At 61.9% G+C, this 55,807-nt stretch carries 50 protein-coding genes and 3 tRNA genes (2 of these 53 running past the window's edge); 16 read left to right on the plus strand and 37 right to left on the minus strand.

Going from position 1 to position 55,807, the window contains the following annotated elements; genetic code table 11:
* The 7 genes from ACZ5BO_RS23250 to ACZ5BO_RS23280 form a co-directional block, all read right to left on the minus strand.
* A protein-coding gene (locus tag ACZ5BO_RS23250; protein ID WP_025126540.1) for a Csu type fimbrial protein crosses the window boundary here: on the minus strand, positions 1 to 201 show its 5' end (the start). The gene continues 789 nt to the left of window position 1, outside the view; the window shows 201 of its 990 coding nt (coding positions 1-201); its start codon is at positions 199 to 201; the stop codon falls past the left edge of the window.
* A gap of 31 nt (positions 202 to 232) precedes the next feature.
* The gene (locus ACZ5BO_RS23255) at positions 233 to 2,590 is read right to left on the minus strand and encodes a fimbria/pilus outer membrane usher protein (protein WP_464696602.1); all 2,358 of its coding nucleotides are present in this window, start codon (positions 2,588 to 2,590) and stop codon (positions 233 to 235) included.
* A 119-nt stretch (positions 2,591 to 2,709) separates the two neighbouring features.
* Positions 2,710 to 3,501, minus strand: coding sequence for a fimbrial biogenesis chaperone (locus tag ACZ5BO_RS23260; RefSeq protein ID WP_464696603.1), 792 nt, complete (start codon positions 3,499 to 3,501; stop codon positions 2,710 to 2,712).
* A gap of 46 nt (positions 3,502 to 3,547) precedes the next feature.
* Positions 3,548 to 4,048, minus strand: coding sequence for a Csu type fimbrial protein (locus ACZ5BO_RS23265; RefSeq protein ID WP_025126537.1), 501 nt, complete (start codon positions 4,046 to 4,048; stop codon positions 3,548 to 3,550).
* A gap of 4 nt (positions 4,049 to 4,052) precedes the next feature.
* Entirely contained in the window at positions 4,053 to 4,589 is a 537-nt protein-coding gene (locus ACZ5BO_RS23270; RefSeq protein ID WP_025126536.1) for a Csu type fimbrial protein, read from the minus strand.
* Between the two features lie 20 nt (positions 4,590 to 4,609).
* Positions 4,610 to 5,146, minus strand: coding sequence for a Csu type fimbrial protein (locus ACZ5BO_RS23275; RefSeq protein ID WP_464701355.1), 537 nt, complete (start codon positions 5,144 to 5,146; stop codon positions 4,610 to 4,612).
* Between the two features lie 103 nt (positions 5,147 to 5,249).
* On the minus strand, positions 5,250 to 5,756 hold the full coding sequence (locus ACZ5BO_RS23280) for a Csu type fimbrial protein (RefSeq protein WP_464696604.1): 507 nt from the start codon (positions 5,754 to 5,756) through the stop codon (positions 5,250 to 5,252).
* 240 nt (positions 5,757 to 5,996) lie between these two features.
* On the opposite strand from ACZ5BO_RS23280, the gene zapE reads away from it, so the two are divergent.
* From zapE to ACZ5BO_RS23300, 4 genes are all read left to right on the plus strand, one after another.
* Entirely contained in the window at positions 5,997 to 7,127 is a 1,131-nt protein-coding gene (gene zapE, locus ACZ5BO_RS23285; RefSeq protein WP_464696606.1) for a cell division protein ZapE, read from the plus strand.
* Positions 7,124 to 7,738, plus strand: a complete 615-nt coding sequence (locus tag ACZ5BO_RS23290; protein ID WP_464696607.1) for a hypothetical protein — start codon at positions 7,124 to 7,126, stop codon at positions 7,736 to 7,738. The genes zapE and ACZ5BO_RS23290 overlap by 4 nt, the downstream gene beginning before the upstream one ends.
* Complete coding sequence (locus tag ACZ5BO_RS23295; RefSeq protein ID WP_464696608.1) at positions 7,725 to 8,093, plus strand: hypothetical protein; 369 nt, start codon at positions 7,725 to 7,727, stop codon at positions 8,091 to 8,093. Before ACZ5BO_RS23290 ends, ACZ5BO_RS23295 begins: the two co-directional genes overlap by 14 nt.
* 90 nt (positions 8,094 to 8,183) lie before the next feature.
* The gene (locus tag ACZ5BO_RS23300; RefSeq protein WP_464696609.1) at positions 8,184 to 9,497 is read left to right on the plus strand and encodes a leucine-rich repeat-containing protein kinase family protein; all 1,314 of its coding nucleotides are present in this window, start codon (positions 8,184 to 8,186) and stop codon (positions 9,495 to 9,497) included.
* A gap of 69 nt (positions 9,498 to 9,566) precedes the next feature.
* Here the strand turns inward: ACZ5BO_RS23300 and ACZ5BO_RS23305 are convergent, their stop codons facing one another.
* The 3 genes from ACZ5BO_RS23305 to ACZ5BO_RS23315 all read right to left on the minus strand — a co-directional run bounded on the left by ACZ5BO_RS23305 (position 9,567) and on the right by ACZ5BO_RS23315 (position 13,195).
* Positions 9,567 to 10,271 carry a YebC/PmpR family DNA-binding transcriptional regulator gene (locus ACZ5BO_RS23305; RefSeq protein ID WP_011062247.1) on the minus strand — a complete coding sequence of 235 codons (705 nt, stop codon included), beginning with the start codon at positions 10,269 to 10,271 and terminating at the stop codon, positions 9,567 to 9,569.
* 108 nt (positions 10,272 to 10,379) lie between these two features.
* Positions 10,380 to 11,771 carry an FAD-dependent oxidoreductase gene (locus ACZ5BO_RS23310; protein ID WP_464696611.1) on the minus strand — a complete coding sequence of 464 codons (1,392 nt, stop codon included), beginning with the start codon at positions 11,769 to 11,771 and terminating at the stop codon, positions 10,380 to 10,382.
* A gap of 98 nt (positions 11,772 to 11,869) precedes the next feature.
* Entirely contained in the window at positions 11,870 to 13,195 is a 1,326-nt protein-coding gene (locus ACZ5BO_RS23315; protein WP_464696612.1) for an MFS transporter, read from the minus strand.
* A 285-nt stretch (positions 13,196 to 13,480) separates the two neighbouring features.
* Between ACZ5BO_RS23315 and ACZ5BO_RS23320 the strand changes: the two genes are divergently transcribed.
* Positions 13,481 to 14,368, plus strand: coding sequence for a LysR substrate-binding domain-containing protein (locus ACZ5BO_RS23320; protein WP_025126527.1), 888 nt, complete (start codon positions 13,481 to 13,483; stop codon positions 14,366 to 14,368).
* Between the two features lie 358 nt (positions 14,369 to 14,726).
* On the opposite strand, the gene ACZ5BO_RS23325 is transcribed toward ACZ5BO_RS23320, so the two are convergent.
* A complete protein-coding gene (locus tag ACZ5BO_RS23325; protein WP_025126526.1) occupies positions 14,727 to 15,587 on the minus strand; it encodes a LysR substrate-binding domain-containing protein in 861 nt (286 codons plus the stop codon).
* A 110-nt stretch (positions 15,588 to 15,697) separates the two neighbouring features.
* Between ACZ5BO_RS23325 and ACZ5BO_RS23330 the strand changes: the two genes are divergently transcribed.
* The 3 genes from ACZ5BO_RS23330 (at position 15,698) to ACZ5BO_RS23340 (ending at position 18,492) form a co-directional block, all read left to right on the plus strand.
* A complete protein-coding gene (locus ACZ5BO_RS23330) occupies positions 15,698 to 16,807 on the plus strand; it encodes a 2-aminoethylphosphonate--pyruvate transaminase (RefSeq protein ID WP_464696614.1) in 1,110 nt (369 codons plus the stop codon).
* Between the two features lie 102 nt (positions 16,808 to 16,909).
* Complete coding sequence (phnX, locus tag ACZ5BO_RS23335) at positions 16,910 to 17,737, plus strand: phosphonoacetaldehyde hydrolase (RefSeq protein WP_464696616.1); 828 nt, start codon at positions 16,910 to 16,912, stop codon at positions 17,735 to 17,737.
* A 200-nt stretch (positions 17,738 to 17,937) separates the two neighbouring features.
* A complete protein-coding gene (locus ACZ5BO_RS23340) occupies positions 17,938 to 18,492 on the plus strand; it encodes a cytochrome b (RefSeq protein WP_464696617.1) in 555 nt (184 codons plus the stop codon).
* On the opposite strand, the gene ACZ5BO_RS23345 is transcribed toward ACZ5BO_RS23340, so the two are convergent.
* The 5 genes from ACZ5BO_RS23345 to ACZ5BO_RS23365 form a co-directional block, all read right to left on the minus strand.
* Positions 18,483 to 19,412 (minus strand): 1-aminocyclopropane-1-carboxylate deaminase/D-cysteine desulfhydrase, encoded by a 930-nt coding sequence (locus tag ACZ5BO_RS23345; protein ID WP_464696619.1) that lies wholly within the window; start codon positions 19,410 to 19,412, stop codon positions 18,483 to 18,485. The genes ACZ5BO_RS23340 and ACZ5BO_RS23345 overlap by 10 nt on opposite strands.
* Before the next feature lie 291 nt (positions 19,413 to 19,703).
* On the minus strand, positions 19,704 to 21,743 hold the full coding sequence (locus tag ACZ5BO_RS23350; protein ID WP_025126521.1) for an NADPH-dependent 2,4-dienoyl-CoA reductase: 2,040 nt from the start codon (positions 21,741 to 21,743) through the stop codon (positions 19,704 to 19,706).
* Between the two features lie 313 nt (positions 21,744 to 22,056).
* Positions 22,057 to 23,202 (minus strand): serine hydrolase domain-containing protein, encoded by a 1,146-nt coding sequence (locus ACZ5BO_RS23355; RefSeq protein ID WP_464696620.1) that lies wholly within the window; start codon positions 23,200 to 23,202, stop codon positions 22,057 to 22,059.
* Positions 23,203 to 23,384: 182 nt separating this feature from the next.
* Positions 23,385 to 24,452 carry a fatty acid desaturase gene (locus ACZ5BO_RS23360; protein WP_464701357.1) on the minus strand — a complete coding sequence of 356 codons (1,068 nt, stop codon included), beginning with the start codon at positions 24,450 to 24,452 and terminating at the stop codon, positions 23,385 to 23,387.
* Positions 24,453 to 24,820: 368 nt separating this feature from the next.
* Complete coding sequence (locus ACZ5BO_RS23365) at positions 24,821 to 25,000, minus strand: hypothetical protein (RefSeq protein ID WP_464696621.1); 180 nt, start codon at positions 24,998 to 25,000, stop codon at positions 24,821 to 24,823.
* A gap of 75 nt (positions 25,001 to 25,075) precedes the next feature.
* On the opposite strand from ACZ5BO_RS23365, the gene ACZ5BO_RS23370 reads away from it, so the two are divergent.
* The 3 genes from ACZ5BO_RS23370 to ACZ5BO_RS23380 all read left to right on the plus strand — a co-directional run bounded on the left by ACZ5BO_RS23370 (position 25,076) and on the right by ACZ5BO_RS23380 (position 28,707).
* Complete coding sequence (locus tag ACZ5BO_RS23370) at positions 25,076 to 26,206, plus strand: carbon-nitrogen hydrolase family protein (protein WP_025126518.1); 1,131 nt, start codon at positions 25,076 to 25,078, stop codon at positions 26,204 to 26,206.
* A gap of 3 nt (positions 26,207 to 26,209) precedes the next feature.
* Positions 26,210 to 27,250 (plus strand): AraC family transcriptional regulator, encoded by a 1,041-nt coding sequence (locus ACZ5BO_RS23375; RefSeq protein ID WP_464696622.1) that lies wholly within the window; start codon positions 26,210 to 26,212, stop codon positions 27,248 to 27,250.
* A 368-nt stretch (positions 27,251 to 27,618) separates the two neighbouring features.
* Complete coding sequence (locus ACZ5BO_RS23380; protein ID WP_464696623.1) at positions 27,619 to 28,707, plus strand: transketolase-like TK C-terminal-containing protein; 1,089 nt, start codon at positions 27,619 to 27,621, stop codon at positions 28,705 to 28,707.
* Positions 28,708 to 28,718: 11 nt separating this feature from the next.
* On the opposite strand, the gene ACZ5BO_RS23385 is transcribed toward ACZ5BO_RS23380, so the two are convergent.
* Complete coding sequence (locus ACZ5BO_RS23385) at positions 28,719 to 29,189, minus strand: MarR family winged helix-turn-helix transcriptional regulator (protein WP_025126515.1); 471 nt, start codon at positions 29,187 to 29,189, stop codon at positions 28,719 to 28,721.
* Positions 29,190 to 29,347: 158 nt separating this feature from the next.
* Here ACZ5BO_RS23385 and aceE point away from each other — a divergent pair, with 158 nt between their 5' ends.
* Complete coding sequence (aceE, locus tag ACZ5BO_RS23390; RefSeq protein WP_464696624.1) at positions 29,348 to 32,023, plus strand: pyruvate dehydrogenase (acetyl-transferring), homodimeric type; 2,676 nt, start codon at positions 29,348 to 29,350, stop codon at positions 32,021 to 32,023.
* Positions 32,024 to 32,028: 5 nt separating this feature from the next.
* Here aceE and ACZ5BO_RS23395 read toward each other — a convergent pair whose 3' ends face one another.
* Both ACZ5BO_RS23395 and ACZ5BO_RS23400 read right to left on the minus strand, forming a co-directional pair.
* Positions 32,029 to 32,889: a DUF2242 domain-containing protein gene (locus tag ACZ5BO_RS23395; protein WP_464696625.1), complete on the minus strand. Its 861-nt coding sequence runs from the start codon at positions 32,887 to 32,889 to the stop codon at positions 32,029 to 32,031.
* Positions 32,890 to 32,981: 92 nt separating this feature from the next.
* Complete coding sequence (locus tag ACZ5BO_RS23400; RefSeq protein WP_025126512.1) at positions 32,982 to 33,881, minus strand: LysR family transcriptional regulator; 900 nt, start codon at positions 33,879 to 33,881, stop codon at positions 32,982 to 32,984.
* Positions 33,882 to 34,004: 123 nt separating this feature from the next.
* Between ACZ5BO_RS23400 and ACZ5BO_RS23405 the strand changes: the two genes are divergently transcribed.
* Positions 34,005 to 35,210: an MFS transporter gene (locus tag ACZ5BO_RS23405; protein ID WP_464696626.1), complete on the plus strand. Its 1,206-nt coding sequence runs from the start codon at positions 34,005 to 34,007 to the stop codon at positions 35,208 to 35,210.
* Between the two features lie 41 nt (positions 35,211 to 35,251).
* On the opposite strand, the gene ACZ5BO_RS23410 is transcribed toward ACZ5BO_RS23405, so the two are convergent.
* Complete coding sequence (locus ACZ5BO_RS23410; protein WP_464696627.1) at positions 35,252 to 36,130, minus strand: sterol desaturase family protein; 879 nt, start codon at positions 36,128 to 36,130, stop codon at positions 35,252 to 35,254.
* Positions 36,131 to 36,196: 66 nt separating this feature from the next.
* Here ACZ5BO_RS23410 and ACZ5BO_RS23415 point away from each other — a divergent pair, with 66 nt between their 5' ends.
* The gene (locus ACZ5BO_RS23415; RefSeq protein WP_464696628.1) at positions 36,197 to 37,162 is read left to right on the plus strand and encodes an AraC family transcriptional regulator; all 966 of its coding nucleotides are present in this window, start codon (positions 36,197 to 36,199) and stop codon (positions 37,160 to 37,162) included.
* Between the two features lie 69 nt (positions 37,163 to 37,231).
* Here the strand turns inward: ACZ5BO_RS23415 and ACZ5BO_RS23420 are convergent, their stop codons facing one another.
* From ACZ5BO_RS23420 to ACZ5BO_RS23460, 9 genes are all read right to left on the minus strand, one after another.
* Positions 37,232 to 39,103: a SurA N-terminal domain-containing protein gene (locus ACZ5BO_RS23420; RefSeq protein ID WP_025126508.1), complete on the minus strand. Its 1,872-nt coding sequence runs from the start codon at positions 39,101 to 39,103 to the stop codon at positions 37,232 to 37,234.
* 226 nt (positions 39,104 to 39,329) lie between these two features.
* On the minus strand, positions 39,330 to 39,602 hold the full coding sequence (locus ACZ5BO_RS23425) for an HU family DNA-binding protein (protein ID WP_011062271.1): 273 nt from the start codon (positions 39,600 to 39,602) through the stop codon (positions 39,330 to 39,332).
* A 148-nt stretch (positions 39,603 to 39,750) separates the two neighbouring features.
* A complete protein-coding gene (gene lon / locus ACZ5BO_RS23430) occupies positions 39,751 to 42,147 on the minus strand; it encodes an endopeptidase La (RefSeq protein WP_464696629.1) in 2,397 nt (798 codons plus the stop codon).
* Between the two features lie 162 nt (positions 42,148 to 42,309).
* Positions 42,310 to 43,593 carry an ATP-dependent Clp protease ATP-binding subunit ClpX gene (gene clpX, locus ACZ5BO_RS23435; protein ID WP_025126506.1) on the minus strand — a complete coding sequence of 428 codons (1,284 nt, stop codon included), beginning with the start codon at positions 43,591 to 43,593 and terminating at the stop codon, positions 42,310 to 42,312.
* Between the two features lie 106 nt (positions 43,594 to 43,699).
* Complete coding sequence (gene clpP, locus ACZ5BO_RS23440; RefSeq protein ID WP_016965272.1) at positions 43,700 to 44,341, minus strand: ATP-dependent Clp endopeptidase proteolytic subunit ClpP; 642 nt, start codon at positions 44,339 to 44,341, stop codon at positions 43,700 to 43,702.
* Positions 44,342 to 44,433: 92 nt separating this feature from the next.
* Complete coding sequence (tig, locus tag ACZ5BO_RS23445) at positions 44,434 to 45,744, minus strand: trigger factor (protein WP_025126505.1); 1,311 nt, start codon at positions 45,742 to 45,744, stop codon at positions 44,434 to 44,436.
* 410 nt (positions 45,745 to 46,154) lie between these two features.
* A tRNA-Leu gene (locus ACZ5BO_RS23450) sits at positions 46,155 to 46,239 on the minus strand.
* Between the two features lie 57 nt (positions 46,240 to 46,296).
* Positions 46,297 to 46,372, minus strand: a tRNA-His gene (locus tag ACZ5BO_RS23455).
* A gap of 40 nt (positions 46,373 to 46,412) precedes the next feature.
* Positions 46,413 to 46,489: transfer RNA gene (locus ACZ5BO_RS23460), tRNA-Arg, on the minus strand.
* 280 nt (positions 46,490 to 46,769) lie between these two features.
* On the opposite strand from ACZ5BO_RS23460, the gene folD reads away from it, so the two are divergent.
* Together folD and ACZ5BO_RS23470 are read left to right on the plus strand one after the other, a co-directional pair.
* The gene (gene folD, locus ACZ5BO_RS23465) at positions 46,770 to 47,624 is read left to right on the plus strand and encodes a bifunctional methylenetetrahydrofolate dehydrogenase/methenyltetrahydrofolate cyclohydrolase FolD (RefSeq protein WP_464696630.1); all 855 of its coding nucleotides are present in this window, start codon (positions 46,770 to 46,772) and stop codon (positions 47,622 to 47,624) included.
* Positions 47,625 to 48,111: 487 nt separating this feature from the next.
* Complete coding sequence (locus ACZ5BO_RS23470) at positions 48,112 to 48,438, plus strand: hypothetical protein (RefSeq protein ID WP_464696631.1); 327 nt, start codon at positions 48,112 to 48,114, stop codon at positions 48,436 to 48,438.
* On the opposite strand, the gene ACZ5BO_RS23475 is transcribed toward ACZ5BO_RS23470, so the two are convergent.
* The 8 genes in view from ACZ5BO_RS23475 to ACZ5BO_RS23510 are tightly spaced (at most 59 nt apart) and all read right to left on the minus strand, a layout consistent with a single transcriptional unit that may run on beyond the window.
* A complete protein-coding gene (locus ACZ5BO_RS23475) occupies positions 48,439 to 48,966 on the minus strand; it encodes a DUF2514 family protein (protein WP_464696632.1) in 528 nt (175 codons plus the stop codon).
* The gene (locus ACZ5BO_RS23480) at positions 48,963 to 49,589 is read right to left on the minus strand and encodes a glycoside hydrolase family 19 protein (RefSeq protein WP_464696633.1); all 627 of its coding nucleotides are present in this window, start codon (positions 49,587 to 49,589) and stop codon (positions 48,963 to 48,965) included. Before ACZ5BO_RS23480 ends, ACZ5BO_RS23475 begins: the two co-directional genes overlap by 4 nt.
* 59 nt (positions 49,590 to 49,648) lie before the next feature.
* Positions 49,649 to 49,819, minus strand: coding sequence for a hypothetical protein (locus tag ACZ5BO_RS23485; protein WP_464696634.1), 171 nt, complete (start codon positions 49,817 to 49,819; stop codon positions 49,649 to 49,651).
* Positions 49,800 to 50,180, minus strand: coding sequence for a hypothetical protein (locus ACZ5BO_RS23490; protein ID WP_464696635.1), 381 nt, complete (start codon positions 50,178 to 50,180; stop codon positions 49,800 to 49,802). Before ACZ5BO_RS23490 ends, ACZ5BO_RS23485 begins: the two co-directional genes overlap by 20 nt.
* Before the next feature lie 3 nt (positions 50,181 to 50,183).
* Positions 50,184 to 51,215, minus strand: coding sequence for a hypothetical protein (locus ACZ5BO_RS23495; RefSeq protein WP_464696636.1), 1,032 nt, complete (start codon positions 51,213 to 51,215; stop codon positions 50,184 to 50,186).
* A gap of 58 nt (positions 51,216 to 51,273) precedes the next feature.
* Complete coding sequence (locus ACZ5BO_RS23500; RefSeq protein WP_464696638.1) at positions 51,274 to 52,098, minus strand: hypothetical protein; 825 nt, start codon at positions 52,096 to 52,098, stop codon at positions 51,274 to 51,276.
* Complete coding sequence (locus ACZ5BO_RS23505) at positions 52,095 to 52,388, minus strand: hypothetical protein (RefSeq protein ID WP_464696639.1); 294 nt, start codon at positions 52,386 to 52,388, stop codon at positions 52,095 to 52,097. Before ACZ5BO_RS23505 ends, ACZ5BO_RS23500 begins: the two co-directional genes overlap by 4 nt.
* Positions 52,385 to 55,807, minus strand: partial view of a TipJ family phage tail tip protein gene (locus tag ACZ5BO_RS23510; RefSeq protein ID WP_464696640.1) — the 3' portion only. It continues 36 nt past the right edge of the window; only the last 3,423 of its 3,459 coding nucleotides appear in the window; the start codon falls outside the window, past its right edge — the gene reads right to left on this strand; the stop codon is at positions 52,385 to 52,387. The genes ACZ5BO_RS23505 and ACZ5BO_RS23510 overlap by 4 nt, the downstream gene beginning before the upstream one ends.

Consider the following 55,807-nt stretch of genomic DNA (forward strand, 5'->3'; position numbering starts at 1 on the left):
GCTCAACAGCGAGCCGGTACAGCTCAGCCCGGCATTGGTGGTGGAGGCCGGCTGCGAGGTGGTGCGCACCAGGATCGAGCTGACGGTACCAAAGCCTGCCGGCGAGGTCGGAACCGTCGTGCACAGTGCCTGGGCCGTGAACGACAGCACGCTCGCCAGCAGCCCCAGTATTGCCTGTCGCCATCCCTTGTACCCATCCACGTCCCGCGCTCCTTATCTGCTGAGACCGCCATTACTGACAAACCAGCGGGCCGATCAGCGGCACCTGCTGCTGTTGCATGTCGATGTCGAACTGCGCCCGGCAGGTCTTGCCGTCGGCCAGTTCCACGTGCAGGGTGTTTTGGGCCGCAAGGTTTTCCAGGTAGACCAGCCCATCCCAGCCGACCACCGTGCGCGCCCCGCTCTGCTCATGAGTGACATTGCTGCCCAGGGGCAGCTCGCGCTGCTGGGCGTCCACCAGCACCACGCTGGCGGCGACGATCCGGGTCAGCGGAAACTCCAGCAGGTAGCCACTGCCACGGCGCACCGCGACCCGCTGCTCGACATTCGGGCTCTGCACGTTGGCCGGCAGGTTCAGCGGGTCGATCTCGTACTTGCCGCGGTAATAGGCGCTGCTCCAGGGCACCAGCAGATGGCCGTTCTTGTCGGTCTGGCCCACCAGCTGGTTTTCATAGCGCACCGGGATGTCCTTGTAGCCATCGGTGCTGATCACCACGAAGGCATCGTCGATGCGGTTCGCGGCGAACACCTGATGGTCCATCCACACCAGCGAGCCGCTGGCATCCGCCCAGCGGGTCTCGGCGTCGCTGGTGCCATAGACCCCGGCCTGCAGGCGCACCGACTGCAGGCGCCAGGTCACGTCGGCCTGGCGGTAGTCGGCGCCACTGCCGGTGGCGTAGCCGAGGTTGTAGCCAACCCCGCCCTCGATCGGCACCGAGCGGCTGAAGTTGACCCGCTGGCGGCTTTCCCCGGTCTTGCTGCGTTCGTTGCTCAGGCTCAGGCTGCCGTGCAGGTCGAAGGGGATCACCAGTTGCGCCTGCATGGCCCAGTGGCTGTCGCCGATCTCGCGGTTGGCCGACAGGTAGAAGCTGCTGCTGTGCCACAGCGGCTTGCTCCAGGTCAGGTTCAACAATCGGGTGCGGGTCGAGTCGGCGGCGCGCACGTCGAAATAGCCGGCGCCCAGGCTGCCGAAGCGCTCCAGGTTGAGGCTCAGGGTCAATTGCTCACTGCGCTGGCTGAGGCTGGTGTAGGGGCTGTCGACCACTGTCAGGTCGGCGTACTGGTCGCGCCGCTGCATCCGCTGGTAGGCAACGCTGTAGCGCTGGCTGCTGTACTGGTAGCCAAAACTCAGCTGCTGGCCGCCGTCACCGTCGAAACGGCTCTGGCTGACGGCGGTGTTGATGACCCCGAACTGCCCCAGCCGCAGGTTGCCGCCAAACCCGCCCAGGGTCAGGGAATCCGAGGCTTCGGCGTGGCCTTCCAGGGTCAGGCTGTCACTCAGGCCGTAGCGCAGGCTGCCGGACGTCACCCCGGGGCCATAGCCGAAGTCCCGTAGCGTGTAGTCCCGGCGCAGGGTGCCCGCGGCCACCGAGAAGTCCGTCAGGCCCTTCTGCAGCAAGGTGCTGGTGACGTAGAACGGCACCGTGGTGGAGACCTGCCGGCCCAGGGCGTCGGTGGTGACCACCACCGCTTCGCCGGCACCGTTGATAAACGGAATGTTGGTCAGGGTATAGGGGCCGGGCTGCAAGTCGGTGCTGCTGGATTTGTAGCCGTTGATGAACAGGTCCACCGAAGACGGTACCGCCGCCTCCCCGGCGAACTGCGGCAAGGGGTAAGTCACCAGGTCTGGACGTACCGAGAAATCCCGGGACAGTTGCACCCCGCCCAGGCGCACCGAATTGCTCCAGGGCAAGGCGCCACTGATCAAGTCGCCGGCTTCGTAGGTCAGCAGGCGCTCGTCGTCGGAAAAACGCCAGGTGGTGTCGTAGCGCCGGTATCCGTTGTTCAGGGAACTGCTCTGCACCCCGGACAGGGTCCGGCGGTATTGACCGGTGTTGGACAGCGTGCCCCAGGAGTCGAACAGTCGCACTTCATTCCAGGCGGCCAGGTAGGTGCCGCCGTCATCGGTGTCGTTGAGGTACAGGTCGTAGTTGAGCAGCCCGCCAAAGCTGCTCAGGGCCGGGGTTCGCGGGTAGGCCTGGCGGCTGCCGATCAGTTGCTCCGGCAACCAGTCCGGCGGCACGTCCAGCAACAGGCGCTGGCCCTGGCTGTCGTATTCGCTGTGCAGGCCCTTGAGGCTGTCCAGGTCGACCTCGGCGCCCAGGCCCTCGGGCAGCTTGATCCCGGTTTCACGCAGGGTCTGCGCCGGCACGAACAGCCGGCCGGAACGCTGCTCCACCGCCACCACCTTCCCTGTGTTCATCTGATTGATCACCAGTTCCAGAAACAGCTGTGCATCGGCCATCGACTCCAGGCTGCTGGGCGGCGGCGGCAGTTCGCCCGCCGGCACCTCGGCGGCCAGCACCAGGCTACACAGGCCGGTCACCAGCCCTTGCCACCTGCGAAAACGCCGAGCCGGGTCCTGGCTCATTGCGGGCTCAAGTCCATCTATGGACATCTCCATCCCAGGGCGGATGCGCCACCGCGCTCACATCCGTCCGTACCTCTCCCCACCGGCCGTCCAACTGGCCGCCGCGTTGCGCCTGAGGCTCAGTGCGTAGGCGCCAGGTCCTGTACCTGCGGTGCTCCATTGACCCGCAGTTGCAGGGTCGACTCGGCCGCCAGGGTTTCCGGCACCGGCCAGCGCATCACCGCCCCGGGCAACACATAGCCCAGCAGCCCAGGCGCCACGGGCCGGGCCTGCCCGCCCTGCTTGAAGGCCACATCGGTCAGGCGGGCGTGCACCGCACCCTGGTTGCGCAGCTCGAAAAACGTCTTGCCGTCCACTGCCACCTTGCGCCAGCTCAGGTCCGGCACGCCGGCGCCCTTGGGATCGCGTGGACGGGAGGCGTCTTCCTTGCTCCACAGCCCGGCGCCATAGGCGAACAAAGGCACCGAGTAGCGCATCTGGAAGCGGATCGCCGCCGCGCTCTTGGCATCCCCTTCCGGGGTGACGGGCTTGGCCGAGGGAATCTCGTCGATGATGATCCGGTACGCCAGCTCCTGCCCCGGTGGCACCTCGCGGGTGCGGGTCAGGCGCACCAGTTGCTTCTGCCCCGGCTCGATCTTCGCCACCGGCGGGCTGCCGATGACATCGCGCTGGTTCTGGTACTGGTCGGCAAAGCCGCTCTGGCTCCAGGCGAACACCCGGATCTGCAGGTTGGCCGTTTCGCTGCCGCGGTTCTCCAGCCACAACGCGCTGGCCTGCTGATCGGCCTCCAGTACCGGGTCGATCGGCCAGATCAGCACCGAACTGGCGGCCTGGACCCTGGGTACAGCCGCCAACAGCCCCGCCAGGATCAGATAACCGGTCCCCCGCATGCCCTGCAAAGGTAAATGCATACTGCTACTCCTTGTCCGCCTGCCGGCTGGTTATGAATGCGCCCCATCACCACGACAGCTGCACCTGCAGCACATCGCTGTACGTCCCCCCAGGCTGATTGCCCGGCAACTGCACCTGCCCGTAGATCGGCAGGCTGATGTTATTGGCATCGCTGTAGGCCACGGCCACGCTCTGGCCTATCCCCAGGCTCTGGCTGTAGCCCGCATCGCGAAACAACTGATAGGCCACCCGCGCACTGCCGCTATTGAGCTGCATGTGCCGGCCGCTGCTGTTGTACTGGCCTCCGTCCACCGTCATGTTCAGGGTCACCCCCGGCGTGCACTGCAACTGCACGCCCCCGGTGAGCGCCACTCTGACCGTGCTGGTGGACAGCGCCGACTGGCTGCCGAAGGCCAGGCTGCCGTAGTTGCTGACGCCCCCCACCACCAGGCACCCGGCGGTGATGGTGGCGCTGACCTGGAAGCTCTGGCTGGTGGCCGCAGCGATCCACCCCGGCCAGGTACTCGCGCAGGCCAGGAGCAGCAGCGCACAAGCGTGGCTGGCCATGGCATCAGAAGGTCAGCTGCACGGACACCGTATCGGTGTAGGTGCCGGCCGGCAGCCCCGCCTTGCCCACCGCCTGGCCATAGAGGTTCACGGTCTGCGCCACCCCGGTGCTCGGCGCCAGGTTGATCACGCCGTTGATCGCCACAATCTGCGAATGCCCGGAGTCGGTGTACAGGTCATAGGGCACATAGTTGGCCACCCCGTCGAACAGCGCCCGGGTGCCACCGGTGGACTTGCCGTCGTTGGCGCCGCCCTGAATGGTCAGCGAGGGCGTGGTGCCACTGGAGCAGAGGATCGACAGCGCACCGCCACCGCCGCCCAGCACCTGGCCGGTGGCGGTGGTGAACAGGCTGTTGGTGGTGCCGAAGTTCAGGGCACCGAAGTTCAGGCCGGTGCTGCCACCGACGCCGTTGACCTGGCAACTGCTGGTGAGGATCAGGGTCGAGCTGATCTGCCCGGTGACGGTAGTCGCGGCATTGGCCGTGGTGGCCATGACCAGCCCCAGCAAAGGCCAGCCGATTCTGGATACAAGCGCGTGCATGGTGTGCGTCCTCTCATGGTTTACCAATCCAGCGTGATGGTCAGGGTGTCGGTGTAGACCCCTGCCGGAACCGCGCGGGTATTCGCGACCACAGAGCCGAACACCGGAATGGGAATCCGTCTGCCGCTGCTCACTGCGAAATTGCGCTGCTGGCCGATGCTGTAGCTGTCGCTACCGGAAGCATCGACGAACAATCGATAGGGAATGGTCTGGCGGCCATTGCTCAAGCGCCGGGTGGTGCCGTCGCCGTTGAGGCCGCCATTGATGGTCACGGTAAAGCCGGTGACCGAGGAATTGCAGGCCACCTGCAGCGGGCCGTCGGTGCCGTCGGTGAGGCTGGCCTTGATCGGGTTGACCCAGGTCGGTCCCTGCTGGCCGAAGTTGAGCATGCCCGGGTCGCCGATCGGGCTGGCGGACGGGTCGCCGCCGCTGCTGACCTGGCAGGCAGCGGTTATCACCAGGCGCGCCTGGATCTGCCCGCTGATCGCCGCCTGAGCGTCGTCAGCCAGCAGACACAGCGACCCCAGGGCGACAATCGTCCAGGTCCTGCCTTTCATCACAGCCATCCCAGTTCCATCAGGACTCCCACATGGGCCGTTCACCATGAACGGCCATCCCTGCTCTGCCCCGTTACCGGTGGCAGCATTCGTGCCCCCGGCCCTACCAGGTCAGGGTCACCTTCAACACATCGGAATAGCCCCCGGCCCGGGGAATCTCGGCCAGAGGTTCGATACGCCCGTACAAGGGCAGGTCCACCGTGCCGGAGTCCGGCACCCGGCCGCTGACCGGTACATTCACCGGCAGCGGAATCCGCCGGGCCGGGTCCTGGTAAAGGCGGTAGGGAATGGGTTTGCCAGCCTGAGTGTTGCTGGCCAGGTAGCGGACTTCACCGACGCCGCCGTGCAGGCCGCCATCAATGCGCATCTGATAAGGGGTATCGGGGTTGCATTCCAGGCGCGGCTGGCGGCTGCCGGGCAAGGCCGCCGACAGGGGCCCGGCCGGGTCGTCCAGGCGCGCGGTACTGCCGAAATCCAGGGTTCCGAGCTGCTCGATCCCCGCCTCGCGCTGTTGGCCGACCAATTGACAGCCACGCAGCACATCGACCCGGACCTGCACCTGCACCTGCAAGTCTGCGGCCCCTGCGGTCGCGCTAAGCAACGCGCTCATGACTGCCACACCCTTATATCCATTCAAGGCCTCAATCCTTATGAGGAGCATTCGCTGAAGTCAGGTTAGCAACCCGCGGGGAAACCGCCAGTTAGCGTATTAATCGCCCGGGGCGCGGTTACTGCACTGGAACGGCCGCTGCCATGCCTTTTCGAGATGACTGGCCGGGGCATTTTCTATTGGTTAAATTGGCGCGCCGCTCTTAAGGTGAGCGGCCTGGAACCATCGGGGTAATCAACATTGGCCGCTTTACCGCCAAAACCTGTACAGACTCGATCTCCCTGGCGTCGCCTGTTCGCCAGGGCCGCCCGCCGCCCGAGCGCCGCCGGCACGCTGATCCACGACTACTTTCGCCACAAGGCCCTGGAGCTGGGCTACACCCTGAGCCACGGCCAGTTGCAGGTGATCGAGCGCATGGAGCAACTGGCCGACGCCCTGGAGCAGGCCACGCCGCAGGCGCCGAGCCTGTACCTGTACGGCGCCGTGGGCCGGGGCAAGAGCTGGCTGCTGGACGGCTTCTTCCGCGCCCTGCCGATCGCTGAAAAACAGCGCCTGCACTTCCACGATTTCTTCGCCCAACTGCACCAGGGCATGTTTCGCCACCGGCAACAGGAAGATGCCCTGGAAACCACCCTGGACGAGCTGCTCCGTCAGTGCCGGGTCCTGTGTTTCGATGAGTTCCATGTCCACGACATCGGCGATGCGATGCTCATCACCCGGCTGTTCAAGGCCTTGTTCAAGCGCGGCATCGTGCTGCTGGTGACCTCCAACTACGCCCCCGAGGGCCTGCTGCCCAACCCGCTGTACCATGCTCGCTTCAAACCGGTGATCGAGCTGATCAACGCGCGCATGCAGGTCATGGAAGTCGGTGGTGCCGAGGATTACCGGGCCCACGCGCCAACCCACGAACAACAGGTCTTTACCCGGGGGCAATATGTCTGGCCCGGTACCGCGGCCCAGCGCCAGGCGCTCAAGCTGCCCGAACGCCATGCCCCGGCCGCACAGCTGCAAGTGGGCAGCCGCCAGCTGACCACCCGCCAGCGCCAGCAGCGCAGCATCCGCTTCGAGTTCAACGACCTGTGCGAGCAGCCCACGGCGGTCATGGACTACCTGGAACTGAGCCGCCAGTTCGACACCTGGATCATCGACGAACTGCCAGAACTGGGCGAATGCTCGATCGCCGCCCAGCAGCGTTTCATCAACCTGATCGACGTGCTCTACGACCAGGACAAGCGCCTGCTGCTGATCGGCCAGCGCCCGCTGGCCGACAGCCTGGGCGGCCACGCCATCGACCTGGCCCGCACCCGCAGCCGCCTCGGGCAGTTGCAGGAAATCGGCCCCGAGCACCCGCTTGAGCGAGTAGCCACATGAGTTCGATCAGCTTTTGCGAGCTGGTGTGCCTGCACCTGCAAGATTCAACCCTCCAGCACTCCCGGCTATTTGGCCTGGAGAGTTTCTCGGCCGCCGAACTGGCGGCCAAAGGCTATGAGCGGATCGGCGCGCCCCAGGACTTTCACCAGTACGAAAAAACCTGCACGACGCGCTACCACCAGCGAACCCTGGAGGTGCTGTTCAAGTGCTACTTCCTTGACCGGCAACTGGTCGGCAGTGGCTTCAGCCTGGCCCCCGGGGCCCGCCTGACGTCCGTGCTCAAGTACCGGAAACGCCTTGCCACCGAGCAAAACCTGCCCGCTTCGCCCTTGGCTTTCCATTTCTCGGACGACAAGCAGGAAGGCGCGGTGATTCTGGATGACCGGCACGTCATGCGTTTCAACCAATGGCGCCACCAGGGCGCCTACCTGCTTGCAACCCTGGAGAGCGACTTCGACCTGGAAAACCCGCTGGGCAGAGCGGCCACCGGGTCGGTAAAAAACACCCTGGAGCACCACAGCCTGGAGTCGATGCTGGCTGAAGCCGGGAACCCCAGGCACCCCGCAGCATTTCGTCGCTTGGCTGGAGCACTGCAAGATGCACGCATTTGACCGCAAGGAGATTTACCGACTGGCAGAGGCGCTCTTGCGCGCCATTGAAAATGCCCAGCCGGCGGCATTGGCGGCCGTTGGCGTGAGCCCGGCCATTTATGCAGAAATCCTCGAAGAGTTGCACCGCTCGGGAGAACAGCCCGGGGACCTGGCCCTGGCGCCCTATGATCGGGCCTTCCAGCCGGACCGCAGCGGCCGGGTCGCCCTGGACCTTTACCCGCTGGACAGCGAGCCAGGCACCATGAGACTGGCCTGCCAACTGTGGTGCAAAGGCCGCAAGACCGACCTCACCCTGATTGCCGACCACGTCCAGGGAGCGGGCGCGCTGACCTTCAGGCTGCTGGAAACCCAATAGCACTCATCCCATGGCCGCTCAGGCAGCAAAACCGGCCGTTCTGCTTTATCCTGCCCGCCCTTCTCCTTCTTTCGAGTGTTGACGCTGTTCATGGATACCCTTGCCCAACTGCGGGCCGGCCAATTGGCCGGCATCAAGCGCCTGGACCTGTCCTGCGGGCTGACCGAGTTCCCCCGGGAGATCTTCGACCTCGCCGAGTCCCTGGAAATCCTCAACCTCAGCGGCAACGCCCTGTGCAGCCTGCCCGAGGACCTGCACCGGCTCACTCGCCTGCGCATCCTGTTCTGCTCGGACAACCAGTTCAGTGAAGTGCCGGCCTGCCTCGGCCAGTGTGCGCAACTGAGCATGATCGGTTTCAAGGCCAACCGCATTGAACATGTACCGGCCGCCGCCCTGCCGCCGCAGTTGCGCTGGCTGATCCTCACCGACAACTGCATCAGCGAACTGCCGGAGGAACTGGGCAATCGTCCGCTGCTGCAAAAACTCATGCTCGCCGGCAACCGCCTGAGCCGCCTGCCCGAGAGCCTGAGCCAGTGCCACCGCCTGGAACTGCTGCGGATCGCCGCCAACCGCCTGACCGAGCTGCCGCCGTTCCTCCTGGCCCTGCCGCGCCTGACCTGGCTGGCCTACGCCGGCAACCCGCTGGAATCGGAAGCCGATGCCACGGCCCTGGAATCCACGCCGAGCATCCCCTGGAGCGAACTGACCCTGGAGCAACGCCTGGGGGAAGGCGCCTCGGGGGTGATTCACCAGGCGCAATGGCAGCCCGCCGGGCAACCGGCACGAGCGGTGGCGGTCAAGCTGTACAAGGGCGAGATGACCAGCGACGGCTCGCCGCTGCATGAAATGAACGCCTGCATCAGCGCCGGGCTGCACCCGAACCTGATCCGCGTCGAGGGCCGGATCCTCGACCATCCCCAGGGGCAGAGCGGCCTGGTGATGCAGTTGATCGACAAAAGTTTTGCCAACCTCGCGGCGTTGCCGAGCCTGGATTCCTGCTCCCGGGACATCTACCCGGACCAGGCCGGCTTCAACGCGGGCGTAACCTTGGGCATCGCCCGAGGCATTGCCTCGGTGGGCGCCCACCTGCACGCCCAGGGCATTACCCATGGCGACCTCTATGGCCACAACACCTTGTGGAACGCCCAGGGCGACTGCCTGCTGGGGGATTTTGGCGCGGCGTCCTTCCATGCCCAGGACGACACCGAGCAAAGCCGGGCGCTGCAACGCCTGGAAGTGCGGGCCTTCGGTATCTTGCTGGAGGAGTTGCTGGAGCGCGGGGATGGCTCGCTGAGCCTGGAACAGCGGCAGAAACTGGCGGCGCTGGTGCAACGCTGCTGCCAGCCCGAAGTGCTGGCGCGACCGGGTTTTGCTCAGGTCTGCGAGGAATTGGCGGGGCTTTGAAAAAAGCCTCAAAGGCCAGCCGGCTCCTACACCCTCCGGTAGGAGCCGGCTGGCCGGCGAATCGCGGTCTTAGCCCGCCAGGCCGACGAACATGTCCTGCACGTCGTCATGGTTGTCCAGGCCTTCGAGGAACGCCTCGACTTCAGCCATCTGCTCATCGCTCAGGCCGCTGACCGGGTTCTTCGGCTGGTAGCCGAGCTTGGCCGACAGCACGGTGAAACCTTGTTCTGGCAATGCCTTCTGCACCGCATCCAGGTCCGCAGGTTCGGTCAGGAACAGAGTCGCGCCCTCTTCGCCCGGCTCGAAATCCTGGGCACCGGCCTCGATGGCCGCCAGTTCCGGATCGGCGTCCGGGCTGTCCGGCGAGGCTTCGATCATGCCCACGTGGTTGAAGTCCCAGGACACCGAGCCCGAGGCACCCAGTTGGCCCTTGCGGAAGGCCACGCGGATTTCCGCCACGGTGCGGTTGATGTTGTCGGTCACGCACTCAACGATCAACGGCACCTGGTGCGGGGCGAAACCTTCGTAGGTCACGCGGTGGTACTGCACGGTCTCGCCCAGTTGGCCCGAGCCTTTCTTGATCGCGCGTTCCAGGGTCTCGCGGGGCATCGAGGCCTTTTTCGCTTGCTCGACCACCAGCCGCAGGTGGGCGTTGGTGGCGGTGTCAGCGCCGTTACGTGCGGCGATAGTGATCTCTTTCACCAGCTTGCCGAAGATCTTGCCCTTGGCATTGGCTGCTGCTTCTTTGTGTTTAACCTTCCACTGTGCGCCCATTACTCACTCTCTTGATCGATGGCGTCGAGTTGGATTTGGCCGACGCGATGGGCAAGTTTATACGTCCTCAAGGCCCTGATCGACCAAAAACTCAGTGGCCGCCAGGCTTCAGCCCTTGTCGGCCTTGCCGGCCGCCGCCGCGAAGCGCGCCAGGCGCACATCCAGACGACGCGGTCGGCGCTCCTGATCTTCGGCCCGCTCCTTGCGGCGGATGGCATTGCGCACCATCAGCGAGCCCAGGTAGCGGATCGGTTCCGGGGGGAAATAACCCAGGGGGCCGTTGACCAGCGGCGAGCGGGTCCAGGGGTTGTCCAGCCCCTGGACCAGGGACGCGAGGATCTGCCCGCCCATGTGGCAGGGGCCGACGCCGCTGCCGGAATAGCCGAACCCGTAGAACACATTGCCCGCGCGGCTCATCTGGCCGAAGAACGGCAGGCCGGTGACCGAGCGATCCGAGGGGCCATTCCAGGTGGCCGCCACCGGCACCTCGGCAAAGGCCGGGAAGAACTGCCCCAGGCTGCGCTGGAGCAGCCCGGCGTAGGGCGACGGCTGGTCGAACACCGGCAGCATCCGCCCGCCGTAGGCGAAGGTATTGCCGCCCTTGCCGAGCATGATCCGGCCGTCCGGGGTGTTGTGGTAGTAGTGCACGAAAATCCGTGAGTCGAGCACCGTCACCCCGCTGGTCAGGCCGATCTGCTGCAACAGTTGCGGGCGCGGCTCGGTGATCAGCATGTCGCTGGAGACAATCGCCACGCTGCGCTCGAACTGCGGGAAGGCTCGGGCCATCCAGGCATTCATCGCCAGTACCACCCGCTCGGCGCGGATCTGCCCGGTTGCGGTACGCAGCAGCGCCGGACGGCCCTCCTCCAGGCCGGTCATGGCGCTGTTCTCGTGGATTCTCACCCCCAGTTGCAAGGCCACTCTGCGCAACCCGCGCACCAGCAACCCGGGCTGTACGCTGGCGGCGGCCGGGGAGTACCAGCCCTCCAGGTGCTGGCTGGAACCGGCCATGCGCTGCACCTCGGCCAATGGCCGTTTCTCGAAGGAGTTGATGCCCCGTCGCTCCAGCGCGGCAATCACGCCATCGGTGGAGCCGACCTGGGCCGGGTTGGTGGCCGTGTACAAAGTACCGTCGAGGCGGTACTGGGCATCCACCCCGTAACGCTCGCAGAAGGCGCCGATGGCATAGATGCTCTGCTCGGATTCCTTGACCAGGCGCACCGCCTCCTCGACCCCGAACAGCCGCTCCAGGGTGAAGTACTTGGCCGACCAGGACAGCGCACAGCCGCCGTTGCGCCCACTGGCACCGGCGCCGCAGATATCCGCCTCGATCAGCAGTACGTCGAGCCCGGGGTTCTGCTCCTTGAGCATGATGGCGGTCCACAGCCCGGTGTAGCCGCCGCCGACAATCGCCACCTGGCAGGTGGTGTCGCCCGACAAGGGCGGGCACGCCGCTGAGGGTTGCTGTTGCAGGGCCTGTTCCAGCCAGAAAGGTCGCATGGTGAATCTCCAGGTAAAAAACGGCGAGTGGGTCCTCTGGCAAGCCAGCGCCTACAAGACTTCGCAGGAGCCGGCTTGCCGGCGAAGAGGCCCGAAAGTCAGGTACGCAGCGGTTTGATCAACAAAGGTCCATTGGGCACCAGGGCGCACACCGGCTCGAGCCCAGTGGGCCGGCTGTTCCAGTACGGCACCAGCACCAGGGCCGAGACCAGGGCGCAGGCGGCAAACACGATGAACACCGTGACCGTGTCGAAATAACCCGGCAGCAGGCCACCCAGCACCGCGCCCACCGAGCCGCAGCCATTGACGAAACCGGCCGCGGTGGCCCCGGCCTTGGCCGAGCCGAAGTCGATGGCTGCTGCGCCGCAGATCATCGAGTCCGGCCCGTACAGGGTCAGGCCCATGAAAAACAGCAGGGCCATCACCAGCACTACGCTGCCGGTATGCAGAACGCCCATGAACAGCGCCAGGGACACCGTCAGCGCCAGCAGACTGATGACACAGGCCGGCATGCGCCGGGCGCCGAACAGCTTGTCCGAGGCCAGGCCGATCATCACCGGCCCCAGCAGCCCGGCCAGTTCAAAGCTGGTGGGCACGATCGCCGCCCCCACCTTGCCCACCGACGGCATCTGTTCGTAGACGATCACCGGCCCCCACAGCAGGATCGCGTAGCGCGCCGGCTTGAGCAGGAAGTACGACAGCCCGAGGATCAGCACCGTGCGGTTGCGCAGGATCTCGCGCAGCGGTTCCCAGACGCTCATGCGCCGTTCGGCGGCGTCTTCTTCGGCGCTCTGCGGGGGCAACGGCTCCACGGCCGGCAGGCCCACGTCCTCCGGGGTATTGCGCTGGAAGATGAAGAACAGCACCGCGGTCAGGCCCACCACCACCGCACTGGAAATGAACGCTGCGTGCCAGGTGCCGATCAGCGTATAGGCCCACCAGCCGGCAAAGGGCGAGGCCACCAGGCCGCCGAAGGCATAGCAGGAGCTCCACAGCCCCAGCACCCTGCCGCGCTGCACGGCGGGAAAGAAACTGCCGATGTTCTTGCACAGCCCCGACCAGCCGGTGGATTGCGCCAGCCCCTGGATCAGCATGCAGGTGGCAAACACCGGCAAGGTGGCGAAGCTGCCCATCACCAGGGCCGCAGCGGCGGAAATCAGCAGGCCGCCGAGCACCACCACCCGCGGGCCGAAGCGGTCGGCGAAGATCCCCCAGGTGAACTGCCCCACGGCGTAGGCCGCCAGATAGATGGCGTCGAGGTTGGCCATGGCCATCTTGTCGAGGGTGAAGTCGGGATCGTCGGCAATCCCCAGTTTGGCGACGGAAAAGGCTTTGCGGGTGAAGTAGAACGCCGCGTAGGCGATCCAGGTGATGGCGAAAATCTGCACGCGCCAACGTTTGATGGTGCCGATCTGCTTGTTCATTGTGGTTCTGACCTCAGGGTGAGTGTGCCGGCAGGATGCGAAGCAAACGCCTGTGTTTTTTATTCTTGAGCACTGCAGCAAGGCCCTCGCGGCGGGCGCTGCTGGTCAGATGAGTCCTGTTGCCGGCCCGTTTCGGGACCGAAGCTGCACGCACAGGCATCAGGGCCCGGTGCCGGTCGACCGACCGGTCACGGGGCTTGCAGGGATGGAAGCAATTACTGACTAATAAATGAAATCGATTTATCGTATTTCAAATATAAGCTCAGCTTGTAAGAGGATTGGCCCATGTCGGTTTCCCACGCCCAATTGAAAGCCTTCCACGCCGTGGCGGTGCACGGCAGCTTCACCCGGGCCGCCGAACGCCTGTACCTGACGCAGCCGGCGATTTCCGACCAGGTGCGCAAGCTCGAAGAGCGCTTCGGGGTGCTGCTGTTTCATCGCAACAAGCGCTCGGTGCGCCTGACCGACCTGGGCGAGCGCCTGCTGGCCATCACCCAGCGCCTGTTCGTGGTGGAGGCCGAAGCCAAGGAGCTGCTGCAAGAGTCCCGGGCCTTGCAGACCGGCAGCCTGGTACTGGCGGTGGATGCTCCGGTACATGTGCTGCCGCAGATCGCCCGGTTCTGCGAGCTGTACCCCGGGATCAATGTGAAGATCGAAACCGGCAACACCGATGAGTCGCTGCTGCGCCTGTTCAATTACCAGGCCGACCTGGCTCTGCTGGGGCGGGCGGTGGACGACGAGCGCCTGCTGTCTCTGACCCTGCGCAACGACCCGATGGTGGCGTTCGTCTCCCGCCACCACCCTTGGGCCGGCCGCCAGTCCATCTGCCTCGCCGACCTGGACGACACGCCCCTGGTACTGCGGGAGGTCGGCTCGGTGACCCGCCAGACCCTGGAAGAGGAAATGAACCGCGCCGGCCTGCGCATCCGCCCGACCATCCAGGTGGAAGGCCGCGAAGCCGCGCGTGAAGCGGTGGTGGTGGGCATTGGCGTGGGCGTGGTCTCGGCGGCGGAGTTCGGCGCCGACGCCCGGGTCTGCGCCCTGCCGATCGTCGACTGCCAGCGGCGCCTGACCGAAACCCTGGTGTGCCTGCGCGAACAGAGTTCACGACGGATCGTCGCCACCTTCCTCGACCTGGTACGCGAAAGCCTGGCCTCCCCCACCGCCCCGTAGGAGCCGGCTTGCCGGCGAAAGCGATCCCCCAGGCACCACCACCGTAGGAGCCGGCTTTCCGGCGAAAGCAATCTCCCAGACACCGCCACCGTAGGAGCCGGCTTGCCGGCGAAGGCGATCTCCCAGACACCGCCACCGTAGGAGCCGGCTTGCCGGCGAAAGCAATCTCCCAGACACCGCCACCGTAGGAGCCGGCTTGCCGGCGAAGGCGATCCCCCAGGCGCCGCTACCGTAGGAGCCAGCTTGCCGGCGAAAGCGATCCCCCAGGCACCGCCGCCGCAGGAGCCGGCTTTCCGGCGAAGGCGATCTTTCGGGCCTCTTCGCTGGCAAGCCAGCTCCTACAAGAGTGAAGGCGGGCTCAGGCTGGAGCCAGGGCGAAAAACGCCTGGATCAGGCGCAGATCACGACGCCGTTCCACGCAGCCGATCATGTGCCGGTTGACCAGCCCCGCACCGCGGATCGGCACCGTGCGCACCCGCGGGTCGTGGCCCACCTCCACCGAACTGACAATGCCAACCCCCAGGTGCGCCGCCACCGCCTCGGTCACCGCTTCGCGGCTGTCCAGCTCCAGCAGCACCCGGGGCTGGACCCTGGCCAGCACGCAGGCCTCGTCGAAGGTGCGGCGGGTAATCGAGCTCGGCTCGCGCAGCACCATGATCACCTGGTCCAGTTGCTCGATGGCAATGCCCTCGGCCAGTTCCAACCAGGGATGCCCCTGAGGCACCAGCGCGCACATCCGCGACTCCCCCAGGCTTTGCAGGTGCAGGCCCTTGCGCGGCTCGACCTCGGTCAGCACTGCCACGTCGGCATGCTCGGACAACAGCGCCGCCAGGGTTTCCTGGGCGTTGCCCAGGCGCAGGTTGACCGTGACCCCCGGGTAGCGCGCCCGCAGGCTGGCAAGCATCGGCATGACCAGGTGCGGGCCGTCCGCCGCCACCTCCAGGCGCCCGGTCAATAGCTGCCGATTGGCCTCGAGCATTGCCTGGGCCTCTTCCGCCAGGCCGAACATGGCTCGGGTGATCGCCGCCAGCTTGATGCCTTCCTCGGTCAGCTCCACCCGGCGCGCGGTGCGGCGCAACAGGGTGATCTGGTAATGCTCCTCCAGGGCCTTGATGTGCCCGGTCACCGCCGGCTGGCTGATGAACAGCCGCCCGGCGGCCCGGGTAAAGCTGCCTTCCCGGGCCACGGCGTCAAATGCGCGGAGTTGAAACAGGTTCATAGCTATCGGCCTCACTGATGACTGGCATAACAACAAACAATTTGATTGATGACAAGGCAAACTGCAATTTAGTCCCCGTAGCGTCATCCCCACCTTTTCGAGGACACAGCATGAGCATCGCCGAGCCAATCCTGCTTACCCCCGGCCCCCTGACCACGTCTGCCCGCACCCGCCAGGCGATGCTGGTCGACTGGGGTTCGTGGGATGACCGCTTCAACCAACTGACCGCCAGCCTGTGCCAACAGCTGCTGGCCATTGTCGACGGCGCCGACACTCACCACTGCGTGCCCCTGCAAGGCAGCGGCACCTTCGCCGTGGAAGCGGCGATCGGCACCCTGGTGCCCCGCGACGGCAAGGTTCTGGTTCTGATCAACGGTGCCTATGGCAAACGCCTGGCGAAGATCTGCGAAGTGCTCGGCCGCGACTTCAGCACCTTTGAAACCGCCGAGGACCAGCCCACTACCGCCGCCGATGTCGAAGGCCTGCTCAAAGCCGACAACGCCATTACCCATGTGGCACTGATCCACTGCGAAACCAGCACCGGCATCCTCAACCCGCTGCCGGAGATCGCTCAGGTCGTCGCCCGTCATGGCAAACGCCTGATCATCGATGCCATGAGCTCCTTCGGCGCCCTGCCCATCGATGCCCGGGAAATCCCCTTCGATGCGTTGATCGCCGCCTCCGGCAAATGCCTGGAAGGCGTGCCGGGCATGGGCTTCGTCTTCGCCCGCAAGGACGCCCTGGCCCAGGCGGCGGGCAACGCCCACTCCCTGGCCATGGACCTCTACGACCAGCACGCCTACATGGCCAAGACCGGCCAGTGGCGCTTCACCCCACCGACCCACGTGGTCGCCGCGCTGCATGAAGCCCTGCTGCAATACACCGAGGAAGGTGGCCTGCCGGCGCGCCATGCACGCTACGCCGACAACTGCCAGACACTGCTCGATGGCATGGGCGCACTGGGCCTGCGCAGTTTTCTGCCGCCAGCGATCCAGGCGCCGATCATCGTCACCTTCCACGCCCCGCAAGATCCGCGCTACCAGTTCAAGGATTTCTACGAGCGGGTCAAGGCCAAGGGTTTCATCCTCTACCCGGGCAAGCTGACCCAGGTCGAAACCTTTCGCGTAGGCTGCATCGGCCATGTCGACCGCCGCGGCATGCAGGCTGCCGTCACCGCCATTGCCCAGGTGCTGCAAGAGATGGAAGTCCTCGATATCTGACTCCCCACCGAGCCTGGAGGAGCGAGCTTGCTCGCGAATCAGGCGACGCGATCCCGAACCTTTTTTTGCGAGCAAGCTCGCTCCTACACAGGCATCGAAACCATGAACTACAGCAACCCTTCTCAGCTGCAAGCGGCGATCCTCGACTGGGCCGGCACCGTGGTCGACTTCGGCTCCTTCGCCCCGACCCAGATCTTTGTCGAAGCCTTCGCCGAGTTCGATGTGCAGGTGTCCATCGAAGAAGCTCGCGGCCCCATGGGCATGGGCAAGTGGGACCACATCCGCACCCTGTGCAACCTGCCGGAGGTGGCCGAGCGCTACCGCAAGGTCTTCGGCCGCACCCCGACTGACGCCGACGTGACCGCCATCTACGAACGCTTCATGCCGTTGCAGATCGAGAAGATCGCCGAGCACTCGGCACTGATCCCCGGCGCCCTGGAGGTGATCACCAAACTGCGCGAACAGGGGATCAAGATCGGCTCGTGCTCCGGCTATCCCAAGCAGGTGATGGACAAGGTGGTAGCCCTGGCTGCCTCCAACGGTTACATCGCCGATCACGTGGTGGCCACCGACGAAGTGCCCAACGGCCGCCCATGGCCGGCCCAGGCCCTGGCCAACGTGATCGCCCTGGGCATTGACGACGTGGCCGCCTGCGTGAAGATCGACGACACCGTGCCGGGCATTCTCGAAGGCCGCCGCGCCGGCATGTGGACCGTGGCGCTGACCTGCTCGGGCAACGCCCTGGGCCTGACCTACGAAGGCTACCGGGCCCTGGCCAGCGACACCCTGGCCAGCGAGCGCAAGCGCATCCACAAGCTGTTCGAGGCGTCGCGCCCGCACTACCTGATCGACACCATCGCCGACCTGCCCCAGGTGATTGCCGACATCAACCAGCGCCTGGCCCGGGGGGAAATGCCCCAGGGCAACTGATTCAGGCCCAGGGCAACAACAAAAACGGCGGTGCCTTCGGGGCCGCCGTTTTTTTATACCCACCCACCGCCCCAGCGCTGCGCAGGGATGCAATAAAAGCCGCCACAGCCCCAGGCAGACCGGCATAAAGCGGATTACAGTTAAAGCACTCCGTCGCTCAAGAACGGAGGCTTCAGACCTGATGACCGAGGATGTCCGGTATGCCCTGGAAAAACACTGAGTCTCGCTACAGCACCATGACGATCGCCCTGCACTGGTTGATGCTGGTGCTACTGGCCGTGGTTTATGCCTGTATCGAATTTCGCGGCATCTTTCCCAAAGGCAGCGGTGGGCGCACGCTGATTGTCGAAGCCCACTTCATGCTCGGCCTGACAGTGTTTGCGCTGGTCTGGCTGCGTCTGTTCGCTCGTGCCCAGGGCGTAGCGCCGAAGATCCTGCCCACCCCGCCCCACTGGCAACGGCTGCTGTCGACCCTGATGCACTGGGCGCTGTATCTGTTCATGATCGCCATGCCGATCCTCGGCTGGCTGACCACCAGCGCCAAAGGACATCAGGTGATGTTCTACGGGCTCGATCTGCCACTGCTGCTGGCGGAGGACAAGGCTCTGGCCAAGCAGCTGCAGAGCTGGCACGAACTGTTGGGCACTGTCGGCTACTGGCTTATTGGCCTGCATGCCCTGGCCGGGGTCTATCACCACTACGTGATGCGCGACAACACCCTGCAGCGGATGTGGCGCAGGCGCGGTCAAGCCTGAGCCAATAACCCACGGCGGCCCTGCAGGCCGCCGGTATGGACGAAGATCCAGCGGCTGCCCCGGGCAATCCGTCCGGCCAGGACCTGCTCATGCAGGGCCAGCAGCGCCTTGCCGGTGTACAGCGGCTCCAACGGCACCGCGCACTGTTGCTCGCTGCTGCGGATAAACGCCAGGAGCGGCTCGTCGACCTTGGCAAAACCGCCACGGCTGGCATCCAGCAACTGGTAACCCTGCGCCGGCCGGCCGGCGGCCCTGAGAATACTCTCAACCTGCTGGGCCACCCCATGATCGTCCGGCACCGCCAGCGCGCCATGCACCGGGTGCGCGCCATCTTCCGCCAGCACCAGCCCGGCCAGCGTCGTGCCGGTGCCGGCGGCCAGCCACCAGCCGTGATAGTCATCCCAGCCAAGGGCCGACAACTGCTGTTGCACCTGATCACGCAATGGCAGGCAGCCCAGGGCACCGGGCAAACCGCCGCCGCCCTCGGGCACCGGATGCAAGTGCGGGTACTGCGCCTGCCAGGGCCCCCAGAATCCGGCCTCGTGGCGAGCTCGATAGCCGCCGTAACCCAGCCAGTGCAATTGCATGCCGAAGCGTTGCAGGTCGAGCACGGTCGGCGTGTCCTGGGGATGGCCGCGCAACAACCCGACCGTGGGAAAGGCGAAGCGCTGGCCAGCGGCGGCCAGGGCATGCAGGTGATTGGAATGCGCCCCGCCAAGGCTGATGATGCCCTGGGCACCGGCCTGCTGCGCCGCCGCCAGGTGTTGCACCAGCTTGAACCACTTGTTGCCGGAAATCAGTGGATCGATCAGGTCCAGGCGCAGCAGTGCCACCTCGACGCCGGCCTGGCACAGCCAGTCCAGCTCCAGCCGGTGCAGCGGTGCATGAGGGAGCCAAGCAAAGGAATCAGGAAAGGACATCGACACACTACTAGGGGCAAAGGAGTGCCAGTGTAACCACAGCGGCAAGGGGCCAGCCAGGAGCGGCAAGCAGCGATCGCGGCACTGGGAACGGCAAGGCTGGAGGCCCAGGAAAGGGCAGAGCCCAGGCAGTGAAGCGAACGCCCGAAACCTGTTCGGGACCGTTCCACCTGGCTCCTGCCATGTCCGGAATGGTGCGCAGACGCTCATTCGACAGGCGCCTGAACGGCGCCTTTGCAGCCGTTTCCCGCCCTGTTCAGAGGATCGTGAACAGGGCGAATCAGCGCCCGATTACAACTCGGCCGCCAGGCGCGAGCCCTGGTTGATGGCCCGCTTGGCGTCCAGCTCGGCCGCCACATCGGCGCCGCCGATCAGGTGCACGTTCTGTCCTGCGGCCACCAGCCCATCCTGCAGTTCGCGCAGCGGGTCCTGCCCGGCGCAAATGACGATGTTGTCCACTGCCAGCACCTGGGGTTCGCCAGCCTCACCAATGCGAATGTGCAAACCGGCATCGTCGATCTTCAGGTATTCGACACTGTTGAGCATCTGCACCTGCTTGTTCTTCAACCCGGTGCGGTGGATCCACCCAGTGGTCTTGCCCAGGCCGTCGCCGACCTTGGTCTTCTTGCGTTGCAGCAGGAACACCTGGCGCGCCGGCGCATGGGGTTCGGCCTTGATCCCGGCCACACCGCCGCGGGCTTCAAGCTGGGTGTCGATGCCCCACTCCTTCCAGAACGCTTCACGATCCTGGCTGGTGGCCACGCCCTGGTGTACCAGGAACTCGGATACGTCGAAGCCGATACCGCCGGCGCCGATCACCGCCACGCTCTTGCCCACCGGTTTGCGCTGCAGCAGCACGTCCAGGTAGCTCAGGACCTTGGGATTCTCCACCCCGGGAATCGCCGGCACGCGTGGCGCGATGCCGGTGGCCAGGATGATTTCATCAAAACCGCCGGCCACCAGTTGCTCCACGTCCACCCGGGTGTCGAGGCACAGTTCGACGTGGCTGGTCTGCAGCTTGCGCTTGAAATAGCGCAGGGTCTCGAAGAACTCCTCCTTACCCGGCACCCGCTTGGCAACATTGAACTGGCCGCCGATTTCACTGGCGGAATCGAACAGGGTCACCTGGTGCCCGCGCTCGGCGGCCACGGTGGCGGCAGACAGCCCGGCCGGGCCGGCGCCGACCACGGCGATCTTCTTGATCTGCTTGACCGGCAGGTAGTTCAGCTCGGTTTCGTGGCAGGCACGGGGGTTGACCAGGCAACTGGTCAGCTTGCCGCCGAAGGTGTGGTCCAGGCACGCCTGGTTGCAGCCGATGCAGGTGTTGATCTCGTCCGCACGCCCTTCGGCGGCCTTGTTGACGAAGTCCGGGTCGGCCAGGAAGGGCCGGGCCATGGAGACCATGTCGGCATCGCCTTCAGCGAGGATCTGCTCGGCGACTTCCGGGGTGTTGATGCGGTTGGTGGTGATCAGCGGAATGCTCACCGAGCCCCGCAGCTTGGCCGTGACCTTGCTGAACGCGGCACGCGGCACCTTGGTGGCAATGGTCGGGATCCGCGCTTCGTGCCAGCCGATCCCGGTGTTGATCAGGGTCGCACCGGCCTGCTCGATGGCCTGGGCCAACTGCACGATCTCTTCCCAGGTGCTGCCGCCTTCCACCAGGTCGAGCATCGACAGGCGGAAGATGATGATGAAGTTCGGACCCACGGCCTCACGCACCCGGCGGACAATCTCCACTGGCAGGCGCATGCGGTTTTCATAGCTGCCGCCCCAACGGTCGGTACGGTGGTTGGTGTGGGCGGCCAGGAACTGGTTAATGAAATAACCTTCCGAGCCCATGATCTCGACACCGTCGTACTCGGCCTTCTGCGCCAGGGTCGAGCAGGTGACGAAATCACGGATCTGCTTCTCGATGCCTTCCTCGTCCAGCTCCTTGGGCTTGAACGGGTTGATCGGCGCCTGGATCGCGCTCGGAGCGACCTGCTTGGGGCTATAGGCGTAGCGCCCGGCATGAAGGATCTGCATGCAGATCTTGCCGCCGGCCTCGTGCACCGCGCGGGTCACGATCTGGTGCTTGAGGGCCTCTTCCTCGGTGGTCAGCTTGGCCGCGCCGGAGTAGACCCCGCCCTCGTCGTTAGGACCAATGCCGCCGGTGACCATCAGGCCCACGCCGCCCCGCGCGCGCTCGGCAAAGTACGCCGCCATGCGTTCGAAGCCGCCGGGCTTCTCTTCCAGGCCGGTGTGCATCGAGCCCATCAGGGTGCGGTTGCGCAAGGTGGTGAACCCCAGGTCGAGGGGGGCCAGCAGGTGCGGGTAAGGTGCGGCAGCCATGGTGTCACTCCAGATCGGGCAATCACGGAAAAATGCGGAAGCTCTGCGGCTTCCATCAGTAGTGCTGCAAAGACTAAGAGCACATCACCCGAGGCTCAATGACCGTAACTGACAACTTGATGACCAAAACGCACAGCCCTTGACCGCAACGACCTCAGCGCCAGGGGAGGTACAGCCAGGTTATCGGCCTCCATGCAGGACACCGATCAATGGCAGCAGAGTGCAGGCTTCAACGGTACAAACCGGGAGCCTGATGCAGCCTCGCCGCGACCGCGAAGACACCCCTCGTGGCCACGGCGCAGCACTGCAACCTCTAGAGCGCCGCGTACGCCAGTTCGGCCAGTTCCCGCGCACGAGGGTCGATCATCATGTGACGGCCCGAGGTGGTGGTGACAAAACCAAAGCTCACATCGCGATCGGGGTCAGCGAAACTGATAGGCCCCCCCAGCCCGATATGACCAAAGGTATTGGGTCCCATGCCATGGGAAGCCGCCGGGTCGTCCGGCTGCTCCATCATGCAGCCCAGCCCGTAGCGCATGGGTCGCATCCAGATGCGGTCCATGCCATTGCTGTGCTCACGGGTGAACTCACTCAGCAACTCAGGCCCGATCAGCCGCCCACCCAACAGCGCGCTATAAAAACCGGCCAGGCCGTGGGCTGTGCCGTATCCACTCACGCCGGGTTGCTGATAGCCCCACCAGCGAGGATCGGAGGTTCTTTTGGGCACCATGCCCGGATTGGTGAAGGCCAATGTCGCCACATGGGATGGCTGGCTGATCAGCACTTGGCGTAAATCCTCCGCATAGCGATCCCCTACCCGGCCTTTGGAATCGCCATAGTGGGCGATGCGATGAAAGTGCTGCTCATCCACTCCAAGATGCACATCCAGCTCATTGGGTTGCGAGATCTCCTCATGGATAAAGGTGCAAGGATCCCGACCGTCGGCCCGACGGATCATCTCGCCAACTATCCAGCCGTAGACGGTGGTGGCATACCCCATGTCCGTCCCCGGCTCCCACCACAATGGCTCCGCCGCCAGGACTTCAGTCATGTGCTCCCAGTCATACATCTTGGCGTTATGGTTTGGCGCTCGAAGTGCGGGAATGCCCGAAGTGTGAGCCATGACCTGGCGCAGGGTGACCTGGCCTTTGCCGCCCTGAGCGAACTCAGGCCAGTAATGGGCCACCGGTTTATCCAGGTCCAGCTTACCCTCCTCCACCAACATCAGCAGCGCTACCGCAGCAAAGGGTTTTACCGTGCAGAAGGTATTGCCCAGGGTATCGCGGTCCCAGGGTTTTTCGCCCTGCGGATCTGCCACACCGGCCCATAAGTCGACAACCGTCTCGCCGCCGACTTGTATGCAAACCGCCCCACCAAACTCATGGGGATCATCGAACATTGCTTCAAAAGCGCGTTGAACGGCTTCGAACCCATTAGCACACGTCCCTTTTGCTTCCATTACCAAGACTCCATTCGTTTAAAATACCGACCCAGGCTGTAACTCTCATCCACAATAAAACTGACTGCTGGCCTTCGAGTCATATGGATACAGGCAAATCGCGCCCAGGAATTAGCCCGCCTCCTGTATTACAAGGAAGCTCGCCCCAACCATTAATATGCTGTTGTGTATTACAAGCTGACTCAGCCTCTTGACGAGAACTGGGTAGTATTCATCGCAAAACGATTTGCGCGTCGATAAGTTCCGAGGTCATTAAACCTGACCCCCGCCTCCGCCATAACTTTATGAGCATAGGGCGCTGTCATCTGGCGTAAATAGAAAGGATCCCTCACCACAAAGTGGTGAATACTGTGAGTACTGCCAAAGTTGAAACAGAACAACTGGAACGGCCACAACAACCAATGGTTCATCACTTGAGTCTGCTGCAGCACATTTCGCGGCATGACATCACCGTAGTAGTGCATGTTGGAGCTGATGAAATACAGACAGAATTGCCGAATCATATTGGGTGCAACAACAATGACCACTGCGCTATCGACTACATTCATCACCTGCAAGGTCGCGGCTGAAATATGCAGGTCCATGCCCAGCAACGGCGCGGCCAAGGTGTATAAGTGATAACCCAGGAATACGTACCAGCACCCCCAGTACAAAAACCCCAGAGGCGTATTGAGGCGAATAATCTTGCCTAGCAGATGCATCTTTTGCCGCCAACCCGGGGCACGCACGGCATTCGCAAAGCCAAACAGGAAACCATCCACCAGCTTCAGCAACCGCAGCAGGCCCCAGGGGTTGCCGCTGGTGGTGATCCAGGCTTCGACATCGGTACTGGTTCCCGACTCCTTGTGATGATGAAAGTGCAGATTGCGCCGAACCCAGGGGCTGGGCATCCCCGGGCGGGCCAGCCAGCACAGCAGCATCATGAAGTTGTGCGCCAAAGGCTGCTTTCTGAAATACAACCGGTGAATCAGATCATGTTCAAGTTCATGAATGAACGATGTCATTAATGCGTTCACCAGAATACATAACCAGGCCGGTATGATGCCTTTCACATACAGACTGCCGGAGACCAGCATCCCGAGTATCGAAAAAGCCATGACACTTGAACCAATGGCATTTTGATAACTCAAGATCGGATAGCGCTTTCGCAAGTCGTTACTGTGTTCGGTGATTTTCCTGCTGACCTCTTCACTTAGTTGCTGATCGGTCATTGGATGATCACCGTCATACTCTTTTTCTAAGAGATTCATCATTTCATCCTCTTGAATAAAATGGCTGGGAACGAGCTCGATTAGGGAAGCACAGCTTAATGGCAAAAAAAATTAAAGGCCCGGAAATAACGTTACACCTGCTAAGCGGCGGCCTGACCCGCCAGATAAAACTACATCTGTTATGAATGACCAGCCAGTCTAAACCCGCACTATAAAGTCCAGGAAAACTCGACACTTACGTCAATTAACCGAAAACTTTCAAAGCAACTTTCTCTAAAAAGTCACATCCCACACTACTTTTAAGCTCAATAAGAAAATGTGGAACAGGAATAACCCCGTAGAATCCGTAACATCACACTAGATACCGTCAGAACCCGAACCCAATGTGGAATACCTCGCTGGACGGGTTATTCGCTGCGCCTGTGCCCCCAGGAAAGACTGCCGGCATCCCAGGCCTGGTTTTCCTGCGCCGACCAGCAGCAGAAAGGGCCCAGGTGGCCAGCAACACCGACCTCGATCAACCTGACGGCGAAAACCCGGCGCATTGCTGAAAAACTTGCCATTTCAGCCAAAAAACGTTCTAACATGTTGTTTTGCTGTACCTTTGGTACAGATTTCAGAGAAATGTCACGATCCAGCACTCGGCCGCTGACTGTTTTCCCATGCGCAAACTTCTCTACACCATCCTCACCCTGGCCTTGCTCGCCGCCCTCACCAGTTACGGAGTCTGGACCCGCGACCGCCCAGGGGCGCACTACCTGTCGGACCTGCGCATCCAGCTCGCCGTCGACCAGGGAGTGCCTGCCGATCACGGCAACCTGCTGGCGATTCAGCCAGAGCTGTTCCCCACCGACTACCAAAGCACCGAGCGCCTGCATCGCAAGCTCGCGGCCTACCTGCAACAGGCCCGTGACCAGGGCCTGGTGAATGACAAGACCATCGTCGTGCTGCCGGAACACGTTGGCACCTGGCTGATGGTCAGTGGCGAAAAGAACGAGCTGTACCAGGCCACCTCCCTGAAAGAAGCGATGAACTGGCTGGCGGTGAGCAACCCGCTGCCGTTCCTCAAGGCATTGCTCATGGCCAAGGGTGACAGCCGCCTGGACGACGCACACCTGCGCATGAAGGCGAAAAAGATGGCCAAGGACTACCAACAGCTGTTTGGCGGCCTGGCCAAGGAGTTCCATGTAACCCTGGTGGCCGGCTCGATCATCCTGCCGGAACCCAGCGTCAGCCAGGGCAACCTGCAAATCGGCAGCGGCGCCCTGTACAACAGCAGCCTGGTATTTGGCAGCGATGGCCTGCCGATCGGCCAGCCTCAGCGCCAGATCTACCCGACCTACGCCGAAAGTGGCTACGTACAAGGGGATGCCAAGCAAACGGTGCAGGTCATCGATACCCCGGCAGGCCGCCTTGGGGTGCTGATCGGCAGCGACAGCTGGTACCCGGCCAACTACCGCAAGCTCGACGAACAGAACGCCCAGTTGATAGCGGTACCGGCCTTTATCCTCGGCAAGGACAGCTGGGACAAACCTTGGCGCGGCTTCAAGAGCATTACCACTCCCAGCGAAGTCAGCCTCAAGCCCGAGGAAGCCAGCGAGGGCGATGCCTGGCACCGCTTGACCCTCACCAGCCGGGCTCCCAGCAGTCTTGCCGGCGCGGGAGCCAGTGTGTTCCTGCGTGGCCAGTTCTGGGACCAGCACAGCAGCGGCAACAGCTTCATCAACCGCAACGGCCAGACCTTTGCCGATGAAGATGCCCGAGGTGCCCGCTTGCTGAACATCTGGCTGTAACCGATGAAAACTCCGCCGATGCGCCTGGGGGACTTGTCGGTGGGCTTTGTCCACAGCCTGGCGGACGCGGTGCGCAGCCATGGCCTGGACCCGGACCCGCTGCTCGAGCAATACGCTCTCGACGCGGCACGGCTGGCGCAGGCTGGGGCCCGGCTGTCGATCCCCCGCTACATGCGCCTGGGGCATGCGGCGATCCTGCTCACCGACGACCCGGCACTGGGCCTGCGCATGGGCCGCCTCAGCCGGCTGAGCCAGGCCGGGCTGGCCGGAGTCACCGCCGCACAGGCCCCCACCGTGCGCGAAGCCGCCCGCTGCCTGACCCGTTTCGAAGCCCTGTACGGCTCCAACTACCGTGGCCAATCGAGCTTTCACGAGAACGCCGACGGCGCCTGGCTGCGCTTCTACTCCATCAGCCCGTACAACGCCTACAACCGCTTTGTGGTGGACTCGATCATCTCCGGCTGGCTGCAGCAGCTGTCCAGCGTCGCCGGTCAGGTGATCCACGCTGAACATATCGATATCGAATTCGAGCGCCCCGACTACCACGACGCCTACGCCGTGCTCGGCCCCACGCCCATCCACTTCGGCGCCGAACAGAACCAGTTGCGCCTGAGCCAGGCCAGCCTGGGCCTGCGCAACCCGGAACATTGCCCGAGCACCTGGCGGCATCTGGTGCAACTGTGCGAAAGCGAGCTGGAGCAACTGACTCGCACCCGCAGCCTGCGCGAACGCATCATTCAAATGCTGGGGCCGTTGCTCAACGGTGGCCGCGAGCCTGACCTGGAAGAAGTGGCGATGCGCCTGAAGCTGCCGACCTGGACCTTGCGGCGCAAGCTGGCGGAAGAAGGGACGCAGTTCCGGGCGATTCTCAATGACACCCGCCGCGACCTGGCCATGACCTACATTCGCGATACAGAACTGGCGTTCGGGGAGATTGCCTATCTGTTGGGCTTTGCCTCAGCCGAGGCGTTTCAACGGGCGTTCAAGCGCTGGACTGGCCAGACCCCTGGGGAATTTCGCCGCAGCCAGCGGCAGTTCGGCTAGAAAAACGGCAAAAAAAAACGCCACCGGCGTTACAGCTCGGTGGCGTCGTCTGCGGGTTCCAGAGGATCCAGCTCGAAAGCTTGATACTCCAGCAGTTCCTCTTGGTATTCGTCCATGGCGGACTCCTTTTTCCGTTATTGACTGACCTTGTTGAATAACCCTGGACCTAATGACCATCGGGATCAGCATAAAGTGCCGGGATGACAGAAAAAATACTACCCCCCAAGTCAGGATTTCTACCATTAAAACGTAACAGCCCATGAGAAATTTAACCTTCGGACACAGATGCAACTGCAATGATTGCAATTGCAATCATATTTGCCAATCCGTTAGGGTAGCCGCTCTCCCCCCTGCGGACGGCGCCAAGCATGAACCCATCCTCACTGTTCTCCACTCGCCACACGGCCCTTGCTCAACAGGCGGCCCAGGCCTGCCTGGATCTGCTCAGGAGCGTGCGCAACCCTGGCGGCTCGCCACTCAATACCGTGCTGGAGATGGCCAATACCCTGGAGCTGGACCGGCGCACCGCGCGCCAGTCCTTTGTGGTGCGCAGCCACGGCGCACCACCGCGAAGTACCCGGATCAGCGCCTGGCCGCTGTGGTTCTGCACTGATAGCGCGGAAAAGCCCCTGCTTTATCTGCACCGTTCCAGTTCCTCGGCGCAGTTGTGTGCGGTCAGTGCCGAGACGGCAGCGCGGGGCATCCTGTGCAACGACAGTGAGACCCGGACCTCCCCATGGCCCAAGGGTGCCGACCCATCGCTGGCGTTGTGGCTGGCCCACAACCCGCACTGCCTGCCCTTCGATCCGGCCACTGGCGCGGAGGCCGAGGCGATTGTCCTGGAGGCTCTGCAACGCCTGTATGTCGAGGGCCAGCCAGGTTTCTACTACCTGGCCTTGCATGACCATGAGCTGCAACTGGAACTGACGCCCGAGCAAAGGCAGGCCGCGTTGCAGGGCATGTACAAAGTGGCGGACACCGCTGCGCATGCAGCAGGTAGGCGCGTGCGCCTGCTGGGCGCCGGCCGGGCGCTTGCCCAGGTCAGGGCCGCGGCAGATCTGCTGCAGCGGGATTGGAACGTGGCCAGCCAGCTCTGGAGTTGCCCCAGCTACACTCGCCTGGCGCGGGAAGCGGCTGCGGCACAGCACTGGAACCACCTGCATCCAGGCCAGGAAAAGCGCGATTCACACCTGCAGCGCTGCCTGGCGGATGATTCGGCACCGGTGCTTGCAGTGACCGGCTACGGCCAGGCGGTGGCCGAACAACTGCGCCCTCACCTCAGGGCCGAGCTGGTGGCCCTGGGCACCGACTCCTTCGATGCTGCCCGCGACCCACGACGCGGACGCTGCCCCGAGGCACGCTGGATCGCCGTACTGGCCCTCAAGAGCCTGGCGGACGCCGGGCAACTGCCCATGCAGTGTGTGAAACAGGCGATGGCGACCTACGGCCTGCCATGACGGCGCCCGGCTCAGGCCTTGGAGCGTGCCTCGCCACCGCTGGCCGCCGCCCGGGCCAGGGCCGCGGTGCGTTCCAGTGCATCGGCAAAGGCGTGTTTGTGCTCGCTGTCCAATTGCGAGAGAAACAGCTCGGCGACTGTCGCTTCGTAGATTTTCCACATCTTCTTGCGCAGTTTTCGCCCTTCGTCGGTGATGCTGACAAAGGCCGCACGGCCATCGCCCTCACAGCGCGAGCGCTGCACCAGGCCGTCTTTTTCCAGACGGTCCACCAGGCGCGTGAGGTTGTAGCGCTCGATGGCCAGCACATCGGCCAACTCATGCATGCGCCGCGTGCCTTCGGCGCCGCTTTCCAGGCCCCACAGGGCGTCGTACCAGGCATAGGCCGGCAATCCGGCCTGGGCCAGGCGGCGCTCGATTTCCCGAATCACCGTCCTGTGAGCCCTGACAAAACGGAACCAGACATCGGGCTCTTTTGAAGACATGCCACACCATCCGCGGGTTTGAAGAAGGGTTGCAATAGTAGCGCATGCCGGGATAAATTCGCTCATGTAGTTGCAATTGCAATTACTTTTCCGGTGCCAGAGACCCTCCGATTCCACAAGAATCCACGCGCTGGAACCCGCCCAACACGGAGCCAGGTATGACCCAGAACAACACTGCAAGCCTCGATAACGATCCCCAGGAAACCCGCGAATGGCTCGACTCCCTGGAGTCGGTGCTGACGGTGGAAGGTCGCCCCCGGGCCCATTACCTGATCGACCAGTTGCTGGATTTCGACGTGGCACGCCACGGCGATTTCCATGGGCGGGTGACCACACCCTATATCAACACCATCGCACCTGAGCGGCAGCAGCCCTATCCCGGCGACCTGGAGACCGAGCGCAAGCTCAACGCGATGATCCGCTGGAACGCCATGGCCATGGTGCTGCGCGCCGGCCAGCATTCAGGCGTCGGCGGCCACATCGCCACCTACGCGTCGGCGGCCGTGCTCTATGATGTCGGCTTCGACCATTTCTTCCGTGGCCGCAGCAACAACTTCGACGGGGACATGGTGTACATCCAGGGCCACTCCTCCCCCGGCATCTACGGCCGCGCCTACCTCGAAGGCCGGATCAGCGCCACCCAGCTCGACAACTTCCGCCGTGAAGCCGATGGCCAGGGGATTTCCTCCTACCCGCACCCAAGGCTGATGCCGGACTTCTGGCAATTCCCCACCGTGTCCATGGGCCTGGGGCCAATTACCGCGGCCTACCAGGCGCGCTTCATGCGCTACCTGGAACTGCGCGGGCTCAAGCAGCACCAGGGGCGCAAGGTCTGGGCCTTCCTCGGCGACGGCGAGATGGACCAGCCCGAATCCCTGGCGGCGATTTCCCTGGCCGGGCGGGAGAAACTCGACAACCTGATCTTCGTCGTCAACTGCAACCTGCAGCGCCTCGACGGCCCGGTGCGGGGCAACGCCAAGGTGATTCAGGAGTTCGAAAGCCTGTACCGCGCCGCCGGCTGGAACGTGATCAAGGTGATCTGGGGCAGCGGCTGGGACGCGCTGCTGGAGAAGGACCGCAGCGGCCTGCTGCGCCAACGCATGATGGAATGCGTGGATGGCGACTATCAGAACTACAAGTCGCAGAACGGCGCCTATGTGCGCGAGCACTTCTTCGGCAAGTACCCGCAGCTGCTGGAGCTGGTGGCCGACCTCTCCGATGAACAGATCTGGAAGCTCTCCCGGGGCGGCCACGACCCGCTCAAGGTCTACAACGCCTACGCCGCTGCGGTACGCCACAGCGGCCGGCCAACGGTGATCCTGGCGAAAACCGTCAAGGGCTTTGGCATGGGCGAAGCCGGCGAAGGCCAGAACATCAACCACCAGCTGAAGAAGATGGGCGCCGACGCGGTCAAGGCTTTCCGTGATCGCTTCGAATTGCCGGTCAGCGATGACCAGCTAACCGACATGCCCTACCTCAAGCCCGCTCCGGACAGCGAGGAAGCCCGCTACTTCGCTGCCCGACGCAGCCGCTTGGGCGGTTGTGTGCCGGCTCGCTTCAACGACTGCGCGCCGCTGCAGATCCCGGCCCTGGAGACCTTCGCCACCCAGCTCAAGGACACCGGCGACCGGGCGATATCCACCACCATGGCCTTTGTGCGCATTCTCGGCACCCTGCTCAAGGACCCGGAGATCGGCAAGCGGGTGGTGCCGATCGTGCCCGACGAGTCACGCACCTTCGGCATGGAAAGCCTGTTCCGCCAGATCGGCATTCACTCGGCGGTGGGCCAGCTCTATACCCCGCAGGACGCCGGGCAACTGAGCTACTACAAGGAGAGCAAGGACGGCCAGATCATGCAGGAAGGCCTGAACGAATCCGGGGCAATGTCTTCCTGGATCGCCGCCAGCACCTCCTACAGCAATCACCAGTTCATGACCTTGCCCTTCTACATCTTCTATTCGATGTTCGGCTTCCAGCGGGTCGGCGACCTGGCCTGGGCCGCCGGCGATGCGCGGGCCCGGGGCTTCCTGCTGGGCGCCACTTCCGGACGCACCACCCTGATGGGCGAAGGCCTGCAGCATGACGACGGCCACAGCCATATCCTCGCGTCGGTGATCCCCTGCTGCGTCTCCTACGACCCGACCTTCGCCTATGAACTGGCGGTGATCATCCACGAAGGCATGCAACGCATGTATGTGCAGCAGGAGGACGTGTATTACTACATCACCCTGCTCAACGAAAACTACCCGCAGCCGGCCATGCCCGAAGGCGCTCGCGAGGGCATTCTCAAGGGCCTGTACTGCTTCAGCTCAAGCACCGCCAAGGACGCCAAGGCGCCACGGGTGCAACTGATGGGCAGCGGTTCGATCCTGCGCGAGGTGATCGCCGCCGGACAGTTGCTGGAACAGGACTTCGGCGTGCACTGCGACATCTGGAGCGCCACCAGCCTCACCGAACTGCGCCGCCAGGGCCAGGCGGCGGAGCGTTGGAACCTGCTGCATCCGCAGCAGCCCCGGCGAGCGGCCTATGTCGAGCAATGCCTGCAAGGCCATCAGGGCCCGCTGGTGGTGGCCACCGACTACATGAAACTGTTCGCCGACCAGATCCGCCCCTTCGTCGAGGGCCGGCGCTTCGTCGCCCTGGGCACCGATGGCTTTGGCCAGTCCGACACCCGGGAAAACCTGCGGCAGTTGTTCGAAGTGGACCGGCATTTCATCGCCGTGGCGGCGTTGAAAGCCCTGGCCGATGACGGAAAAATCCCTTACAGCCAGGTCGGCGAAGCCTTGAGCCGCTATCGGATCGACACTGAAAAAGTCGACCCGTGCTCGGTGTAGGCGCCTTAGTGCCCGCTGCTCGGCAGGGCCGGAATCGGCTCGCTGGGTGGTGGCAGATGGCTGGCCGGTGGCGGGGTGATGGTTTCAGGCGCCGGTGCCGGCTCGCTGGCCGGGGCAGGGCTTGCCGGAACGATCGGAGCGGCCTCGGCGGGCGGCGCCAGCGGCTGGGATGCCGCAGGCTCGGGCTCGCTGGCAGGAGTGGCCACAGCGGCCGGTACTGGCGCCGGTGCTACTGCTGCCGGTTCGGCCACCGGGGCCAGGGGCTTGGCCTCGGGCTTGACCTCAGGCACCCCGAGGTCGGCCTTGGGCTTCTCTTCGATATGCGCGGCCTTCTTCACTTCCTGGGGCAGGAACAGCTCCACCAAAGCGAAATAACGGTCATAGAACTTGGCCGACGACACCGTTTCGCTGGCCACCTTGACCATCGAGTCGTCGGTGGAACCGATCGGCATCGAGACCGAGCCCAGCACCCCTACCCCGAGGCTTGCCGAGTTGTTCACCTTCTTCAGCGCATAACGGTCCTGCAGGGCGTTGGCGAACATCGTCGAACGCTGATCGCCGCTGCCATCCTGGGCGCAGACCACGTTGAAGCTGATTTCCAGGTGGGTCTCGCCGGTCTGCTGGAAGCTCTTGTGGCCGCTGACCAGTTTCGGATCGTTGCTGGTGATGATGTAGCCCTGACTGAGCAGCGCACGCCGCGCGGCTTCACAGGAAGCGGCATCGCTCACCGGGTAATTGCGCGAAAACGTGCCGGAATCATCGAAGCTTTCATGTTCGTAGATGGCGGTCTTGTGCGACGAACAGCCGGCCACCGCAGACAGCAGCAACACCCCGGCCGTGGCGCGCAGATGAAATGATTTAAACATCGAAAATCCTGAGGAAAACGCTCCGGCGCGTATTGTGCAACAGATCAAGGTCCCGCAGCGCGGGTAATTGGTGCCTTAGATTGCATACCCCTCTACTGACCACCGTTTGCCGGAAAAAGTCGCTCGCTCAAGTGCGCGATCAGCACCCGCAGCTTGGCCGCCGCATGCCGGCTCGAGGGCCACAGCACCCAGAAGGCACCGTTGTGCTCCAGGTATTCGTCGAGCACGGTTTGCAACTCGCCACGGCGCACCGCAGCCTGGACCATGAAGTCCGGCAGGCAGGCGATCCCCAGTCCACTGCGCGCGGCATGCTCCACCGCCTCGATGGAACTGCTGGTCAGGCGGGTCGGCAGCACCGGCTCCGGCGCATCGGCCTGGGCCTTGAACGGCCAGGCCTCAAGCTTGCCGGTGTGGTGAAAGGTATGTCGCAGGCAGGCATGGCTGCGCAGATCCTGCGGGGTGTGCGGCACACCGCGCTGCTGAAAATAATCGGGGCTGCCCACCAGCACCATGCGAAAACGCCCCAACTGCCGGGCCAGCAATCGCGAATCCTTGGGGTTGCCGGTGCGCACCACCAGATCAAACCCCTCCTCCACCACATCCACCATGCGATCGGAAAGGTCCACATCCAGCTCGATCTGCGGATAGCGCTGCATGAATTCCGCCAATACCGGCATCAACAGGCCATGGACCTGTGGCGCGCTGATACGCAGCTTGCCCACCGGCGCGCTGGCGGAATCGCACAGCTGGAACTCGGCGGACTCGACCTCGGCTGCGATCCTTCGGCAGCGCTCAAGGAAGCCGGCGCCTTCGGCAGTCAGGCTGATACTGCGGGTGGTGCGATGGAACAGTCGGGTTTCGAGGCGCTCTTCCAGGCGCGCGATACTCTTGCCCACCGCCGAGGAGGACACCCCCAGAAGACGCCCCGCTTCGGTGAAGCTGCGGGTTTCCGCGACCTGCATAAACACCGGGATGCTGCCCAGCCAGTCCATAGTGCGCTCCAAGATTAAGGACATCTGTGTCCGATAAGTTCGGAACCTTAGCCTATTTTTCCGCCATGCACAGCGCCCTACCCTAGGCCCCTCACTTCTGAGCCAACCCATCGGGGCCCTTCAATGAACAACTCCGTCAATGCCTGCGAACTGTCGCAAGCGCCTGCCGAACCCTGCGAGCGACTGCCTGTCGGCGGCCTGCTGGCCCTGGCGACTGCCGGGTTCATCACCCTGATGACCGAGACTTTACCCGCCGGCCTGCTGCCGCAGATGAGCCTCGACCTCGGCGTGTCGCCGGCACTGATCGGCCAACTGGTGACCTTCTACGCCCTGGGCTCGCTGCTGGCTGCCATTCCACTGATCCTCCTCACTCAGGGCTGGCGGCGCCGGCCTCTCCTGTTGATCGCCATTGGCGGCTTCGCCGTGGTCAACAGCGTGACCGCGCTCTCCACCGAATACAGCCTGATCCTGGTGGCCCGTTTTTTTGCCGGGGTCTTCGCCGGGCTGCTCTGGGCCCTGCTGGCCGGTTATGCCAGCCGCATGGTGGCGCCGCACTTGCAGGGCCGGGCGATTACCCTGGCCATGCTCGGCGCGCCACTGGCCCTGTCGATCGGCATGCCTGCCGGGACCTGGCTAGGCAGCCTGCTGGGCTGGCGCATGAGCTTCACGGTGATGACCCTGCTGACCCTGGGCCTGATCGGCTGGGTGCTGCTACAGGTGCCTGACTTCCCCGGGCTGCGGGCGCAGAAGCGCCTGTCGCTGGGCCGGGTCCTGGCCCTGCCGGGGATCAGGTCGGTGTTGCTCGTGACCTTCGCCTATGTGCTGGGGCACAACATTCTCTACACCTACATCGCGCCCTTTCTGGAGCCGGCCGGGCTTGGCGGGGAGATCGAGCGGGTACTGCTGGTATTCGGCCTCGCCGCGCTCTTGAGCATCTGGCTGGTGGGCCTGCTGATCGACCGCTGGCTGCGTGAGTTGGTGCTGGCCAGCTGCCTGCTGTTTATCGCCTCGACCCTGCTGCTGGGGCTGCTCGGCGACAGGCCAGTGGCGATCTATGGGGCGGTCGCTATCTGGGGGCTGTCCTTCGGCGGCATGGCCACCTTGCTGCAGACCGCCCTGGCCAAGGCTGCCGGCGAGCACGCCGACACCGCGCAGTCGATGCTGGTGACCCTGTGGAACCTGGCGATCGCCGGCGGCGGTCTGGGCGGCGCCCTGCTGCTGCAAGGACCAGGGGTGGCGACCTTTCCCTGGGTGATTGCCGCCCTGTTGCTGGTGACTCTGCTGGTGGCGCTGAACGCCCGGCGCCAAGGCTTTCCGGCACGAGGCTGAAACCCGGCCCAGGCGGCCACGGGCCCTACCCCGCCGGGTCTCTAGCCCTCTGCCGAAGAACCTGCGGGCAAGGCCCCGTCTACCTTTGAGGGCACACTGGAGTGGGCCTTGCGGCTGCGTACCAGCGGCCAGAACAGCTCTTCCTTCCAGTTGACTGGCGCCAAGTGCTCGATGCCGTAGGTAGCGGGCCGGCGCCGGGTGATCTTGGCTGTACCAAACAGCACATCCCAGAGGAACAGCAGATTGCCGAAGTTGCCCTTGTAATGGGTCACGCCATCCTCCGCGCTCAGGCCGTGGTGCGCCGAATGGGTGGAAGGGGTAGAAAAGACCCGCTCCAGCAACCACATCAGCGGCCGCAGAAAACCGATGCGGTACAGCCTGTCATCCCAGGCCACGCTGCTGTGGGCGGCGAAGATCACCGTCATCTTGAGGATCAGATAGCCATAGTAGACCGGCGCCAACCCCAGGTAGATCAGCACCCCGGAAAACCAGATGCCGGGCATCAGCAGGTAATAGAAGCTGTTGTTGCGGTAGACGATGCGAATGCTCATGTAAGGCGCTGAATGGTGAGCGCGGTGCAACGCATACAACGCCGGAACCCGATGGGTCAGACGGTGCCACCAGTACTGGGTCATGTCATCGAAGACCAGAAACAGCAGCAGGCCCAGCACCCAGGGTATATCCGCCAGTGCGCCCTTGGCCTGGGGCAATCCCAAGTCCATCAGCGCGCCGCTGGTCCACATCACCAGGGGAAAGGTCACACCGAGCAACAGGCTTGAGCCCACGGCCTCGATCAACACATCGCGGCGCTGGCCGCGAGGTTGGCGAAAGGCCGAGCAGGCGATTTCCAGGAGGATGAAAAACACAAAGATCGCCGAAACGATCAACAGCGGGTTGTTGGTCAGCAAGTCGTGGTTCATGGCATTCTCGCTCTTATCCTTATGGGCAACGCCCGACCATTAGAGATCAGCAAGGCAGCCCTCTCTATGCGCGAAATGGACAGAATCCAGCGAGATCCGGCCAACCGCGTGGCCCCGCGCTTCCATCGCGGGCGCCTGGGTGAAGTCCTGCAACGCTTTCTCGATGACCAGAACACCACCCCCCGGCAGGACTACAACCTGCTGCACCTGGAGCAACTGTGGCGCGCCGCGGCAGCAGTGGAGCCGGCCATTGGCCTCAAGTTGTTCGAACGCTTCACGCCCCAGGACTGGCACGTGATCGCCCACGCCAGCCTCTATTGCGCGGATGTAGCTGCGTCCATGGCGTTCTGGGTGCGCTATGCGCCCTTGGGCTCGGATACTGACCGCGTGCAGTGGGTGGCGGATGCCAGGGGGGCGGGTGTCGAGGTGCATATCGACACGTCGTTGGAACTCGGTCGCTACCTGATCGAGCACTATGGCGTCATGTCCATCAGCCAGTTGCGCCGTGGCACCGGCGTTGCTGTGCGGCCGGTCCTAGCCTGCTTCAGCCACCCGCGCCCGGCCTATCACGCGCACTACCCTCATTGGTTCGGCGAGCGGATCGAGTTCGATTGCCCGGCCAACCGTTTCTACTTCGACCCGCACAGCCTGCAACTGCCGTTGCAAACCCGTCACGCCGGCATGCTGGAACTGCTGAGCGAGGAGCTGGATCGGCGGGTGGCCCTGCACCGACGCCTGAGCGGTTGGGCTGGCAAAGTGGCTGCGGCCTGTCGCCAGGCCCTGGCAGGCGGCCAATCACCGACCCTGGAAAGCCTGTGCGCGCGCCTGCACCAAACCCCGCGCACCCTGCGCCGGCGCCTGGAGGAACAGGGGCTGAGCTTTCGCGAGTTACTGGACCAGACCCGCGCCGAAGTGGAAATGCACCTGGAATTGCAAGGCGAGTCCCGGGCGCAGATTGCCCTGCAGTTGGGTTACAACGATCAAGCCGCCTACCTGCATGCGCGCAAGCGCTGGAAAAGCACGGCCAGCTGAGGTTTATTCGAGCCGAAAAAAAGACCCCGGCCTTGCGGACGGGGTCTTTTCAACACTGCGGATCAAGCATCAGTAACGCTTGATCTCCGCCTGGTTTTCCAGCTGCTTGCGGTAGGCGGCAAAGTCTTGCTGCCCTACACGCGAGGCCAGGAAGCGACGGTACTGGGCCTTCTCTTCCTCGGTCGGCGCAGCGGCCTCATTGACGCCATTGAGCTGCAGCACCAACAGATTGCCATCAGGCAGGGTCACGCTGGTGAAGGTCGGCTTGTCCTTGGACTCAGGCTTGGTCATGCGGAACAGCGCCTGCAGGACCGTCGGATCGATACCGTCCTGGCCACGGGTCACGGCTTGCGAGACTTTCCAGTTCTGGCCATCCACCGGCTTGTTCAGCGGAGTCTTGCCGTCACGCAGGCTGGCGATCAGCTCTTCAGCCTTGGTCTTGGCCGCAGCACTGGCGTGCTCCTTGGCCAATTGCGTGCGAATGCTGCTGGCCACGCTTTCCAGTGGCAGTTGCTCAGGCTTGCGATGCTCTTTGGCACGCAGCACCACCACCGTTTCCGGATCCAGTTCGATGGCAGTGCTGTTGGCACCCTCATCGAGGACTTCGGTGCTGAACGCTGCCTGCACCACCGCACGATTGGCCGCGATGCCGTCTCCCCCTTCACGGCCGAACGGCGCGGAAGTATGGACGGTCAGCTTCAGGTCCTGTGCCGGCTGTGCCAGGTCGGACGCTTCGAACGACGAGTCTTCCAGTTGCTTGGTCGCCTCGACGAAACGCTGCTCGACCTGCTGGGTTTTCAGATCACGGGTCAGCTTGTCCTTGAGGCTGGCGAAGCTCGGGACTTCCGGTGCTTCAACGCCCAGCAGCTTGATCAGGTGGAAGCCGAAATCGGTACGTACCGGTGCCGAGACCTGGTCCTTGTTCAAGGCATACAGGGCTTTCTCGAAGGCCGGGTCGTAAACGCCAGGACCGGCATAACCCAGGTCACCACCGTTGTTGGCCGAACCCGGATCCTGGGAGAACTCCTTGGCCAGCGCCTCGAAGCTTTCGCCTTTGGCCAGACGCGCCTGGATCTCTTCGATCTTGGCCTTGGCCTGGGCCTCGTTCACCTTGCCGTTGACTTCGATCAGGATGTGCGCAGCACGACGTTGCTCGGACAGATTGGCGATCTCTTTCTGATACAACGCTTGCAGGTCTTCGTCCTTGACGCTGACCTGGTCAAAGAAAGCCGCTTTCTTCAACTCGATGTAGTCGATCACCACCTGATCCGGAGTCATGAACTCCTTGGCGTGCTTGTCGTAGTAGGCCTTGACCTCTTCATCGGTCAGCTTGATCGCTGCCGGATCGGCCTTGATGGTCAGGGAGGCGAAATCACGGGTCTGCTTTTCCAGACGAGCGAAGGCCAGCACCTGAGCGTCGGTGACAAAACCGCTGCCAGCCAGACCGGCACGAACCTGACCGATCAGCATTTCCTGCGCCAGCATCTGGCGGAACTGCAGACGGGTGTAACCCAACTGGCGGATCACCTGGTCGAAACGTTCGGGGCTGAACTTGCCGTCAACCTGGAATTCCGGCGTCTGCAGGATCACCTGGTCCAGTGCGCCCTCGGAGAACGCGAACTTGGAATCCTCGGCGCCTTGCAGCAGCAGCTTGCGGTCGATCAGCCCTTTGAGAGCGGCTTCGCGCAGCATCTTCTCATCCAGCAGGGAGGCATCGAAGTCTTTGCCCAACTGTTGCATCAGCTGACGGCGCTGCATGTCGACGGCTTGGCTCAACTCGTTCTGAGTGATTTCCTCGCCGTTGACCTTGGCCGCGTCCTGGTTATGGGTAGTGGCCTTGAAAATGGCATCGAAACCGGTCAACGCCAGCAGCGCGACGATGACCCCGATGATGGTTTTGGCAATCCAGCCTTGTGAATTGTCCCTGATATTCTGCAGCATGCGTCCCCCAGAAACGGCTGTACTTCAATTCAAGCAGCCGTGGAGCGTGGGTAGAGTCCGGATAGAAGAAAGGCGCATCCGAGGATGCGCCTTCTCGTAACTGGCGGAGCGGACGAGAGCTGAACCTGCGACCCTCGGTATAAGCCGGTGATACACCGGCCTACTGGCGCCCCGCTGCCAGATCAGGCATGACCCCGACCCGGATGGGCAAAGACCCTGAAGAAACTTAGTTAACGGCTTCTTTCAGTGCTTTACCGGCTTTGAAACCTGGCTTTTTAGCAGCAGCGATTTCCAGAGTCTTACCGGTCTGTGGGTTGCGACCGATACGAGCTGGACGATCAGTTACGGAGAAAGTACCGAAACCAACCAGCACAACAGAGTCACCGGCCTTCAGAGCGCCAGTAACGGATTCGATTACTGCGTCCAGCGCACGGCCAGCAGCAGCTTTCGGGAGATCAGCAGATGCAGCGATAGCATCAATCAGTTCCGACTTGTTCACTCTAAGTCCCCTTATATATCTATGAGTATGATTCTAAGTTTTTTGGTGAAAGCAAAAACGAGTGCTGAATGGCCTACAGACACTTAAGAGCCGCTTTATAACAAGGGCTCTAAAAAGCTGTCAAGGAAGCCCCCCAGGCTAATGCGTATTAATGCGTGCTAATTCTTTCCTTAGAGTCAGACTCGCGTTTTTCGTCCTTTGCAACTATCTCGGGAGCCACATCCGGCAAGGGCTCCGGCGCGTATTGCAGCGCAATTTGCAGGACTTCGTCAATCCATTTAACGGGTTTAATCTGCAGATCCTGCTTGATATTGTCAGGAATTTCTTTCAAATCGCGAACATTCTCTTCCGGAATGATCACCGTCTTGATGCCACCTCGGTGAGCGGCGAGCAATTTCTCTTTCAACCCGCCAATGGCCAGCACCTGGCCCCGCAGAGTGATCTCGCCAGTCATCGCCACATCAGCCCGCACCGGAATGCCGGTCAAGGCCGAAACCAGCGCCGTGCACATGCCTACGCCTGCGCTAGGGCCATCCTTGGGGGTCGCCCCTTCAGGCATGTGGATATGGGTATCGCGCTTCTCATGGAAGTCCAGGGGAATGCCCAGGCTCTTCGCCCGGCTGCGCACCACGGTCAAGGCGGCAGTGATCGACTCGACCATCACATCACCCAGCGAACCGGTCTTGATCAACTGGCCCTTGCCAGGGACCACAGCCGCTTCGATGGTCAGCAACTCGCCACCGACCTGGGTCCAGGCCAGGCCTGTAACCTGACCGATCTGGTCCTGCTGCTCGGCCAGGCCGTAGCGGAATTTACGCACGCCGAGGAAGTGCTCCAGCAAGTCGGGGGTGACCTTGACCGAGAAGCGTTTTTCCATCGCGTGCTCTTTCACCGCCTTGCGGCAAACCTTGGCAATCTGGCGCTCCAGGCCCCGCACACCGGCTTCCCGGGTGTAATAGCGGATGATGTCGCGGATCGCGTCCGGGTCGAATTCCAGCTCGCCTTTCTTCAGGCCGTTGGCCTGGATCTGCTTGGGCGACAGGTACTTGACCGCGATGTTGATCTTCTCGTCCTCGGTGTAGCCGGGCAGACGAATCACCTCCATCCGGTCCAGCAAGGCCGGCGGAATGTTCATCGAGTTGGAGGTGCAGAGGAACATCACATCGGACAGGTCGTAATCGACCTCCAGGTAGTGATCGTTGAAATTGTGGTTCTGCTCTGGGTCGAGAACCTCAAGCAATGCCGAGGCCGGATCACCACGCATATCGCTGCCCATCTTGTCGATTTCATCGAGCAGGAACAGCGGGTTGCGCACGCCAACCTTTGTCATTTTTTGAATCAATCTTCCCGGCATCGAACCGATGTAGGTCCGACGATGGCCGCGGATTTCCGCCTCATCACGCACGCCACCGAGGGCCATGCGGACAAATTTACGGTTGGTCGCGTTGGCGATCGACTCGGCCAGGGATGTTTTACCCACCCCGGGAGGACCGACCAGGCACAACACCGGGCCGCGAATCTTCTTCACCCGCTTCTGCACGGCGAGGTATTCAAGAATCCGCTCTTTAACTTCTTCCAGACCGTAGTGGTCGGCATCAAGGATGTCTTCGGCACGCGCGAGATCAAGGCGTACCTTGCTCTGGGCCTTCCACGGCACCTGGACCAGCCAGTCGATGTAGGAACGCACCACGGTGGCCTCGGCCGACATTGGCGACATCTGCTTGAGCTTGTTCAGCTCGGCCTGGGCCTTGGTCATTGCATCTTTTGGCAAGCCGGCGGCATCGATACGCTTTTTCAGCTCTTCGATTTCGTTGTGACCTTCGTCACCGTCACCCAATTCTTTTTGAATGGCCTTCATCTGCTCATTCAAGTAGTACTCGCGCTGGCTGCGTTCCATTTGCTTCTTAACGCGGCCACGAATGCGCTTTTCCACTTGCAGCAGATCGATCTCGGCGTCCAGCAATGCCAGGACATGCTCGACCCGAGCAGTCAGATCGATGATCTCGAGGATTTCCTGCTTCTGCTCGATTTTCAGCGCCATGTGCGCGGCCATGGTGTCGACCAGGCGGCTTGGCTCATCGATGCTGTTGAGGGAGGACAACACCTCGGCGGGGACTTTCTTACCCAGTTGCACATACTGCTCGAACTGGGACAACAGACTGCGAACGAACACTTCCGACTCGCGATCAGGAGCATCCACTTCGTCAATCAGGGAAACTTCGGCACGGCAGTGCCCATCAACTTCACTGAAACGCTCTACAGCACCACGCTGCTCGCCTTCAACCAGCACCTTGACGGTGCCATCAGGCAGTTTGAGCAACTGCAGGACAGTGGCAATGGTACCTACGCGATACAGTGCATCTTCACCGGGATCGTCATCAGCAGGGTTTCTCTGTGCCAGCAAGAGAATCTGCTTGTCGCCCGTCATCGCTGCCTCGAGGGCTTCGATCGATTTCTCGCGCCCCACGAACAGCGGGATAACCATGTGCGGATAAACCACAACATCACGCAATGGCAGGAGAGGCAATTCGATGGTTGTCTTCATGATTTCGCCTCTACGGCGGCCGTACGGCCGTAAACAGATGGAAGTAAGCTTGAAACCAAGATGGGGGCTGCCTGCAAAAAAAACAAGCTCAAAGACAGCACTTTAAAGCGCTAAAAACAAAGGGGCCCGAAGGCCCCTTCTTTCAATCCAACAGCGTGACGCTTAGGCGTCTGGCGCTGCCTTGGCCGTCGGCTCACTGTTCTCATAGATGTACAGTGGCTGAGACTTGCCTTCAATGACGCTTTCGTCGATCACTACTTTACTCACCTCGGACTGCGAGGGGATTTCATACATAGTGTCGAGCAGAACGCCCTCGAGAATCGAACGCAGGCCGCGAGCGCCGGTCTTGCGTTCCAGTGCCCGCTTGGCCACCGACTTCAATGCGTCGGTCCGGAACTCCAGATCGACACCTTCCATCTCGAACAACTTGGCGTACTGCTTGGTCAAGGCGTTCTTCGGTTCAGTAAGAATCTGAATCAGAGCGGCTTCATCCAACTCATCCAGGGTTGCAAGAACCGGCAGACGACCGACGAATTCCGGGATCAGACCGAACTTGACCAGATCGTCAGGCTCGACTTCACGCAGGGACTCACCGACTTTCTTGCCCTCTTCCTTGCTGCGCACCTCGGCATTGAAACCAATGCCGCCACGGGTGGAACGGTTTTGAATAACCTTTTCCAGACCGGAGAACGCACCACCACAGATGAACAGAATGTTGCGAGTATCGACTTGCAGGAATTCCTGCTGCGGATGCTTACGACCACCTTGAGGTGGAACCGAAGCGACCGTGCCTTCAATCAACTTCAACAGGGCCTGCTGGACGCCTTCACCGGAAACATCCCGGGTAATCGAAGGGTTGTCAGACTTGCGGGAAATCTTGTCGATCTCATCGATGTAGACAATGCCCATCTGGGCTTTTTCCACGTCGTAGTCGCACTTCTGCAGCAACTTCTGAATGATGTTCTCGACATCCTCACCCACATAACCGGCTTCGGTCAGGGTGGTGGCGTCGGCGATAGTGAAGGGTACATTCAACAGACGAGCCAGGGTTTCCGCCAGCAGCGTCTTACCCGAACCTGTAGGGCCGATCAGCAAGATGTTGCTCTTGCCAAGCTCGACTTCGTCATTCTTCTTGTCACGCTGGTTGAGGCGCTTGTAGTGGTTGTACACCGCTACGGCCAGAACCTTTTTCGCGCGCTCCTGACCAATCACATACTGATCAAGGATGCCGCTGATTTCTTTGGGCGAAGGCAATTTATGCGCGCTGCTTTCGGCCTGGGCTTCCTGCACCTCCTCACGGATGATGTCATTGCACAGGTCGACGCACTCGTCGCAGATAAAGACCGAGGGGCCGGCAATCAATTTGCGTACTTCATGCTGGCTTTTGCCACAGAAGGAGCAATAAAGCAGTTTGCCGTTGTCCTCGCCGTTGCGGGTGTCAGTCATTCGATCGATCCAAATCCGATAGGCTTGCAACACAAGATGAAGGCTATTGCGGGCTTTTTCAAGTCCGCAGGCAGCCAGTTAAACCAGCCGCCTACATTTGAGTTGCTTAGGCAGGCATTTGACGCTTGTTGATCACGGAGTCGATCAGACCGTACTCCGCGGCGCGTTCGGCGCTCATGAAGTTGTCACGCTCGGTATCACGCTCAATGGTTTCAAGGCTCTGGCCAGTGTGGTGAGCCAACAGCGAGTTCAAGCGCGAACGAATGTGCAGGATTTCCTTGGCATGAATATCGATATCCGACGCCTGGCCTTGGAAACCGCCGAGCGGTTGGTGAATCATCATCCGCGAGTTAGGCAGGCAATGACGCTTGCCTGCAGCGCCACCGGCGAGCAGGAATGCGCCCATGCTGCAGGCCTGGCCGATGCAGATAGTCGAAACATCAGGCTTGATGAACTGCATGGTGTCGTAGATCGACATGCCTGCAGTCACCGAACCACCTGGCGAGTTGATGTAGAGATGGATGTCCTTGTCCGGGTTCTCCGCTTCAAGGAAGAGCAGTTGCGCGGCTACTAGGTTGGCCATGTAGTCCTCTACCGGGCCAATCAGGAAGATCACCCGCTCCTTCAAAAGGCGCGAGTAGATGTCATAGGCGCGTTCGCCACGGGCGGACTGCTCGATAACCATCGGGACCAGGCCGCCTGCGGCCTGGATGTCAGAGCTCTGCTGATAATAAGAATTGCGGGACATGTCCTGCAGTCACTCCCAAATAGTCATGTCTTGAATACGCATAAGCCAGCGCGAAGGCTGGCTTATGGTGTGTGCTTCGAACGAGAAGAAAATCAGTCGGCTTGAGGTGCTTCTACCGGCTTGACCGCTTCTTCGTAAGAGACCGATTTGTCGGTCACGCTAGCTTTCTGCAGAACAGTATCCACAACTTGCTCTTCCAGCACAACAGAACGGACTTCGCTCAATTGCTGCTCGTTCTTGTAGTACCAGGACACGACCTGCTCAGGCTCCTGATAAGCCGAGGCCATTTCCTGGATCAGCTCGCGAACACGCGCTTCGTCTGGCTTGAGGTCGAATTGCTTGACCACTTCAGCAACGATCAGACCCAGCACTACACGGCGCTTGGCTTGCTCTTCGAACAGCTCGGCCGGCAATTGATCTGGCTTGATATTGCCACCAAACTGCTGAACAGCTTGAACGCGCAGGCGGTTGACTTCGTTTTCCAGCAGCGCCTTAGGCACTTCGATCGGGTTGGAGGCCAGCAGACCGTCCATTACCTGATTCTTGACTTTGGACTTGATGGCCTGGCGCAGTTCGCGCTCCATGTTCTTGCGAACTTCGGCACGGAAACCTTCCAGACCGGCTTCCTTGATACCGAACTGAGCGAAGAACTCTTCGGTCAGCTCTGGCAGCTTAGGCTCGGAAACGCTGTTGACAGTAACGGTGAACTCGGCAGCCTTGTTGGCCAGATCCAGGTTCTGGTAGTTCTCTGGGAAAGTCAGGTTCAGAACACGCTCTTCACCTGCTTTAGCACCTACCAGGCCTTCTTCGAAGCCAGGGATCATGCGACCGGAGCCCAGCACCAACTGAGTACCCTTGGCCGAACCACCGGCAAAGACTTCACCGTCAACCTTGCCCACGAAATCGATGTTCAGTTGATCATCATTCTGCGCAGCGCGATCAGTCACTTCGAAGCGAACGTTCTGCTTGCGCAGGATTTCCAGCATGTTGTCCAGATCGGCATCAGCCACTTCGGCGCTCAGGCGCTCGACAGCGATGTTTTCGAAGCCGGCAACGGTGAACTCTGGGAAAACTTCGAAAGTTGCGACGTATTCCAGATCCTTGCCCTTCTCCAGCACTTTAGGCTCGACCGAAGGAGCGCCAGCCGGGTTCAGCTTCTGCTCGACCACAGCTTCATAGAAGGAAGCCTGGATCACATCACCCACTGCTTCTTGACGTGCATCAGCCTCATAACGCTGACGGATCACGCTCATTGGAACCTTGCCCGGACGGAAGCCGGCAATCTTGGCCTTTTGGGCAGTCTGCTGCAGACGCTTGTTGACCTGGCTCTCGATGCGCTCAGCCGGCACGGTGATGCTCATGCGGCGCTCAAGAGCAGAAGTATTTTCAACAGAAACTTGCATGGATATTCCTCGTTGCACAGACGTTAGCCGGCCGTTTTCCGACCCCAGAATCAAGGGCATGCATTCTAGTGGGTCAAACTCAAGAAGTCACCCTACTGGAAACGAGTAAAAAACAGCCGGCCATGTGAAGGCGGGGACAAAGGATTGAGCCTCGCCATGAGAGCAAATACTACGAATCAAACCAGGGCCTCTACACCAACCCTTCTATATATAGAAGGAGCAGGACAGCACCCCCTGACAACCACCAGTCAATGACTACATCCCGACACCCGGCGACCAAAGGACAAATAATTTGCCACTCGGCCAACCCGCTAGATGCTGTCACACCGAAAGCATCGGGCCCGGAAACGAAAACGGCGCAGCCCTTTTCAGGTGCTGCGCCGTATTCTGCTATTAACTAGCTACTTTATTGGTGCGGACGAAGAGACTCGAACTCTTACACCTTGCGGCGCTGGAACCTAAATCCAGTGTGTCTACCAATTCCACCACGTCCGCTTGACAAGCTTTTAAAGCAAAAGCGCCAGACTATTAATCTGGCGCCTTCTTCGAATATGGGGTGGACGATGGGGATCGAACCCACGACAACAGGAGTCACAATCCTGTGCTCTACCAACTGAGCTACGCCCACCATATTGCGTTGTTGCGTTACTTGTGCCAAAGCTGCCTAATGGCGCACCCGGCAGGACTCGAACCTGCGACCATCCGCTTAGAAGGCGGATGCTCTATCCAGCTGAGCTACGGGCGCCTTATTAATCTGTATTCTTTAACGATTACAAACTAAGTGCTTTCAGTCGTTACGAGTTAACCATCAACTCTGCCCGACCTTCTTAACCAGTGCTAGGCTGTGCCCGACAAGTGCGACGAATGTTATAGACGGTCGGTTAGGTCGTCAACTCTTTTTTGAAAAAAATTCATTTAATTAAAGGAGTTAGGGGAATTCACAGACCAAGCGCCTTTGCCCTCACGTTTCGACATGCGAGAATGCGTTCTCTTTTTCTCACCCTCTCGATGGTTAATCACGCGTCATGACTGCACAACTAATCGACGGCAAAGCGATCGCCGCTAGCCTGCGCCAGCAGATCGCCAAACGTGTCGCCGAGCGTCGCCAGCAAGGTCTCCGTACTCCGGGCCTCGCGGTGATTCTGGTCGGCAGCGACCCGGCCTCTCAAGTTTATGTCTCGCACAAGCGTAAAGACTGCGAAGAGGTCGGCTTTCTTTCACAAGCCTACGACTTGCCCGCCGACACCACCCAAGAAGCCCTGGCGGGCTTGATCGACCGCCTCAACGATGACCCGAACATCGATGGCGTCCTGCTGCAACTGCCACTGCCCCAGCATCTGGATGCCTCTCTATTGCTGGAACGCATTCGCCCGGATAAAGACGTGGATGGTTTCCATCCTTATAACGTCGGCCGCCTGGCCCAGCGCATCCCTCTGCTGCGCCCTTGCACCCCCAAAGGGATCATGGCCCTGCTGGAAAGCACCGGTGCGGATCTGTACGGCATGGATGCGGTGATCGTCGGCGCTTCCAATATCGTCGGCCGCCCAATGGCCATGGAGCTGCTGTTGGCCGGCTGCACCGTGACCGTGACCCACCGTTTCACCAAGGACCTGGCCGGCCACGTCGGCCGCGCCGATCTGGTAGTGGTTGCCGCCGGCAAGCCAGGCTTGGTCAAAGGCGAGTGGATCAAGGAAGGGGCAATCGTCATCGACGTTGGCATCAATCGCCAGGATGACGGCAAACTGGTGGGCGATGTGGTGTATGAAACCGCCCTGCCCCGTGCCGGCTGGATCACACCCGTGCCTGGCGGCGTAGGCCCCATGACCCGCGCCTGCCTGCTGGAGAACACGCTGTACGCCGCTGAATCGCTGCACAGCTGAGTGTTCCGCAGTGCGCCCGAAAGCCCGCCATTGGCGGGCTTTTTTTATTCCACAATGACTGACCCTTTCCCTTCTCGTTATCGCCCCTGATTCTTAGCCTTCGGCGCCGCCACCGGACTCTCCTGCCAGCGCCCTACCGTTCAGGAAAAATCGGTGTTTTTTCTTTGTTTTTAAGGGTTTTCGGCTGACAGCGGAAGAACAATCGACAGTTCTTCAGCCATACTCATAAGATGTTTTCTGCGGTTTCCAGCGGGCCGCAGCGGGATAAACCCCAGCGTTTACTGGGGTTCTACCCACCACTGCTACGCACCAAGCACCCACGCCCCACCCCCAGTGGTACAAAAATTGGTACAACCAGTTTTCCCGCCTCCGGCGTTCTGCCGACCGCACACCGCACCCCAACACCTACAGTTCGTCGGCGCAAATCGCGCCTCGTTCAAGCCTCGATTACTGTATGCACATACAGCATATGGATCGAGGTAGTACCGTGCACACCGAAGACGACACAGCCGATTGGCTGGGCATCCCTACGCCCCTGGAAACATGCAAACAGCACATCCTGCTACTGGAAAATGAAGTGGCGGAGCTGAACCTGCAGCTGCGCACCACCCGGGAAAACATCTACAAGCTTGTTCGCCTGCATGCAGCTGCTGTGCACGACAGAGACGAAGCCGTGGTGAGAGTTCGCAGCAAGGCAGCCGAAGCTACACAGCACCGTAATAGAGTTATCGAGCTTGAGGCATCGTGCGAGTTCCTGCGGCGCACAAACGAGGATCTACGCAGACAGATACCAAGGCCCAGCAAGGGACGGTAGTTATGGCCTGCCGGCAACTCCTTCATAGGCCTGCTCACACGTCACTCCCCTTGCCCCGCTTTGATCAGCAGTTGCTGCCAGATCTTCCGCTCTTTGATCAGCGCGCTTGAGCACGTCGGCAAGCACCAGGACGGCGCGGGAAGCTGCCGCGCTTGCGGCGGCAGTGCAGGAATTGCCGCCGACCTGACTTGCGGTACGGCTGGCGGTTCGGTCTGTCTGGTCCCGCATGCTGAGATCAGCCCGAGCAGCGGCAGCATCAGCAACAGCTTCGTCAATTGTCCGTTGTCCATCTTGCACCGCCTTATTGATTGAGTTCTGCCTCGCCTGCTCCTTGTCGCGCTCCTCAGCCTCAGCCAGGCCCCAGGCTTGCTTATCTCCGGCGTCCCGGGCATTCCAGCGCGCTTGCCACTCGGCCTTCTCGACCGCCCTGCCGTGGTCGTAGACGCTGGACAGTGCCCAGGCTTCCAGGCCGGCCAGCAGCAAGGCAGCCAGAGCAATTCCGCCAATCTTCAGCACTAGGGCGTTCATGCCAACACCTTCAGCGCCAGTTCATAAAGGGCCTTGCGATCAGCAGCGCCATTCGGCACCCGGCCCGGCTGTCCAGTGTTGATGATGCTGCCGATGTCCTGGATTCGGCCGGCGTCGGCCAGCTCGTTCAGGCCATGGGTAGACCACCACCAGGCTGCGGACTGGGCGGCCTGCTCTGGTTGCTCCAGCAGTTCGGGCTGGGCTTCGAGCGGCAGGCCCAGGCCGCCGGATGCAGCGTGATAGTTCGATCTGCCGGTGAGCTGGATCAGACCCCGACCGCGGAACCGCCAGCCGTCGCCTGAGGCCTCAGGGCCGTTACCCATTCGGCCGCCGTAGACGCGGTTGGCGATCTTCTCAGGCTGGCGAGCGTAGGCGGCAGCAGTCTGCGCGGTGAACCGGTTAGGCCAAGTTCGCACCAGCGCCTCGGCGCTGTAGTTCAGGTTTTCAACCAGACGCCGCAACTGACCCGACTCATGCCCGACCTGGGAGAGGAACGCAGCCTGCCGCACGCGGGAATCGATCTTGAAGCGGGCCATGGCGCGGTTGAGCGCAGGAACAAAAACGCCCGCGACTGGGCGGGCGTTCGGGAGGATCTGCAGCAACTGCTGCTCGGTGATCGGCATTACTTTTCTCCAGGCAAAAAAAATCCCGCACTTGGCGGGCCGGGTTGGGTGTTGCGGTTTTAGATCAGGCTGCGCGCCTCGGCACGCTTCTCAGCGATGTCCGCCGGGATCTCCTTCCCTGTCTCCATCTTGCGCACCACCAGCCAGTCGGTCTGGCGCAGGTACTCAATTGCGTTGAGAACTTCGATGTCCGGCTCTGCTACGACCTTTTCACTCTTCGAGAAGTCCATGCGCTTCCTCCTCATCTTCTTCTGGCTCAGGAACAAAAACCGGGGCTGCCGGGTGATCAGTCGGGATATCTACGGGGCCATCAGATTTCATCACGACCGGGTCAGGGAACCGAATGGCCTGCGTTGCGACCGCCTCGTCGTATGGCATGAACAGCGACACGGTCAAGACGCCATCCTCGGACATGATCGCCTTGTCGGCAAAAAACTCCGAACCGATTGCGTCCTGCGGCAGCTCGTAACCGTTCCCGAGAGGCGAGAAGTCGAATGGCTCGCCATTGATCGTGATGGTTTGCCCCTTCACGGAAATAGTCTTCAGTCGCGTCATGGTGTCTGTGTAGACAGGAATAAAGTTAATGATCATTTTTCACTTCCAGTTGCCAATGGCTATGCAGCGCATCAGATATGTAGAGCTGCCGAACGGGCTAAACCCGTTAACTACCACTTGCTGCGCGCTTGTCGACCCGACGGATGCCCAGCAATAAGCGCCTCCAGAATATGCAACGGCCGGGATGGCGGTCGGAGGACCGGCAAACGGAACAGGGAAAGTTAGAGTCTCTTCAGTCCCGACGAATACCGACCCGGACGCGTTCGATGTTGTGCGGCCTGTCTTTGACTCAACCCAACAGATCATTGTCCCGTCGGGAAACTTTATCGCGCTGCCGCTGCTGTTATTGACTCGCTCCGGCGTCTGCCTAACCCACTCTGTCGGGCTTGGTAGCCAGCTGGCCTTGGCTCTTGCGAACACGGTCCCGTCGATGATGCTTGTAACTGTCTGAGTCCAGGAGCCGGTGTCGAAGTAAGACTGCTCAAGAGTCCCGAAGACCCCTGGCCCGTTTGCGGTTTCCGGTTGAACCCTAGCTTTTCCAGATGGAGGTGGGACGTTTGCGTTCGCCAGGTAATTGATGGCCTCCCCCCTCGACCCGATGCCGTTGTCGCCGACCTTCAGAACCCGTCCAGCAGTACTATCTATTGCACTGGTAGTGATATTCGCCGTCGCGGCCGTTCCAAGGCCGAGTCCAGCACGTGCGCTAACTTGATCCGTGCCGCCGGTGCCACCCTTTGCAATCGGCAGGATGTCATAGTTGCCAGTGGTACCCAGCGCCGCCATCTTCTGGCCATACTGCCCCGTCCAGTCGCGCACAAGGTCGGCCAGCAGTTTCTGGTAGCCCTGCACAGGCATCACAGCATAAGGCTGACCGGATGCCGTCGGCCCCAAGTACGCCGGCAGGATCGATATCACTGTGTCGCTTGCAACGTTCTGCAGCTCGTACTGGCGACCATCGGGACCGATGAAAGCATCACCAACGCGGGTGTTCGCAGCAAACCCGGCGCCGGTTCCGGTGACCGTTGTAGAGCCGTTTGTCACAGCTACTGTTCCGGCTCTAAGCCAAGCCATATGGTTTTCTCCAGGCAATAAGAAACCCGCACAAGGCGGGCGCATTCGGACGCTTCAGTTACAGCTGTGGATTAAAGGGGTATGGGTATTCGGCAGTATCTATGTACGAGCATGATGGCCTCCGGTCGGCTAGTAGCGACGTGAACCCCTGGGGGGTCGTGCTGTGAACGCCGGCGTAAGTAGTTTCCGGCGAGTTCCACATGCAGTGCACAATTGACCCTTGCTGGCCGTAGCATCCCTCATGAACAGCGCCTCTGAAGACAGTATCGCTGCCGAGCTGACTCACAAAGCCGCAGCCGCGGTCCCACGGAATATGCGCGGCGTAAGTCTTGCTTGCATCGAGGTTTACCGTGTAATAAGCCCACAGGACGCCGCCGAGTGTCGAACCTGTTGGCTGCGATATAAGCACCCCAATAGACCCACCAGAAAACGGCACTTGCGTTCCATTGGGAAAGCTCGCTGGGGCAGGCGGAGTCGACGCGCCAATGACATTCAACGGTTGCTGGAGACTGTTGAACGTGAACCTTCCGTCATCCTTTCGCGTCTTGAGTGCAGGCCCAGTAAAGATTGGCCGCATGACGTCAAAGCAATAAACCTTGATGCCGTCGACCTGGCCGGCAAAGTAGAACACCGTCTTGCTGCCCTCCTTTGACTGAAACGGCTTGTTGCTCGCGCCCGTGACAAAGACAAGCGGGCTGATTGCGCCTTCAACTTCAAACTTGTAGATGTTGTCGTAGTAAACGCTCACTGCCCCACTTGGCTGAAATCGACGCCATGTCCCTGCATATTCAACGGGACCGCTCTTTATGAGACCGTAGATCGACTTCGACGTGTCATAGAGAACATTGCCGCTCTCGTCGCGGGCGATGAGTGCTGTATTCATCGGTAGTACCCATAGAAAATTTCGCAGTTCATCGCAAAGCCACTCGGTATCACGTAAGCCCATTCCAGCCTGCCCTGTGTAATCGTGACGCCAGGCTTCTTACCCGCCGTCCTCTGCGAGTCTTCCAGCGGCTGGACAACGTAGAAGTAAGAGCGACCTGCCGGAAGCGAAATGGCTATCGATCCGTTGCTGCGATTGGTGACAACCGAGCCAGCCCCCTGGCTCAGTTTCTTGGTCATGTTTGTTGTGATGTTGTTGTTTGCATCCCGAGTAATCAGCCCGACCGTCATGTTGCGTCCACGCTCAGATCGATGGCTTTAACGCCATTCGGATGGAACACATACAGCCCTTTATTATTGATCATGAGTCTCGCGCCTCCAGGAGTATTCCCCATCATCTGGAACGTTCCATCCGGACGGAATGCCCAGCCCGAAACATCAGGCACGTAGTTGCTCGACTGCAAGTTGCTACCAATCTTCAGCATGTCGATAGAGCCTTCTTGAATGAACGCCGACCGGATAAACGTCTGCCCGCCACTCACCGAGAACGGCGACACGGGCGTGCCGTTTGCGAGGTTCAACAGCATGAAGGTGTCGGCCCGCACAACGAACTGCGAGGACACGCCGGACGGGTCAACTTGCAGGCCCAGGCCAAACGATGCGGCGTACTTCTGACCGCCGGCAGTGGTCTCCATCTTCACCGACCATAGCGTTTCAAGCTTACCGTTGGTGTTGGCCAAGGCCGAGGACGTTTCCTGAATCGCTGCCGCGTTCTCGCCGACCGTAGCCTGTAGCTTGGTCGTCCGCTTGGCTTCGGCCTCGATCTCCGTTGCCCGAACCTTCTCCTCGGTGGCGATGGCCGCGGTGTTGTTCCAGCCTTTAATCGCGTCGGCCAGATCGCCTGAGCCATCATCCTCACGCCAGGAGGCCCGCAGAGCGCTGGTCGCGCTGGCCTGGGCGGTGACTGCACCGTCGAGCTCTGTGATATCAGCGGTGTTGGTGGCCACCTGCTGGGCAAGCCCATTGGCCGCTTCAACCGACTGGCCAACGTCGAGCCAGTACGTCAGGCTCGGCGGCGGGTTACTGGCAGGCACGTCCTTGATCGCCTGGTATATGCGGCCGTCCTGCACGACCATCTGCCCCTCCAGGTAGACCGCTGCCGGGTCGTACCCCTTCAGCCCGTCCAGGGCGTCGATCTGCTCCTGCAAGCCCTCCAGGTCGCTCAGCAGGTCCTCGCCGAGCTCTGTCTTGCTGATCTTGCCGGCAAGCATATCGAGGATCGGGCCAGCGTCCGAGCTGGCCTGGCCCATTACACCGTTCACGGCTGGATAGAACGGTCCCACGTTGCCTGTGCGGTCCACCAGGCGCGCCCAGAAAAACAGCGTGGCCCCGGCCTTAAGCTCCTGAAGGCTGTAGTCAGACTGTGGGTGTGCCAGGTCTGTCAGCTTCGTGGCGTCCTCAAGGCTGTTCGCCGCGCCATACCAGATCTCGGTCCGCTGGGTATCCTCGGCGCCGGCTGGGAAGCCCCATTTCAAGCCAATGCCGAACAGCTCGCTTGAGGTGTTCAGGAACGCAACTGCCGGCGGAATCCCTTCCTTACCCTTGAGATTCGTCAGATCGGAGCTCTTCCAGATTGAGGAGATCTCAAACGCACTCACCGCCCGCACCCGGGCCAGGTATGCACCAGCGTAAATGCCTGTGACGTCTACGCTGGTCGAGCCTGTGCGCTGCAGCTTGACCCAATTGCCGTTGTCCTTGCGCCATTCCACGTCGTAGCCCACAGCGCCACTCACAGCAGGCCAAGAGATGTTCATGGTGCTGATCGCGATGCCCTGGTCTACCGCGGAACTCGATGAGAGAGTGACGCTCGCCGGCGGCGGGACGACGGTGATCGGAATCACGCTGATTGGGCGCTCTTCCAGTCGGGCGCCTGTGTCGATGTGCGCAAACTTGCTCGGGTCGTACTGAATGGCTGAGATCTCGAAAACACCTGGCTCCGGTCGGCCCACGCTTGTGACGCGGTAGAGCGGGATTGCCAGGTCATCAGCATCCAAGGCCCACACCAGTTCGCGCTCAGGCACTACGGAGTAAGCAGTCGTCACAGTGACCTGCCGACCACTGACCATCTGGATGGTGCGCCCTTCGCACTTACCGTCTGGCAGGTTCAGGATCAGCCGGTCGCCAGCCTTGGCCTGGGTATCACGGTCGAGTGTGATCACCTTGCCGCTCACAGCCGCGATACGCCCGCCTACGGGCCTGCCGGCCAGTAGCTCGTCAGCAACAGGAATGACGTAGCCAGGCAGCGGAATACGCCCGTCCAGGCCAACCTTGAACGTGACCGCTCGATCTCTGGAGTTGGTGAGCAGCGCCCACTTGCCGCGGCGCTGGGCCTCGGATTCGCGGGTGCAACCGATCGCGCTGATCTCGAGCGGGTTATCGCCATAACGGCGCTGCAGTTTCTGGTCGGTCACTGCAGTGACGTCGGTGTCATAGTTGTTCGCTGGGTTGTCGTAGCTGACAAGAGCCCGCGTGTACCGGGTGCGCTCCGATGCGCTGGAATAGGTGAACTTGCCATCGACCACGTTCGCTCGGGTGTAGGCAAAGTCAAAGTCGGTGTCACGCGGCATATCGGAAAGGGTAAAGACCTGCCCCTGGGCCCAATAGGTCATGCCACGGTAGATGGCGGAGATATCGCGCAGCAGCGTCCAGGCATCGGCCTTGCTCTGGAGGTTCAAGTTACAGATGAAACGCGGCTCCATTCCGCCTTTCCCGTCTGGCACCAATTGGTCGCAGTACTGGGAAATCCGGTACAACTCCCACTTGTCCACCTGCCACGGCTTGATCCGCCGGCCCAAGCCGAAGCGGTCGCTGACAGTGATGTCGAAGGTCATCCAGGTTGGGTTGTCAGTCCAGGCCAACTTGAAGCTGCCGTCCCAGATACCGGAGTAGGTCCTGGCCACAGGGTCGTAGTTGGTCGGCACAAGGACCTTCTTCAGCTTGGTCTCCACAGTGACGGCTGGGATACTGCGGAACTGCTCGGCCGAGAACTCGATGTAGAGCAGCGCGGTGTTCGGGTAGCGCAGCTTTGCATCGATGACCTCAGTGAATCCCGCGATCTGCATGGTGTCGGCAATTTTGTTGTTGTTCTGGTTCGGGGTGATGCGGGTAACCCTGAGCAGCCAGCCGCTGGTAGCTGCCGGCAGATTGATACGCCGGGTACGCTCGTAGACGCTGGTGGTTTTGCCATCCACTGCCTCGTTCAAGACCTCCTGATAAGCCCCGCCGTCGGTGGCCACCTCGACCTTGTAGGAAATCCGGTAACCGTTGATGTTGCCAGCCGCATCAATGGACTGAAGCATCGGCCAGGCAAAGCGCAGGCGCACGGCCGATAGCTGGATGTTGTTGATTGCACGAACCCACGGGGTGCCGCTGCGCAGCTCTGTGCTGATGGTCGTCTCGTTCTCGACCGATGGGATACCCTGGATGTAGGTCTGGTCCACCGCCCCGGTACGCCACTCCCACTTCACATTCGGGAAGTTCATGTTGCCCTGAGGGTCTTGCAGCGGGGTATTGTCGAGGTAGATATCGCGCGCAGTCGGCACGCCTTCGAACTCGCCCTCGCCCACTGCAATCAGCATTTTGGCTATGGCTACAGAGCGCAGGCTGTCTGGGGCCTCAATCGGCGCCTTGGGTTTCTTTTCGCCGCCCTT

Source organism: Pseudomonas sp. FFPRI_1, from assembly GCF_055384485.1.

Coding starts and splice junctions, on each gene's coding strand:
- ACZ5BO_RS23485 (WP_464696634.1), bottom strand. CDS start 49,819: ATGGACTTCTCGAAGAGTGAAAAGGTCGTAGCAGAGCCGGACATCGAA.
- ACZ5BO_RS23365 (WP_464696621.1), bottom strand. CDS start 25,000: ATGTTAGAACGTTTTTTGGCTGAAATGGCAAGTTTTTCAGCAATGCGC.
- ACZ5BO_RS23375 (WP_464696622.1), top strand. CDS start 26,210: ATGAAAACTCCGCCGATGCGCCTGGGGGACTTGTCGGTGGGCTTTGTC.
- ACZ5BO_RS23310 (WP_464696611.1), bottom strand. CDS start 11,771: ATGCGACCTTTCTGGCTGGAACAGGCCCTGCAACAGCAACCCTCAGCG.
- aceE (WP_464696624.1), top strand. CDS start 29,348: ATGACCCAGAACAACACTGCAAGCCTCGATAACGATCCCCAGGAAACC.
- ACZ5BO_RS23400 (WP_025126512.1), bottom strand. CDS start 33,881: ATGGACTGGCTGGGCAGCATCCCGGTGTTTATGCAGGTCGCGGAAACC.
- ACZ5BO_RS23360 (WP_464701357.1), bottom strand. CDS start 24,452: ATGAATCTCTTAGAAAAAGAGTATGACGGTGATCATCCAATGACCGAT.
- ACZ5BO_RS23280 (WP_464696604.1), bottom strand. CDS start 5,756: ATGAGCGCGTTGCTTAGCGCGACCGCAGGGGCCGCAGACTTGCAGGTG.
- clpX (WP_025126506.1), bottom strand. CDS start 43,593: ATGACTGACACCCGCAACGGCGAGGACAACGGCAAACTGCTTTATTGC.
- ACZ5BO_RS23415 (WP_464696628.1), top strand. CDS start 36,197: ATGCGCGAAATGGACAGAATCCAGCGAGATCCGGCCAACCGCGTGGCC.
- ACZ5BO_RS23420 (WP_025126508.1), bottom strand. CDS start 39,103: ATGCTGCAGAATATCAGGGACAATTCACAAGGCTGGATTGCCAAAACC.
- ACZ5BO_RS23410 (WP_464696627.1), bottom strand. CDS start 36,130: ATGAACCACGACTTGCTGACCAACAACCCGCTGTTGATCGTTTCGGCG.
- ACZ5BO_RS23380 (WP_464696623.1), top strand. CDS start 27,619: ATGAACCCATCCTCACTGTTCTCCACTCGCCACACGGCCCTTGCTCAA.
- ACZ5BO_RS23330 (WP_464696614.1), top strand. CDS start 15,698: ATGAGCATCGCCGAGCCAATCCTGCTTACCCCCGGCCCCCTGACCACG.
- ACZ5BO_RS23275 (WP_464701355.1), bottom strand. CDS start 5,146: ATGAAAGGCAGGACCTGGACGATTGTCGCCCTGGGGTCGCTGTGTCTG.
- ACZ5BO_RS23305 (WP_011062247.1), bottom strand. CDS start 10,271: ATGGGCGCACAGTGGAAGGTTAAACACAAAGAAGCAGCAGCCAATGCC.
- ACZ5BO_RS23385 (WP_025126515.1), bottom strand. CDS start 29,189: ATGTCTTCAAAAGAGCCCGATGTCTGGTTCCGTTTTGTCAGGGCTCAC.
- ACZ5BO_RS23490 (WP_464696635.1), bottom strand. CDS start 50,180: ATGATCATTAACTTTATTCCTGTCTACACAGACACCATGACGCGACTG.
- ACZ5BO_RS23475 (WP_464696632.1), bottom strand. CDS start 48,966: ATGAACGCCCTAGTGCTGAAGATTGGCGGAATTGCTCTGGCTGCCTTG.
- folD (WP_464696630.1), top strand. CDS start 46,770: ATGACTGCACAACTAATCGACGGCAAAGCGATCGCCGCTAGCCTGCGC.
- ACZ5BO_RS23355 (WP_464696620.1), bottom strand. CDS start 23,202: ATGGAAGCAAAAGGGACGTGTGCTAATGGGTTCGAAGCCGTTCAACGC.
- ACZ5BO_RS23500 (WP_464696638.1), bottom strand. CDS start 52,098: ATGAATACAGCACTCATCGCCCGCGACGAGAGCGGCAATGTTCTCTAT.
- ACZ5BO_RS23495 (WP_464696636.1), bottom strand. CDS start 51,215: ATGGCTTGGCTTAGAGCCGGAACAGTAGCTGTGACAAACGGCTCTACA.
- ACZ5BO_RS23255 (WP_464696602.1), bottom strand. CDS start 2,590: ATGAGCCAGGACCCGGCTCGGCGTTTTCGCAGGTGGCAAGGGCTGGTG.
- ACZ5BO_RS23315 (WP_464696612.1), bottom strand. CDS start 13,195: ATGAACAAGCAGATCGGCACCATCAAACGTTGGCGCGTGCAGATTTTC.
- ACZ5BO_RS23290 (WP_464696607.1), top strand. CDS start 7,124: ATGAGTTCGATCAGCTTTTGCGAGCTGGTGTGCCTGCACCTGCAAGAT.
- lon (WP_464696629.1), bottom strand. CDS start 42,147: ATGAAGACAACCATCGAATTGCCTCTCCTGCCATTGCGTGATGTTGTG.
- ACZ5BO_RS23350 (WP_025126521.1), bottom strand. CDS start 21,743: ATGGCTGCCGCACCTTACCCGCACCTGCTGGCCCCCCTCGACCTGGGG.
- ACZ5BO_RS23300 (WP_464696609.1), top strand. CDS start 8,184: ATGGATACCCTTGCCCAACTGCGGGCCGGCCAATTGGCCGGCATCAAG.
- ACZ5BO_RS23295 (WP_464696608.1), top strand. CDS start 7,725: ATGCACGCATTTGACCGCAAGGAGATTTACCGACTGGCAGAGGCGCTC.
- ACZ5BO_RS23345 (WP_464696619.1), bottom strand. CDS start 19,412: ATGTCCTTTCCTGATTCCTTTGCTTGGCTCCCTCATGCACCGCTGCAC.
- ACZ5BO_RS23270 (WP_025126536.1), bottom strand. CDS start 4,589: ATGCACGCGCTTGTATCCAGAATCGGCTGGCCTTTGCTGGGGCTGGTC.
- tig (WP_025126505.1), bottom strand. CDS start 45,744: ATGCAAGTTTCTGTTGAAAATACTTCTGCTCTTGAGCGCCGCATGAGC.
- ACZ5BO_RS23505 (WP_464696639.1), bottom strand. CDS start 52,388: ATGACGGTCGGGCTGATTACTCGGGATGCAAACAACAACATCACAACA.
- ACZ5BO_RS23405 (WP_464696626.1), top strand. CDS start 34,005: ATGAACAACTCCGTCAATGCCTGCGAACTGTCGCAAGCGCCTGCCGAA.
- ACZ5BO_RS23320 (WP_025126527.1), top strand. CDS start 13,481: ATGTCGGTTTCCCACGCCCAATTGAAAGCCTTCCACGCCGTGGCGGTG.
- ACZ5BO_RS23480 (WP_464696633.1), bottom strand. CDS start 49,589: ATGCCGATCACCGAGCAGCAGTTGCTGCAGATCCTCCCGAACGCCCGC.
- phnX (WP_464696616.1), top strand. CDS start 16,910: ATGAACTACAGCAACCCTTCTCAGCTGCAAGCGGCGATCCTCGACTGG.
- ACZ5BO_RS23260 (WP_464696603.1), bottom strand. CDS start 3,501: ATGCATTTACCTTTGCAGGGCATGCGGGGGACCGGTTATCTGATCCTG.
- ACZ5BO_RS23340 (WP_464696617.1), top strand. CDS start 17,938: ATGCCCTGGAAAAACACTGAGTCTCGCTACAGCACCATGACGATCGCC.
- clpP (WP_016965272.1), bottom strand. CDS start 44,341: ATGTCCCGCAATTCTTATTATCAGCAGAGCTCTGACATCCAGGCCGCA.
- ACZ5BO_RS23325 (WP_025126526.1), bottom strand. CDS start 15,587: ATGAACCTGTTTCAACTCCGCGCATTTGACGCCGTGGCCCGGGAAGGC.
- ACZ5BO_RS23370 (WP_025126518.1), top strand. CDS start 25,076: ATGCGCAAACTTCTCTACACCATCCTCACCCTGGCCTTGCTCGCCGCC.
- ACZ5BO_RS23395 (WP_464696625.1), bottom strand. CDS start 32,889: ATGTTTAAATCATTTCATCTGCGCGCCACGGCCGGGGTGTTGCTGCTG.
- ACZ5BO_RS23265 (WP_025126537.1), bottom strand. CDS start 4,048: ATGGCCAGCCACGCTTGTGCGCTGCTGCTCCTGGCCTGCGCGAGTACC.